Raw genomic sequence first — 52,298 nt, 5'->3', positions numbered from 1 at the left:
CGCCCGCCACCTCACCGGCCGGGCCCCCGAGCCCGGCACCCGCGACCTCATCGTCTGGCAACTGCGCGTCCCGCGCGCCCTGTTGGCGGCCGTGGTGGGCGCCGGACTCGGCCTGGTCGGCACCGCCGTCCAGGCCCTGGTCCGCAACCCGCTCGCCGACCCCTACCTGCTCGGCATCTCCTCCGGAGCCTCCCTCGGAGCGGTCGCCACCCTCGTCCTCGGCACCGCCTTCGGGCTCGAACTCTCCCTCGGCAGCGGGCTCGGCCTCACCGTCTCCCTGGCCGCCTTCGCCGGGGCGCTCGCCGCGTTCTCCCTGGTCTGGCTGATGGCCCGGCGCGGCGGCGGCTTCTCCCCCCTGCGCCTGGTGCTGGCCGGCATCGGCATCGCCCAGTTCCTCGGCGGCATCACCAGCTACCTCGTCCTGCAGACCAGCGACGAACAGCAGACCCGGGGCGTGCTGTTCTGGCTCATGGGCAGCCTCGGCGGCGCCGTCTGGTCCCAACTCGCCGTCCCCGTCGCCGCCGTGGCACTCGGCCTGGCCCTGCTCCAGGCGCGGGCCCGCGGGCTCAACGCGATGCTGATGGGGGACGAGACGGCCGCCGGACTCGGCGTGGACGTCACCCGGCTGCGCCGCGAGGTCTTCGTCGTCACCAGCGTCCTCACCGGAGTGCTGGTCGCCGTCTCCGGGGCGATCGGCTTCGTCGGGCTGATGGTCCCGCACGTCTGCCGACTGCTCGTCGGCGGCGACCACCGGCGCCTGCTGCCGCTGTCCGCCCTCACCGGGGCCGTGCTCCTGGTCGTCGTCGACACCGTGGCCCGCACCGCCCTGGACGGCCAGGAACTGCCGATCGGCGTGGTCACCGCCGTACTCGGCGCCCCCACCCTGCTCTACCTGCTGGACCGACGACTGGAGCGCAGTTGAGGATCGCCGTCGAGGACCTGAGCGTCGCCCTGGCCGGGCGCACCGTGGTGGCCGGAGTCCACCTGGTCGCCGAGGAGGGCGAGATCGCCGGACTGGTCGGGCCCAACGGCAGCGGCAAGTCCAGCCTGCTGCGCACCGTCTACCGGCACCTGCGGCCCAGCGCCGGCCGGGTCCTGCTGGCCGGGCGGGACCTGGCGGAGCTGAGGCCCGCCGAGTCCGCCCGGCACATCGGGGCGCTGCCCCAGGAACGCGGCGGGGACTTCGAGTTGAGCGTGCGCGAAGTGGTCGCGATGGGTCGCACCCCGTACAAGCGGGCGTTCGCGGCCGACGACCCAGAGGACCACCGGATCACCGCCGAGGCCCTGCACCGGGTCGGCATGTCCGGGGCCGCGGACCGCCGCTTCGCCCAGCTCTCCGGCGGTGAACGGCAGCGGGTGCTGCTCGCCCGCGCGCTCGCCCAGCAGCCGGACGTCCTGGTGCTGGACGAGCCGACCAACCACCTGGACGTCCGCCACCAGGTCGAACTCCTCGCCCTGCTGCGGGAGCAGCGCCGCACCACCCTGGTCGCGCTGCACGACCTCAACGCCGCCGCCTCGGTCTGCGACCGGCTGCACGTGCTGCACCGCGGCGCCCTGGTGGCCTCCGGGGCGCCGCGCGAGGTGCTGACGGCGGAGCTGCTGGCCGAGGTCTTCGGCGTCCGGGCCGCGGTGGTCGAACACCCGCTGACCGGGGATCCGTTGATCGCCTTCGACCACCGCGCCCCGGCCGGTGCCGACCCGGCGGGAGCTGCCCCGGCCGGTGCCGCGTCGGCCGGGGCAGTACCCGCCGGTTCCGTCGTGCCGCGGCGGTCCGGGGCTCAGGGCCTGGCCGGGTAGCCCTCGTAGTGGCTCGGCCGGCCGTCGCGCAGCACCGGCCGGCCGAGCCGCGCGGCCTCCTCGTTGCGCAGCAACTCCCAGCTGCCGTCCGGCCGGTGGAGCACTGCGGAGTGCCAGGGCGTCATCCAGGCGTCGGCGGCGGCGAGCAGCCGGATGCCGAACTTGGGCGCCCCGGCCGGCTGCGGATGGATCGACAGCCGCACCGCCCGAGGATGCTGCTCGGCGATCAACTCGCCCCAGGCGCGACTGCGTTGGATCACCCCGTAGGCGCGCCGGCGGCATTCCCGCTGGAGGGCCGACCTGGTGCCGGGGAAGTTCACGGCGTCCTCGGTGAGGAAGCGGGTGATGCCCCGGTAGAGCCGCAGGGTCTCCTGCTCGGTCAGCACCTGCTCGCGCAACTCCTCGACGCTCGGCGCGTACCGCGCGTGCACCCGGGCGCGCTTCTCGTCGTACGGCAGGTCGCCGAGCACCGCCCGCAGGTCGAAGGTGTCCAGGTGGCGCAGGCCCTCGCGCTCGATCATCGCGGTCAACTCGTCGGAGTACTCGTCGATGTGGTGGTCCGGGACGTCGATCAGGTCGCCGAAGATGTGGCCGTCCGAGCAGATCAGGATCCGGGCGCCGGGCGGGTGGATCCGGGCTATCCGCCGGCAGAGCCCGTCCAGGAAGGTCAGCGACAGCCGCTCGCCCTCGTCGGGCAGGTGGCCGAGCACCTTGGCCGGGTTCGGCGACTTGCAGGGGAAGCCCGGGAGGGTGAGGACGATCGGCTCACCGGCCGCGATGAAGTCCGCCAACTGCGCCAGCTGGAAGGGGAAGTGCTCGGGCCGGGCGTCGAACTCCGGGTCGGAGGCGCGGCGGTGCGGGAGCAGCAGGCCGAGGACGCGGGCGGCGAGCTGCGCCGTCGACGGCTGACCGGGGGCGCTGGTGACGAGGGTGGCGGTGCCGACGGGCGGCATGATGGATCTCCTCCGGGGGCGGCGGGTAGGGCTGGTCGGTGGGTGTGGCGAGGGGCGGGGGGCTCAGCGGCGCCGGTCGTAGGCGACCGGCAGCCGGTTCACCCCGCGGGCCAGGACGGCCGGGATCCAGGCGAGTTCGTCCAGGCCGTCCCCGGGCGCACCGGCCGGGCGCAGCCCGTCCAGTCGGCCGACCAGGGCGTGGACGGCGATCTGGAGCTCGGCCCGGGCCAGGGCGGCGCCCGGGCAGTAGTGGATGCCGTGGCCGAAGGCGAGGTGGGCGTTCGGCGTGCGGTCGAGGTCGAGGCGGTCGGCGTCCGGGAACTGCGCGTCGTCCCGGTTGGCGGCGCAGAGCGAGACGATCACCGAGTCGCCGGCCGGCACGGTGGTGCCGAACAGGTCGCTGTCCTCGGCGAAGAAGCGCCAGGTGGTGAGCTCGAACGCGGCGTCGTGGCGCAGCAGTTCCTCCACCGCCCGGGCCAGTCGGCCGGGTTCGTCGAGGCCGGCGCGCAGCGCGGCCAGCTGCTCGGGGTGGCGCAGCAGGGTGATCAGCATGGTGGTGATCTGGTTGGTGACTGGCTCCTGGCCGGCGACCAGCAGCTGGAACACGATCGAGTCGAGCTCCTCGCGGCTCAACTCGCCCGCGTCGTGGGCGGCGACGAGCCGGCCCAGCAGGTCCTCGGCCTCGGTCCAGCCCGGCTCCCGGCAGTCCGCGCGCTTGCGGGTGACCACTTCGGCGATGTACGTCTGCAGCCCGCGAAGCCGTGCCTCGTACGCCGGTCGGCCAGGGTCCTGCGGGCCGACCGGCTGGACCACCTTGCCCCAGTCGCGGTCGAAGCGCTCGGCCAACTCGGCCGGCAGGCCGATGACTTCGGCCAGCACCCGGAAGGGGTAGTGGGCCGCGAAGCCCGCCACCAGGTCGGCGCCGCCGGTGGCGGGCAGGCCGTCCACCAGCGAGTCGGCGAGCTCCCGCAGCCGCGGGCGCAGCGACTCCACCCGGCGCGGGGCGAAGGCGTCCAGCACCAGGCGGCGCATCACGGTGTGCTTGGGCGGGTCCTGGTGCAGCAGGTGGACCTGGAGCTGGGAGTGCTGCGGCTCCGGCATGATCGAGGCCAGCCGGCGCCAGTTCTCGTTGCCCAGGCTGTGGTTCTTGCCGAGCCGGGGGTCGTTGAGGGTCGCGTGGGCGGCCTGGTGGCCGGTGACCAGCCAGGCGTGGATGCCGCTCGGGAACTCCACCCGGTGCACCGGCCCGGCCTCGCGCATCCGGGCGTAGAGCGGGTACGGGTCGCTCTTGTAGGCCTCGCCGTACAGCGGGACGGGACTGGGGAGCCGGTCGTGCCCGTACGGGCAGCGCGGGGGTTCGGCCTCGGCCGGGGCCTGCGCCCCGGTTCCGGACGTGGTGGGCATGGGGGCGGTGTCGGTCATGGGTGTGCTTCCTCCGAGGGGGGCGGATGTGTCGGGGGCCTTACGCGCGCGGGCGGCGGCCGTGCAGGGCGAGCAGCGGTACGGCGGTGGCGGCGGCCACGGTGGCCAGGGCGATGCCCGCGTGGGTGCCGGTGGTGGCGCGGTCGCCCGCCAGGGCGGCGGCGGTGGCCAGGGCCGGGCCGAGGGCGAAGCCCAGGCTGCGGGAGAGTTGGACGGCGGAGCCGGCGGTGGCGAGCTTCCCGGGCGGGGCGGCGGTCATCACCAGGGCCTGGGTCGGGCCGCCGTTGAGGCCCATGCCGGCGCCCGCGACGGCCAGCCGGACGGCGATGTCGAGGGCCGACCAGTCGCCGCCCACCGGAATGAGCGAGGCCAGGCCGCAGGTGGTGACGACGGCGCCGGTGAGCGCCGTCGGCCGGGCGCCCCAGCGGTCGGCCAGCCGCCCGCCGACCCGGCCGGCCAGCACCATGCCGAGCGGGAAGGCCAGCATGGTCAGCGCGGTGGCGGTGGCGCTCTCGCCACGGGGGCCGCGCAGCTGCTGGACCAGCAGGTACTGGCAGGCCGCGAAGCCGGCGGCGAGCGCGAGCACCGAGGCGTTCACCCCGGTCGTTCGGGCGGCCCGCAGCACCTCGGCGACCGGCCGCCCGCCCGGGCGGCGCAGCCACCGCAGCACCAGGGGGACGGCGGGCAGCGCGAGCAGCAGCCACGCCGGGGCCGTGGGTGCCAGGGTGAGCCCGAGCAGCACAGCGGCCACGGCTCCGCCGATCAGGGCGGCGTCGCCGAGTGAGCCCCGCTCGGGCAGGCGGAGCCCACCGCGCCGCGGGGCGTGGCGGTGCACGATCAGTACGGCGGCCAGGCAGACCGGCAGCTTCACCAGGAAGACCGCCCGCCAGCCGAAGTGGTCCAGCAGCAGGCCGCCGACCACCGGCCCGGTGACGGCGCCGAGCGGCCCCAGTGTCGCGGGCACGCTCATCGCCCGCCCGCGCAGCTCGGGCCGGACGGAGGTGGCGGCCAGGACCGGCATCAGCACGAACAGGACGGCCCCGAAGGCACCTTGCAGCAGCCGTGCGGCTATCAGCCAACTCGCCCACGGGGCAAGGGCGGCCAGCACGCTGCAGGCCGCGAAGCAGCTGACGGCGAGCAGGAGCGCGGACCGGGTGCCCACCTGGTCCAGCCACCGCCCGGCCGGCAACAGCAGGGCCACCAGGGGAAGTTGGTAGCCGAGCGCGGCCCACTGCGCGACCCCGGCGGAGACGTGCAGGCCGGAGGCCAGGTCGGTGAGCGCCAGGTTGACCACGTTCATGTCGAGCATCGCGACGAACGAGAGCATCCCTGCGGCCACGACCAGGCTCCACCGGTCCACCGGTTCGATCTGATGGTCCGTCAGGTCGTTCGTGGCCGAGGGGCGTTGCGCTCGCATGAAGGTCCTCCGTTCCCCGCTGCCGTACCGGCACCGCCTCGGCGGCGGCGTCCGGTACAGCAGTCGGAGGCGGGCGGGCTCCAGTTCCGAACACTTGGGGGATTTTTCGGCGGAGGCCGTCGCGGCGTCGGCGGCGCACAGATGACAGCAGACGGATAACAGATGACAGAGTTCGAAATCTGTCATCTGTTATCCGTTATCTGTTCGCTGTCATCTGTTCGCCGTCGGCCGTCGGTCGTCGGCCGCCGACTGTTGGATGTCAGCCGTCAGCCGTCGGCTGTGCCCGCCCCTCAGCAGGCCGCCGCGAGTTCCCCGGCCTCGGCGGCCCGCAGGCGCGCGACCAGTTCCTCCCGTGCCCGGGCGACCCGGGAGCGGACGGTGCCGATCGGGCAGCCGGCGACCTCGGCCGCCTCCGCGTAGCTCAGGCCGACCACCTGGGTCAGGACGAAGGCCTCCCGTCGCTGGGCGGGTACCCGTTCGAGCAGGTCCCCGAGGGCGATCCCGTCCTCGAACCCGGCCGTCGGGGTGCCGCTCTGCCGTTCCGCCGCCTCCTGCCAGTCCGGCAGCGCAGCGCAGCGCGGCCGGGCGGCGGCCATCCGGTACCGGTCGATGACCGTGCGCCGGGCGATCGACAGCAGCCAGGTGCGGGCCGAGGAGCGACCGGCGAAGGCGGGCAGGCCGCGCAGGGCCCGTAGGAAGGTCTCCTGGGCGAGGTCGTCGGCGGACTGCACGTCGGTCAGGTGGGCGACGAAGCGCCAGACGTCCCGCTGGGTCGCCCGGACGAAGGCCTCGACGTCCGCCGCCCGGCCCGAGCGGGCGGTCAGCGCGAGCGCGGTGAGCTGGTCGTCATCCACGGCGGCCCCCGATCCGGCCCGCGCTGCCCCGGCCCGCGTGGGCCCGGCCTGCATTGACCCGGTCCGCGTGGGCCTGGCCCGCGCTGCCCCGGCCGGTACCGCCCTGGCCGCCGTGCGGGACGATGGTCATATGAGATGCGCGCAGTTCCGTACCGCTCTGTCCGCCCGGCTCGACGGCGAACTGAGCGGCCTGCCCGGCGCCCGGCTGGACAAGCACCTGGCGCGCTGCGCCGGCTGCCGCGACTGGCTGGACCGGGCCGAGCGACTGCGCGCCCAGGTGCGGGCGGCCGCCGACGACGGCCCGGCGCCCGAGTGGGCGGCCGGGCTGTCCGCCCGGCTGGGGCTGGAGGGCCCGGTCGGCCCCGCGCCGGAGGCGCCGCAGGCCACGGAACGGTAGGACGGTGGCGCCGGTACGAACCGGTGCGCCGTCGAAGTGAGGCATGGGAAGGTCCCGAGGGGAAGGCAGGGAGCGGCGCCGCGCACAGCGGCACCGCAGGCGTCCATGGGCCGGCCGCGCGGCGCTGCGCACCTCCCGCGGAGGTGTCGGCGGTCGCGGATCCGGGCCCGGGCCCCGACGGCACCCACGGCGCGGGAGGCGACGACACGGGACGTGACGGCGCAAGGGCGCGGTGGAGCGACAGGGCGACCTGCCCGACGGCGGGGTCCCGGAAGTTCCGGCAGCGGGGCCGGTCACCGACCGGTCATCGGCCGGATGGGGGAGCGCGTCGGGCGCGTCAGCAGGCGAGGGCGAACGCCGGTGGACCGCGCCGGACGACGGCATGCGTGAGCAGTACCGACCGGGCCAGGCCGTCCGGCCGTTCGACGGGCCGGGGGACGACCGGCGGCCGGTACCCGAAGGGGCGGGCGAACAGCGTCAGCAGCGGAAGCGGCAGCGCCTCGGCGACGACCGCCCCGAGGGCGGCGAGCAGCTCGAAGACCCGGACCAGCGCGGCGTCACCGCGCCAGAGCAGCAGTGCGCAGGCCAGCGCCGCCAGGACGTGGGCGAGGGCCATCCCGGGCGACATGCCGTGCGCCATGTCGTGGCCCATCCCGTGACTCATCCCGTGGGCCGTCCCGTGGGCCGGGCCCGTCGGCAGTGCGTGCGACATCCCCGGCATGTCCGGCATCCCGGACATGCCCATGTCCATGGACGCCCCGTCGGCCGTCCCGCCCCCGCCCCCGCTCCCGGGAGCGACCCCGGTCCCCGCCGTCGCCCCGTGGTGCATGCCCGCCATCGGCCGCAGGCTGCCCGCGGCCGGGGGGACGTCCGGGTCGATGCCCGCCATCCGGGCTAGCTCGGCGGGCGAGAGCCCGCCGGCCGTCCGGTCCGGGTTGCAGAGCAGCAGGGCGGCCCAGTCCGTGGCGGCGAGCCGGCCCAGGCCCCCGCCCCCGCGGCCGAGCGTCGCGGCGTGTTCGAAGAGCAGGTGCAGGGCGGCCTGCGCCGAGACCATCCAGGCGCTGATGACCCCGAGCCCGCGCCGCTTCCCGGCCAGCAGCCAGGTCAGTCCGAGGACCGCCCCGAACGCGCCGAGCAGGACCGGAGCCGAGACCCCGGCCCCGGCCATGGCGACGTGCGCCGCGGCGGCCATCGCCACGCACAGCGCGGCGAAGACCGCGGCGCGCAGCAGGCGGATCCGGTCGGTCATCACGATGGCACTCATCGTCGCACCCGCCACGCCCCGCCCGTGCCGCACCCTCCGGTGATGGCCGGTTCCGGCCCGTGAGACCATGCCCGGCCCGTCGGGTCGACCGGCCACCGGCTTCTAACACCACCCCGCACCACGGTCCAACCGGCTTGACACGCGCACCCTCCACTCACTAAATGTGCACACTCCGGCACGGAACGTGTGCGCCGGAACGAACCCTGACCGAACCGGCACGAGTCGGCGCGAACCCGACCGGAAGCAGGAGGCACGGCGATGGACACCCCGACGGAGGTCTCCGCCCCGGCGGCAGGCACCCCCGACCTCACTGACCCCCGCTTCTGGCAGCTGCCGGCGCCCGCCCGCGCCGCCGCCTTCGCCGAGCTGCGCCGCCGCCCCGCCCCCGTCTACTTCGGCGACCGCGCCACCGGCCGGGGCTTCCACGCCCTGGTCCGGCACGCCGACGTGGTCGAGGCGAGCCGCAACCCCGCCGTCTTCCGCTCCGCCCCCGGGGTGACCACCCCCGAACCGGCCCGCTGGGTCCGGCTGCTGTTCGGCGACTCGATGGTCAACCTCGACGACCCCCGGCACGCCCAGCTGCGCCGGATCGTCTCCCGGGCCTTCACCCCGCGGCTGCTCGGCCGGGTCGAGGAGGACATCCGGCACGTCTGCACCGCCCTGGTCGACGCGGTCGAGCGCGACCGGCCCGAGGACTTCGTCCGCCCGGTCGCCGCCCAGCTCCCGTTCCAGGTGATCTGCACCATGATGGGCATCCCCGAGCAGCCCCGGCGCACCATCCTCGACCTGGTCGACCGCAACTCCGCGGACGTCGGCGTGGCGCGGCCGCTGCGCCGACGGCTCCGGGTGCCCGGGCGAGGCCTGGCGGCGCTCGCCCGGATGCAGGGCATCGTGGCCGCGGTCGGCCGCGAGCGCCGACGCCGTCCCGCCGAGGACCTGATCTCCGCGCTGGTCGCCGCCGACGTGGACGGCCGCCGGCTCACCGGCCGCGAGCTGGGCGCCTTCTTCTCGCTGCTGCTGGTCGCCGGGGTCGAGACCACCCGCAACGCGCTCGCCCACGGACTGCACCTGCTGACCGTCCACCCCGAACAGCGCGCGCTGCTGCTCGCCGACCTGGACGGCCGGCTCCCCGGGGCGGTGGACGAGATGGTCCGCCACGCCACCCCGATCGTCCAGTTCCGCCGGACCGTCGCCGTCGACCACGAGCTCGGCGGCCCCGGCGGCCCGCTGCTGCGGGCGGGGGAGAAGGTCACGCTGTACTACGGCTCGGCGAACCGGGACGAGGCGGTCTTCCCCGATCCGGAGGCCTTCGACATCACCCGCACCCCCAACCCCCACCTCGGGTACGGCGGCGGCGGGCCGCACTACTGCCTGGGCGCGCACCTGGCCCGACAGGAGATGACGGCGCTGTTCCGCGAGCTGTTCACCCGGCTGCCCGGGGCGCGGTCGGTCGGCGAACCGGTGCTCGTCCCGTCCAGCTTCGACCACCGGGTCCGCTCGCTGGGCTTCACCTTCTGAACCCGCACCGCTCGGCTTCCGGGCCCGCACGGCTCGGCCGGACCCGCACGGCTCGGCGTCGGCTAGACCGACAGCTCCCACACCGCGTGGTCGTGCGCGAACATCGCGTGGCACGGCCGGTGCTCCGCGACCCGGTCCAGCCAGGCCCGGTAGCCGGGCAGCGGCGCCGCCACCCCGTCGCGCGCGGCCTGCCGGGCCAGCACCGCCTGTCCGTACTCGGAGGCGAAGTCGTACGCCTGCCCGGCCAGCAGCACCCTGGAACCGTCCATGCGCTCGACCAGCAGCGACTGGTGCCCCGCGGTGTGGCCGGGCGTGGGCAGCACCCGGACGCCGGGCCAGAGTTCGGTCTCGCCGTCGAGTTCCTGGTGGACGGCGCCGGGGAAGTCGACCAGGGCGTCGATGGTGTAGCCGCCGCGCCGGGCGGTGGCCAGTTCCTCGGCCTGGACGAGGACCGGTGTCCCGGCGAACAGCGGATTGCCGCCGCAGTGGTCGAAGTGCAGGTGGCAGTTGACCACCAGGTCGATGTCCGAGACCGCGACGCCGGCGGCCGCGAGCGCCTCCGGCAGCGGACGGCGGGACGGGCGGTAGTGCGCCTCGGTCTCCGGCGAGCCCGCGCCGATCCCGGTGTCGAACAGCAGCAGCGACCCCGGGCCGCGGACGAGGTACGCGAGCACCGGCTCCACCCGCGGTTCGGGGCCGCCCACCTCGGCGGCCGGCCGGACTATGTGGCCCAGGTCCAGACGGCGGATCGTGTGCATGCGTCCCCCTTTTCGCTCAGCCCCCGTGTGCCGGCCGTGGCGGCCGCCGTTCGCACCCTACCCGGAGTCCGGAAGCCGCCGGCCGGACTTCGGCTGCTCGTCCGTCAGGGCTGCTCCGGCGGGCAGGAATGCGGGGCGGAGTGGGCGGAGTGGGCGGCGTGGGCGGCCGGCGGGCGCGGTGGCGTGCGTCACGGCGGGCGGTCCGGATGCGGAGCACAATGCGCGGCATGACCGATCGTCCGACACCGCCCGAGTCCGCGCCCGAGTCCGCGCTTGAGTCCGCGTCCGAGTCTGCGTCTGCACCCGGGGCCCGGCCCGAGTCCCGGCCTGAGTCCCGGTCCGCGGGCGGCCCCGCCGCCGACCGTCCCACCGCGGAGGTCTGGGCCGCCCTCGGCGGGTCGGCCGGGCTCCTCGACCGGGTGGCCTTCCACGGCCCGCAGGGCGGCCTGCCCTCGGGCCTGCCGGTGAGCCGGTTCGCCCGGGCCACGGTGGCCGCCTGCTCGCTGGCCGCCGCCGAACTCGCCGCGCTCCGCGGTGGCGGGCCCGTCCCCGCGGTCCGGGTGGACGAGGGGGCGGTCGCCACCTCCTTCGTCAGTGAGCGCCACCTGGAGATCGACGGCCGCAAGCCGGTCGGCTTCGCCCCGCTCTCCGGCTTCTGGCGCACCGCCGACGGCTGGATCCGCACCCACGCCAACTACCCGCACCACCGGGACCGGCTGCTCGCCGTCCTCGGACTCGCCCCCGGCGCCGGGCCCGAGCAACTCGCCGAGGCGCTCGGCAAACTGCCCGGCGAGCAGGTGCAGGAGCGCGCGTACGCGGCCGGGGCGCTCGCCGTGGCGGTCGCGCCAGCGAGCACGGCCGCGCACCCCTTGGTGGAGTGCCGGGAGATCGGCGCCGCGCCCGTGCGCCCGCTCGCCGCGGCCCCGCTGGACCGCCCCGCCGCCGGGATCCGCGTCCTCGACCTCAGCCGGGTGATCTCCGGACCGGTCGCCACCCGCACCCTCGCCCTGCTCGGCGCCGACGTGCTGCGGATCGACTCGCCCCGGCTGCCCGAGGCCGAGGACGCCCACACCGACACCGGCTTCGGCAAGCGCTCCACCCGCCTCGACCTCGCCGACCCGGCCGACCGCGCCACCTTCGAGGGCCTGCTCGACACCGCCGACGTCGTCGTCAACGCCTACCGGCCCGGCTCCCTCGACGCCCACGGCCTCGCCCCCGAGGCGCTGTTCGCCCGTCGGCCCGACCTGGTCCTCGCCCGGATCAGCGCCTGGGGCTGGACCGGCCCGTGGGCCGGACGCCGCGGCTTCGACAGCCTGGTCCAGGCCGGTGTGGGGATCGCCGCCCACGAGGCAGGGCCCGACGGCCGGCCCGGGGTGCTGCCCGCCCAGGCACTCGACCACGGCACCGGCTACCTCCTCGCCGCCGCCGTCCTGCGCGCCCTCACCGAGCAGCGCACCCACCGCCCCGGCGGCCGCCACCTGCGCTTCTCCTTCGTCGGCTCGGCCTCCTGGCTGATGCACGGCATCCCGGCCGGGCCGGCCGGACCGGGGCTGCCGGGTGCCGAGCCGTACGACCCGGCGCGCTGGCTCACCGAGACCGACTCGGCGTACGGGCGGCTGCGGTACGCCCTGCCGCCGATCGGCTACGCCGGCGCCCCCACGGACTGGGCCCGCCCGCCCGGGCGCTGGGGGACGGACGCGCCGGTCTGGCGCTGAGCGGGGTCGGGCCGGGGCATGGGCGGGGCCGGGGCGTGGACGGGGGCGGGGTGGGCGGTGTCGGTGAGGTCTGACAGCATCACCGCATGACCGCCCCGCACGCCACCGACTTCACCTGGTTCGACCAGCGCTACCCCGTCCTGGGCGAGGCCTACTGCCTCACCCACGTCCAGGCGGTGACCGGGGAGGAACTGCTGCCCCGCTTCGACGCCCTGACCGGCCGGGAGGTGACCGGGCTGAACGCGGTCGTCGCCGCCTGGGAGACCTTCGACGACGGCGAGGACGCGGAAGCCGAGGAGCTCTTCGACCTGGACGAGGACCGGCTGCTCGTCGCCGTCACCGAGCTCGACGGCTGGGCCCTCGCGATCGAACCGTACGGATACCTCGGCAGCCTGCCCGAGGTCATCTCCCGGCTCACCGAGGGCACCCGGCTGGTCTCGCACTTCCGCAACGCCAACGCGGTGGACCACTTCAACTGGTGGGAACGCGCCGCCTGCCGCCTGCAGTTCGAGCCGCTCTTCGCGGACCAGCGGCACGGCGACGACGCCGACGCCCCGGGCATCCCCGAACTGCTCACGGCCTGCGGCTTCCGGTTGGACGGGGAGCGCGGCGCGCTGCACACCGAGGCTGCGTTCGCGCTCGCCGAGCGGCTCACCGACGTGCGGCTCACCCCGGAACGGCTGGAGGCCGCCACCTTCCGCCTCGGCTACGCGCGCCGACCGTAAGGCCGCGGCCTCCCCGCGGTGGCGGTGGGTCAGACCCCGGAGGGGATTCGCTTGGCCCGACCGCGCACCTGGACGGCGGTCGCGATCTCGACCAGGCCCAGGATCACCAGCCAGCACCCGGCCAGCACGGTCAGCGCGGCGATCGAGCCGACCGGCCAGACCATCAGCAGCACGCCGGCCAGGGTGTTGGCCGCGCCCGCGAAGGCCTGCCAGCCGCGGGCGGGCATCAACGGGTCGGAGATCGCGGCGGCGAGCTGGGTGATGCCGCGGAACAGCCAGCCGATCCCGATCCAGAGGGCGAGCAGCAGCAGCGACTGCACCGCGCTGCGGAAGCAGAGCAGCCCGAGCAGCACGCAGATCGCGCCGCTGATGAAGGCCAGCACCCGCAGGGCGGTGGTGGCGTGGGTGCCGAACGCGGCGACCAGCTGGACGATGCCGATGACCAGCAGGTAGAGGCCGAACAGTACGCCCACCACCAGCAGCGTCTCCCGCGGCCAGGCGAAGACGACGATCCCCAGCGCGAGCGAGGCCACTCCCGCGGCCAGCAGCACCTGCCAGGCGGCCTTGGCGAGCAGGCCGAGCGGGCCCTGGACCGGGGTTCCGTCGGGGGTGATGATCGGAGGGGCCACGGCGGCGTACTCCTCGTGGTCGGGGGCGGAGAACGAACCCCAGCCTCCGCGCACCGTCACCGGACCGCCCGTCAGGTACATCCGTTCGAGTGATCCCCCTCGGTCTCCGGATTGACACCCTCCGGTCACCTGCCGTCGATACCATCCGTCGGTATGACTTCTGAAGGGTGGGGGACCCCTCCGGTCGAGCCGATCAGCCAGCACTACATCGTGTGCGGGGGCAATGCCCTGGCGCACCGGCTGGTCCTGGAACTCGTCGAGCACTACGAAGTCCCGGTCGTCGTTCTGGTCACCGACCGCACCCGGGACCACGCACCGCGGATCGAAGAGATCACCGGCGTCGCCGCCGTCGTCGAATACCCGAACATCACCGAGGAGGCACTGCGCGCGGTCTCCGTCGACACCGCCCGCGGCCTGGCCCTGGTCGAGGGGAGCGACCAGGAGAACATCCACGCCGCGCTCAGCGCCCAGGGCCACAACCCGAACATCCGGATCGTCTTCCGGATGTTCAACCAGCGCCTCGGCGAGAACATCGAACGGCTGCTCAGGAACGGCGCCGCGCTCTCCGGCTCCGCCACCGCCGCCCCGGCCTTCGCCGCGGCGGCGCTCGGCCGGCCCAACTCGGTCGAGATCGGCGGCCGTTACCTGCACATCGCGTTCGACGACGCCATCACCCCGGACCGGATCTGCGTGGTCGCCGACCAGATCGACCGGCAGGACCTCAGCAAGATCCGCCTGCTGCCGGAACAGGAGGGCGACTCGGCGGAGTTCGTCCGGCTCGCCACCGAGTTCGGCGGCGACGGGCCGGTCCGGCCCGGCGGGGTCCGCCGCGAGGCGGCGCCGGGGCCTGAGCCCGAGCCGGTGCCGGGGCTCGAGCCGGAGCCTGGCCTTGAGCCCGAGCCGGAGCCCGAGCCGGGGCCTGGCCCTGAACCTCAGCCCGAGCCCGAGGAGTCGCCGGGTGGGATCGCCGCCCTCCAGGCGCTGCGGATGGAGCCCGGCGAGCCGATCACCTGGGCGCGGCGGCTGCGCTGGCGGGTGCTCGACACCATGCGCTTCTTCACCAGCGCCCGGATGCGGCTGGTGCTGCTCACCGCGCTCGCCGCCGTGCTGCTGGCGTTCAGCGTGCTCTGGTACCTCAGCCGGGACTTCGGCTGGACGGTCTACATCTCCCTGCTCGACCTGGCCGGCGCCGCCCAGCCCGACCAGCAGGCCGACATCGCCGCCGGGACGGGTACGGGCGGCGCCTGGCAGCGGGTCGCCCAGGTGGTGATCACCCTCTGCGGGATCACCTTCGCACCGGTCGCCACCGCCATCGTCGTCGAGGTGCTCGGCTCCGGACGGCGTGGACTGCCGCGCAACCCGAGCGCCGGCACCCGGGACCACGTGATCGTCGTCGGGCTCGGCAACGTCGGCACCCGGGTCGCGACCCAGCTGCACGAGATGGGGGTGCCGGTGGTCTGCATGGAGCGCGACCCGCAGGCCCGCGGCATCGCCGCCGCCCGGGCGCTCGGCATCCCGGTGGTCCTGGGGGACGGCCCGTTCGAGGAGCAGCTGCGCCGGGCCCGGTTGAAGCACAGCCGGGCGGTGGTCGCGGTCAGCGGGGACGACGCCACCAACCTGGAGGCGGCGCTGGAGGCGCGCCACGGCAATCCCGAGGTCCGGGTGGTGGTCCGGCTCTTCGACGACAACTTCGCCGGCCACTTCTACAAGACGCTGGACAACGCGGCCTCCCGTTCGGTCTCCTACCTGGCGGCGCCCGCCTTCGCCGCCGCGCTGATGGGCAGTGAGGTGCGCGGGACGCTCTCGGTCTTCCGGCACGCGCTGCTGATCGCCGAGCTGACGGTGGAGGACGGCAGCGGACTGATCGGCCTGAACCGGCACGACCTGGAGGACCCGGGCGGCGTCCGGGTCATCGCGGTCCGCTTCGCCCGCAGCAACCAGCTGCACTGGGGCTTCGCCGACCGCACCCGGCGACTGACCCCGGGCGACCGCATCGTGGTCGCCGCCACCCGCAGTGGGCTGGCTCGGCTGAACACGGTGCTGGTGGAGGAGGGCTGACGGCGAACAACTGACAACAAACAGATGACAGCGAACAGATTTCAGATGATGAAATCTGTTCGCTGTCATCTGTCGTCTGTTATCTGTTCGCCGCCACCCGCCACCGGTCACCGGTCACCCGTGGCCGGTCGCCGACCGCCTGCCAGTCGTCAGCGGTTCTCGAACTTCGGCGCCCGCTTCTCGGCGAAGGCGGCCATGCCCTCCTTCTGGTCCGCCGTGGCGAACACCGAGTGGAACAGCCGGCGTTCGAAGCGGACGCCCTCGGCGAGCGTCGTCTCGAAGGAGCGGTTGACGCTCTCCTTGAGCATGACCGCGGCCGGGGTGGACATCGCCGCGACGGTCTCGGCGGTGGCCAGCGCCTCGGTGAGCAGCTGGTCGGCCGGGACGATCCGGGCGACCAGGCCGGCCCGCTCGGCCTCCTCGGCGCCCATCATCCGGCCGGTGAGGCACAGGTCCATCGCCTTGGCCTTGCCGATGGCGCGGGTGAGGCGCTGCGAGCCGCCGATGCCCGGGAGGACGCCGAGCTTGATCTCCGGCTGCCCGAACTTCGCGGTGTCCGCGGCCAGCAGGATGTCGCACATCATCGCCAGCTCGCAGCCGCCGCCCAGCGCGAACCCGGCGACCGCCGCGACCACGGGCTTGCGCAGCGCGCCGAAGCGGTCCCACGGGCCCAGCCAGTCGTCGAGGTAGACGTCCGGGAACCGGTTGCCCTGCATCTCCTTGATGTCGGCGCCGGCCGCGAAGGCCCTCTCCGAGCCGGTGATCACCAGACAGCCGATCTCCGGGTCCCGGTCGAACGCGGTGGCCGCCGCCACGACCTCGTTCATCAGCTGGGTGTTCAGCGCGTTCAGCGCCTTCGGCCGGTTGAGCGTGATCAGCCCGACCCGGCCCTTGCGCTCGACCAGGATCGTCTCGTAGGTCTCGGTCCCGCTCTCGGTCATCGCCGCACTTCCCATCCGCTGCTCGGCCATTCCACTGCTCGCCGCCCTAGGGGCGCGCCCTGACCACCCAACGATCTACGACGCGCCCCGTCGCGCGCCAGTCTTGGCATGCGAGACGCCGGTCACCAGCGCGGCGGGGGGTTCAGAACCGGACGCCGTACCGTTCCGCGGCCTGGCGTACGGTCTCGGCCTTGACCTCGCCCCGGCGGGCCAGTGCGGCCAGCGCGGCGACCGTGACCGACTCGGCGTCCACCCCGAAGTGCCGCCGGGTGGCCGCCCGGCTGTCCGAGAGGCCGAAGCCGTCGGTGCCCAGGGAGGTCCAGTCCTGCTCGACCCAGGGGCGGATCTGGTCCGGCACCGCGCGCATCCAGTCGCTGACCGCCAGCACCGGGCCGGGTGCCCCGGCCAGCGCCCGGGTGACGTACGGGACGCGGTCCGCCGCGCCGGTGCCGGCCGCGGCCCGGGCCAGGTTGGCGGCGTCGCAGTCGAGCGCCTCCCGGCGCAGCTCCGTCCAGGACGGTGCGGACCAGACGTCGGCCGCCACGCCCCACTCCTCGCCGAGCAGCCGCTGTGCGGCGAGCGCCCAGTGCACGGCGGTGCCGGAGGCGAGGAGTTGGAGCCTCGGCGCGTCGGTGGGCAGGTGGTCGGCGTCGGCCGCGCGGTACCGGTAGAGCCCGCGCAGGATGCCGTCGACCACTCCGTCCCCGGCCACTCCGTTCGCGGCCGCCGGGCCGTCCGGGAGCGCGGGCTGGGGCAGTGGCTCGTTGTAGACGGTCAGGTAGTAGAACACGTCCTCGCCGTCCGGGTGTTGCTCGCTGCGGCCGTACATCCGGCGCAGTCCCTCGCGGACGATCACGGCGACCTCGTAGCCGAAGGCCGGGTCGTAGGAGAGCGCGGCCGGGTTGGTGGAGGCGATCAACGGGGAGTGGCCGTCGGCGTGTTGCAGGCCTTCGCCGGTCATGGTGGTGCGCCCGGCGGTGGCGCCGATCAGGAAGCCGCGGCCCAACTGGTCGGCCAGCGCCCACATCTGGTCGGCGGTGCGCTGCCAGCCGAACATCGAGTAGAAGATGTAGAACGGGACGACCGGCTCGCCGTGGGTGGCGTACGAGGTCGCGGCGGCGGTCAGCGAGGCCATCGAACCGGCCTCGGTGATGCCCTCGTTGAGGATCTGGCCGCTCACCGACTCCTTGTAGTGGAGGAGTTGGTCGCGGTCGACGGGGTCGTAGGTCTGGCCGAGCGGGGAGTAGATCCCGGCGGTCGGGAAGAGCGACTCCATGCCGAAGGTGCGCGCCTCGTCCGGGACGATCGGCACCCAGCGGTGGCCGGTGGCCCTGTCCCGGACGAGGTCCTTGACCAGTCGGACGAAGGCCATGGTGGTGGCGATCTCCTGCGTGCCGGAGCCCTTGAACAGTGTCTCGAAGGGCTTGGCGGGCAGTTCGGGCAGCGGGGTGAAGCGCACCCGGCGGGCCGGGGCGGGGCCGCCGAGCGCGGCGCGTCGTTCACGCAGGTAGCGGACCTCGGGCGAGTCCGGGCCCGGGTGCGCGTACGGGACCAGCTCGGTGTCCAGGGCGCTGTCGGGGATGGGGAGTTCGAGCAGGTCGCGCATGGCGCGGAACTGCGCCCCGGAGAGCTTCTTCATCTGGTGGTTGGCGTTGCGGGCCTCGAAGCCGGGGCCGAGGGTCCAGCCCTTGACGGTCTGCACCAGCACCACGGTGGGGGCGCCCCGGTGCTCCAGGGCGGCCCGGTAGGCGGCGTACACCTTGCGGGGCTCGTGGCCGCCGCGGGAGGTGGCGACGATCTCGGAGAGCCGTCGGTCGTCCAAGGCGTCGGCGAGGGAGCGCAGTTGGGGGTCGGCGTGGAAGAGGTGCGCGCGGATGTAGCGGGCGTCGGAGGCGGCGTAGGTCTGGAACTGCCCGTCCGGCACCTCGCCCAGCCGGCGGACCAGGGCGCCGCCGGTGTCGCGGGCCAGCAGCTCGTCCCAGGCCTCGCCCCACAGCGACTTGACCACGTTCCACCCGGCCGCGCGGAACTGGCGCTCCAGCTCCTGCACGATCTTCCCGTTGCCGCGGACCGGACCGTCCAGGCGCTGGAGGTTGCAGTTGACCACGAAGGTGAGGTTGTCCAGGCCCTCGCGTGCCGCCAGGGCGAGGGCGGCGGTGGACTCCGGCTCGTCCATCTCGCCGTCGCCGAGGAAGGCCCACACGTGCGAGCCGGAGGTGTCCTTGATCCCGCGCGCGGTCAAGTACCGGTTGAAACGGGCCTGGTGGATCGCGGAGAGCGGGCCGAGCCCCATCGAGACGGTGGGGAACTCCCAGAACCAGGGCAGTCGGCGCGGGTGCGGGTAGGAGGGCAGTCCGTCGCCGCCGGTCTCCTGGCGGAAGCGGTCCAGCTGGGCCTCCGTGAGCCGGCCCTCCAGGAAGGCGCGGGCGTACACGCCCGGGGCGGCGTGGCCCTGGACGTACAGCTGGTCGCCGGAGCCGTCGGCCTCCTTGCCCCGGAAGAAGTGCTGGAAGCCGACCTCGTACAGCCAGGCGGCCGAGGCGTAGGTGGCCATGTGCCCGCCGAGGCCGCCGCGGTGGTTGCCCCTGGTCACCATGGCGGCGGCGTTCCAGCGGTTCCAGGCGGTGATCCGCCGCTCCATCTCCTCGTCGCCGGGGAACTCGGGTTCGGCGGCGGTGGGGATGGTGTTGACGTACGGGGTGTCCAGGAGCGGGGGGACGTCGAGGCGGCGCAGTTGGGCGTGTTCGACGAGGCGGCGCAGCAGGTGGGCGGCGCGGTGGGGCCCGCCGAAGTCGCGGGCGGCGTCGAGCGAGTCGCGCCACTCCGCGAGCTCCTCGGGGTCCTGGTCGTGAAGCTGGTCGAGCTGGGACACGGGTGGTTCCCCTTTACCGGTTGCCTCAGGGCACTTATTCCGTGATGCGGAATAGTGTTTCTCCTAATGGAACTCACTGTGGACGGTAGGGACTGGCGGGGCGGTGCGTCAACCGCTACCGGCGAGTAGTCTGCTCGATGATCGATCATCCTCGTGCGAACAATGGGAGGGCGGGGAGACGCCGAGCGGGGGCGTCGAAGCCGGTGCTCAGTGGGAGCGGTCGGCGTACTCCAGGACGTGCTCCGCGAGCAGCCGCCCGACCTCCGGGTCCTGCCGTCGGAAGGCCTCGATCAGCGGGAGGTGGTCGGCGGCGTTCTCGTGCAGCTCGGGCCGGACCCGGTGCAGCGACAGCACCGTCCAGACCTCCACGCCCAGGCCCTCCCAGGTCCGCAGCAGCGTCCCGTTGCCCGAGGCGGCGACGATCTCGCGGTGGAAGGCCACCCCGTGCCGGGCCTGCCCGAGGGTGTCGCCGGCCGCCGCGGCGCTCGCCATCCGTTCGGCGTGCCGCTCCAGTGCGGTGGTGTCACCGGCCAGCCGGACGACCGCGGCCTCGGCGGCCGGGCGTTCCAGTGCCGCCCGTACCAGGTAGACCTCGCGCAGTTCCGCCGGGCCGATCTCGCGCACCCGGACGCCCCGATTGGGCTCCGCGTCGAGCAGCCCGAGGGTCTGCAGCGAGCGCAGCGCCTCGCGCACCGGCGCCTGGCTGACGTTCAACTCGGCCGCCAGGCGCCGTTCGACGATCCGGTCGCCGGGCTGCCAGCGACCGCCGAGCAGGCCCTCCAGCAGCAGCCCGCGCACCTGCTCGCCGAGCGGGACCCGGGACAGCGGGTCGGCGCCCCCGTCCGGCGTCGGCGTGGCCGCCCGCGTCGGCAGCGGATGGGTCATGGCGTTCTCCAGGCGTTCCGGGGAGCAGGTGTTCCGGCGGGGAAGGTGTTCCGGCGGGGTGGGCGTTCCGGCGGGGTGGGTGTTCCGGTGAGGGGCGGGCGGCTCAGGCGAGGCCCAACTCGTCGCCCTCGCGCGGGGCGAGGAAGCTCGCGATCTCGGCCTCCGTCACCTCGGCGAGCGTGCGCGGCGACCACTGCGGATCGCGGTCCTTGTCGATCACCTGGGCGCGGATGCCCTCGGCGAGGTCCGGCCGGTCCAGCGCGGCGCAGGAGATGCGGTACTCCTGGTCGAGCGCGGCCTCCAGCGAGGGCAGTGTACGGGCGCGGCGCAGTGCGGCCAGGGTGACCTTGACGGCGGTGGGGGAGTTCCCGAGCAGCAGTTCGGCGGCCTCCTTCGCCTCCGGCACGCCGGAGTCGAGCAGGCGCCGGACGATCTCCTCGACGGTGTCGGCCGCGTAGCAGGTGTCGATCCACTCCTGCTGAGCGGCCAATCCGGCGGGGCCGGTGGTCCCGGTGGCTCCGCCGGCTCCGGTGGTTCCGGCGGTCGGCGCGGGCTCGGCGTGGGCGGCGACGGTCGCGGCCGGATCGGCGCCACCGGCGAGGGCGTCGAGCAGCTCGGGCAGGCGGGAGGACGGGACGAAGTGGTCCGCGAAACCGCACAGCAGCGCGTCGGCGGGGCCGATCGAGGCCGAGGTGAGCCCGAGGTGGGTGCCGAACTCGCCCGGGGCACGGGCGAGCAGGAGGCTGCCGCCGACGTCCGGGGTGAGCCCGATCCGGGTCTCGGGCATCGCGATCACGGAGCGCTCGGTGACGATCCGCACCGCGGCGTGGGCGGACAGGCCGATGCCGCCGCCCATGGTGATGCCGTCCATGACCGCGACGAAGGGCTTCGGGTAGCGGGCGATCAGCGCGTTCACCCGGTACTCGTCGCGGAAGAAGGCGCGGGTGCCGGCCCCGCCGGCCGTGACGTCGGCGTGCATCGCGCGCAGGTCCGCCCCCGCGCACAGGCCGCGCTCGCCGGCGCCGGTCAGGACGACGGCGCGCACCCGGTCGTCGGCGGCCCAGTCGTCCAGCGTCGCCCGGATGGCGGTGATCATGCCGTGGGTCAGGGAGTTGAGGGCCCGCGGACGGTTGAGCACGATCCGCCCGAGGCCGCCGTCGCCGTCCAGGGCGGCCTGGACCTCCTGGACCGCTGCCGTCTCTGCCGCCCCTGCGCTCATCGGAACCGCTCCCGTCCCCTCGGTGATCTGGCCTGCCGCGGTCCACCGTACCGGGGCGGTGGGGCCGTTGTGATCACGAGGCCGCCCGGGCCTGCGGCCCCTAGGGTGGGGCGGCAGGGGCGGCCGGGGTGACGGTTGTGGCCGAGGTCGTGGCGGGCGCTCGTGGCGGGCGGCCGCGGCAGGTGGTGGCTACGGCCAGGCGCGCAGGGCGAGTTCGGCGACTCGGCCGAGCTCCTCGGCGGTGGCGCCGTCGCGGGCCTGCTGGGACATCCCCTGGATGACCGTGGCGAGATACCCGGCCAGCGCCTTCGGGTCGGTCCCGGGCGGCAGTTCGCCGTCCTGCCGGGCGGCGAGCAGCCGGTCCTCGAAGACCTGCCGGTTCCGGTTGCGCAGGTCGCGCAGGAGGGCCTGGACCCCGGCGTCCTGCGGGGTGATGTTGGTGGCGGCACTGATCACCAGGCAGCCGGCGGGGTGGGACGGGTCTGGGTAGATCGCGGCGGCCTCGCGCAGGATCCGGGCGAAGGCGGCCCGGGCGCCGGTCTCCTCGGCCAGCGCGACGCCGACGAACGCGCCGACCGGGGAGTGCCCGTACCGGCGGACGACCTCCTCGAAGAGCGAGCGCTTGTCGCCGAAGGCGGCGTAGAGGCTGCCGGGGCGGATGCCCATGGCGGTGGTCAGGTCGGTGACGGAGGTGGCCTCGTAGCCGCGTTCCCAGAACAGCCGGGTCGCGGCGGACAGGGCCTCGTCCCGGTCGAAGGCGGGTGGCCGTCCGCGCCGGGGGCGGGGGGCCGGGCCGGCCGCCGGTGCGCTGTCGGGTGTCGCTGCCTCGGTCATGGATCGAATTTTAGAGCAGTCGCTCAAGAAGTGTGTGCTAGGTTTTTTCTTGAGCGATCGCTCAAGAAATGTGGACGCGGCAGGAGGGCTCGGTCATGGGTGCGTACGGACTCGAGGGCAAGGTGGCGCTGGTCACCGGCGGCAGCAGGGGGATCGGCCGGGCGATCGCCCGCCGGCTCGGACGGGACGGTGCCGTCGTCGCGGTCGGCTACGCCCGGGACGACGCGGCGGCACGGGAGGTGGTCGACGGGATCCGGGCCGACGGCGGGCGGGCCTTCGCGCTGCGCGCCGAACTGGGGCAGCACGGGGACGCGGCCGCGCTCTGGGCGGCCTTCGACGCGGAGGTCGGGGCGCACGCGCCCGGCGGCGGCGTCGACATCATCGTCAACAACGCCGGGATCGGTCGCAGTTCGGACCTCGCGACACTGACCGAGGAGGGTTTCGACGAGGTGTTCGCGGTGAACGTCCGGGCGCCGTTCTTCGTGGTGCGGCACGGGCTGGAGCGGATGCGGGACGGCGGCCGGATCATCAACGTCTCCAGCGGGGCCGCCCGGCTCGCGATGCCGGAGATCATCGCCTACGGCGCGACCAAGGGCGCGCTCGACACCTTCACGCTCAACCTGGCCAAGCAGCTGGGCCCGCGCGGGATCACGGCGAACTCGGTCGCGCCCGGCGTGGTGGACACCGACGTCAACGCGGGCTGGCTGCGCGGCAACCCGCAGGCGGAGGCGCACGCGGCCTCGCTCGCCGCGCTCGGCCGGGTCGGGCAGCCGGAGGACATCGCGGACATCGTCGCCTTCCTGGCCTCGGACGATGCGCGCTGGGTCACCGGGCGGGTCGTCGACGCCACGGGCGGCGCCGGGCTGTAGGCGGGGCGGGCACAGGGCGGGGCGGGGGTGGGGCGGGGGTGGGGCGGGCGAACAACGAACAGCTGACAGATTTCAGATGATGAAATCTGTCAGCTGTTGTCCGTCGTCTGTTATCTGTTACTTGTCATCTGTCAGCCGCCGAGCCGCCGAGCCGTCAGCCCCGCACCCGCCCCGAGACCTCGCCGAAGCCGACCGGCACGCCGTCCGGCCCCGGGGCCGTCGCCGTGATGACGACCTCGTCGCCGTCCTCCAGGAAGGTCCGGGTGGTGCCGTCCGGCAGCTTGAGCGGCTCCTCGCCGTTCCAGGTCAGCTCGATCAGCGCGCCGCGGGTGTCCCGCTCCGGCCCGCTGACCGTCCCCGAGGCGAACAGGTCGCCGGTGCGCAGCGAGGCGCCGTTGACGGTCATGTGGGTCAGCTGCTGCTGCGCCGTCCAGTACATGGAGGCGAACGGCGGCCGCGACACCAGGTGCCCGTTCAGCCGGACCTCCATGGCCAGGTCCAGGCCCCACGGCTCGCCGCCGCGGTCGTCCAGGTACGCCAGCGGCTCGACGTCGCGCTCCGGCGGCGTGACCCGGGCGTGCTGGAGGGCGTCCAGCGGCACGATCCACGGCGAGATCGAGGTCGCGAAGGACTTGCCCAGGAAGGGGCCGAGCGGCACGTACTCCCAGGCCTGGATGTCGCGCGCCGACCAGTCGTTGAGCAGGCAGACGCCGAAGACGTGCTCGCGGAAGTCGTCCAGCACGACCGGTCGGCCCAGCTCGGACGGCGTGCCGACGACGAAGCCGACTTCGGCCTCGATGTCCAGCCGCCGGGTCGGCCCGAAGCTCGGCGCGGTGTCGGCGGGCGCCTTGCGCTGCCCGTGCGGGCGCACCACCGGCGTGCCGGAGACCACGACCGTGCCCGCCCGCCCGTGGTAACCGATGGGCAGGTGCTTCCAGTTGGGCGTGAGCGGCTCCGAGCCCGGGCGGAAGATCCGGCCCAGGTTGGTGGCGTGGTGCTCGGAGGCGTAGAAGTCGACGTAGTCCGCGACCTCGAACGGCAGGTGCAGTTCGACCTCGTCGGCCGGCAGCAGGGCCGGCGACAGTGCCTCCCGGAACGTCTCGTCGGTGAGCCAGGTGGTGAGGTCGGTGCGCACCTGCGTCCACACCGAACGACCGCCCGCCATCAGCGGGTTGAGCGAGTCCGCGTCCAGCAGGACGGACGGCGCCCCGGCCGCGCGGGCGGCGGCCCCGGCGTCCAGCACGAAGTCCCCGACCCGCACGCCGATCCGGCGCCGCCCGGGCCGGTCGGCCGCGGTGAAGACGCCGTACGGCAGGTTGTGCACGCCGAACGGCGAGTCCTGGGCGCTGGCCAGCCAGCTGCGGGGGGTGCTCAATGGTCCTCCTGGAGGAGTGGACTGGGCGACAGCAGGCCGAGCGCGGCCAGGTCGTCCAGGGGTTCGGCGACGCTGCAGGTGCCGAACGCGGTGAACGAGTTGCGGATCACCGTAACCTGGTGCCCGGTGAGGGCGTGGACGGCCTTGGCCAGTACCTCGCCGTCGCGTTCGGCCAGGACCGCGGCGGCTGCCGCGCGGTCGGTCTCCTGGGCGGCCAGCAGCACGTTGAGGAAGCCGTGGTGCTCGAAGCCGGTCACCGGGTCGGTGTGCCGGACGGCGTTGTGCAGTCCGGCCGTGCACTTGTACGGCAGGCCGCGCTGCGCGCAGCCGGTGAGGAAGGCGGCCAGTTCGTCCTCGTCCGGGAAGGCCGCCGCGACGACCCCGCCGGTGCGGAACTTCGCCCGGTAGGCGCTGTCGACCAGGGCGTCCAGGGTCTCGTCCAGGCCGTCCCCGCGCAGGAGTTCGCGCGGCAGCTCGACGGCGGCCGGCACGTCCGGCGGCAGCAGCCGGTCCAGTTCGGCCACGGCCTCCCGCACGTCCCGGGTGGCGAGTTCGACGCCCGCGAGCTCGAACGGTGCGGCGGCGGTGAGCGCCGGCCCGAGCTCGGCGCCGCCCCCCGGCAGCACGAGCCCGACCCTGAGCGGCCCGGTGCCCGCCACCGCCGCGGCCAGTTCGCCCAACCGGCCCGCCCCGCACAGGAACGGGCCGACCGCGTCGGCGTACCAGGCCGTGCGGTGGACGCGGTGCGCGGGCACCGCCTCGACGACCGGCAGGTTCCCCGGGGGGAACACCGCCGCGTCGTCGAAGAGGCCGCGGAACAGCTCCGGGACCGGCGAAGCCTGTGCCGGCGAGCCGTCGGCGCTCATCGCGCGGGCCCCCGACCCGCCCAGGTCCAGGCGTAGTTGGCGTCCTCGCTCGCCCGCCCGCCCTCGCCGAGCTCCAGCGGGCGGAAGGTGTCCACCATGACGGCCAGTTCGTCGAAGAACTCCGCGCCGATGCTGCGCTCGTAGGCGCCCGGCTGCGGCCCGTGGGTGTGCCCGCCCGGGTGCAGCGAGATTGAGCCCTGGGCGATGCCGGAGCCCTTGCGGGCCGCGTAGTCGCCGCCGCAGTAGAACATCACCTCGTCGCTGTCCACGTTGGCGTGGTAGTAGGGCACCGGGATCGACAGCGGGTGGTAGTCCACCTTGCGGGGAACGAAGTTGCAGATCACGAAGTTGTTGCCCTCGAACACCTGGTGGGCCGGCGGCGGCTGGTGGATCCGCCCGGTGATCGGCTCGAAGTCCCGGATGTTGAAGGCGTACGGGTACAGGCAGCCGTCCCAGCCGACCACGTCGAAGGGGTGGTGCGGCACGGTGTAGCGGGTGCCCGAGACCCCGTTCGGGCCGCGGTGCTTGACCAGCACGTCGACGTCGCCGTCGGCGTCGACCACCAGCGGCCCGACCGGCCCGCGGAAGTCCCGCTCGCAGTACGGCGCGTGCTCCAGCAGCTGCCCGTACTTGGAGAGGTAGCGCTTGACCGGGGTGATGTGGCTGTTGGCCTCGATGCAGTAGGCGCGCAGCGGTTCGTCCCCGGTCGGCACCCAGCGGTGGGTGGTGGCGCGCGGGATGATCACGTAGTCGCCCTGGCCGACCTCGATCGAGCCGAAGACCGTCTCGACCGTGCCCGCGCCGGACTCCACGTACACGCACTCGTCGCCGAGCCCGTTGCGGTACAGCTCGCTCGGGGCCCCGGCGGCGACGTACGAGATCCGCACGTCGCCGTTGCCGAGGACGAGCCGGCGGCTGCCGACGACGTCCGCGGACTTCCACTCCTGGTCCGCGAACAGCTCGTGCAGCTTGAGGTGGCGGGGGAGCAGGGGATGGTTGGGCACCGTGGACTGGTCGGGCAGCTCCCACGGCACCGCGTCGACCACCGCCGAGGGGATGCCCCGGTGGTAGAGCAGCGAGGAGTCGGAGGAGAAGCCCTCCTCGCCCATCAACTCCTCGTAGTACAGCCCGCCTTCGGGTGTGCGGTGCTGGGTGTGCCGCTTGGGCGGGATGCTGCCCAGCTGCCGGTAGTACGCCATCTCCGTGCTCCTCCTCGACGCCTCGAACGTCCGTCAGGGCCGCCGTCAATCAGGGTAGGCCGACGCTCACAGGTTGCCGCGACGGTCCTGCTCGCGCTCGATGGACTCGAACAGCGCCTTGAAGTTGCCCTTGCCGAAGCCCAGCGAACCGTGCCGCTCGATGAACTCGTAGAAGACGGTCGGACGGTCGCCGATCGGCTTGGTGAAGATCTGCAGCAGGTAGCCGTCCTCGTCGCGGTCGACCAGGATGCCGCGCTTCTTCAACTCCTCGATCGGCACCCGCACCTTGCCGATGCGCTCCCGCAGCTCCGGGTCGTCGTAGTAGGCGTCCGGGGTGTTGAGGAACTCGACGCCGCGCGAGCGCAGCACGTCGACGGTGGTGAGGATGTCGTTGGTGGCGAGCGCCATGTGCTGGCAGCCGGGGCCGGTGTAGAACTCCAGGTACTCGTCGATCTGGGACTTCTTCTTGGCGATGGCCGGCTCGTTGAGCGGGAACTTCACCCGGTGGTTGCCGCTGGCGACGACCTTGGACATCAGGGCGGAGTACTCGGTGGCGATGTCGTCGCCGACGAACTCGGCCATGTTCACGAAGCCCATGACCCGGTTGTAGAACTGGACCCACTCGTCCATCCGGCCCAGCTCGACGTTGCCGACGGCGTGGTCGAGGGCCTGGAACAGGCGCTTGGGGGTGCCCTCCGGGCGGGTGACGCTGCTCTTCGCCACGACGTAGCCCGGCAGGTACGGGCCCTGGTAGCGGGAGCGGTCGATCAGGGTGTGGCGGGTCTCGCCGTAGGTGGCGATGGCCGCGCGGCGCACGGTGCCGTTCTCGTCCGAGACGTCGTTCGGCTCCTCCAGGACGGTGGCGCCGCTGGCCCGGGCGTGCTCGATGCACTTGTCGACGTCCGGGACCTCCAGGGCGAGGTCGACCACGCCGTCGCCGTGCCGGCGGTGGTGGTCCAGCAGCGCGCTGTCCGGCTGGACGCCGCCCTTGATCACGAAGCGGCAGGAGCCGGAGCGCAGCACGTAGGCCTTGCGGTCGCGGCGGCCGGTCTCCGGGCCGGAGTAGGCGACCAGTTCCATGCCGAACACGACCTGGTAGAACTGGGCCGTCTGGGTGGCGTTGCCGACCACGAAGACGACCGCGTCCTGGGCGGTGACCGGGAACGGGTCGGAGGCCTGGTCGTGCTCGACGAGTCCGACGAGGCGGCGCAGCTGGTCGGCGTCGAGGCCGGCCTCGCGCTCCTCGGGGGTCAGCTCAAGGGCGTGGGACTGCGGGGTCATCGCTCGTTCCTCCAGTCAGGGCCTCGGCGTTGAGGCTTCCGGGGGTGTTCGGGGGCCTTGCGGCCCGCCGGGTCGGATCGCGTGGATCGCGGCCGCACGGCGACGGGTGGGCGGTGCGGTTGCGGAGAGCTTGCTCCTGTCGTGGGGGTTGGGCAACAGGTCGGTTTTTCACTGCTCAATGTGTACAAGCTGGCCAGGAAATCCCGGCTTCGGCTGCGCAAAATGCGCTGCCTCCGGGCGGTCGCCGCCCGAATTCTGTGCAGCCGCACCTACCGGTCCACGGGGCCGGGCCCGTCGGCGGGCGGGAGGTGGCGCAGGAACCAGTCCCCGGCCAGCTCAGCGGCCTGGTCGAGGGTGCCGGGCTCCTCGAACAGATGGCTCGCGCGCGGCACCACCACCAGCTCGCCCGCCCCGCCCAGCCGGGCCAGGGCCCGCCGGTTGAGGTCCAGCACGGCGGTGTCCAGCGCGCCGACCACGAGCAGCGTCGGCGCGTCCACCCGGGCCAGCACGTCCGGCCCGGCGAGGTCCGGCCGCCCGCCCCGGGAGACCACGGCACCTACCGCGGGGCCCAGTTCGGCGGCCGTGTACAGCGCGGCGGCCGCGCCGGTGCTGGCGCCGAACAGCCCCAGCGGCAGCCCGCGGGCCCCTTCGGTGCGCCCCAGCTCCTCGGCCACGGCGGTCAGCCGCGAACCGAGCAGGGCGACGTCGAACACCTTGCGCCGGTCCGGCTCCTCGGCCTCGGTGAGCAGGTCGAACAGCAGGGTGCCCAGCCCGCGGCGGTTCAGGTGCCGGGCGACGTGCCGGTTGCGCGGACTGCGCCGGCCGCTGCCGCTGCCGTGCGCGAAGACCACCGCCGCGCGGGCCCCGGCCGGCACGGTCAGCCGTCCGGTCAGCCGGACCCCGGCGACGGCCAGCGGCAGCTCGCGGTCGATGCCGTTCCCGTCGGGCGGCTCCTCGTCGGGTGGCTCCTCGTCGGGCGGATGGCGGTCGTGCGGCTCGCCGTCGGGTGGCTCCCCGCCGGGCGGCTCGCCGTCGGGCGGTTCGCGCCGGGCCTCGGCCAGCAGCCGCAGCACCTCCTCGTCGCCGGTCTGCGTGAAGTCGGCGTAGAACTCGCCGATCGCGAAGAACGGCGACGGCGTGTCGACGCAGACCAGCTCGTCGGCGACCTCGGACAGCCGCTCCGTCCAGTCCCGCGGCGCCACCGGGACGGCCAGCACCACCCGCGCCGCCCCGCGCGCCCGGACGATCCGGCAGGCGGCCCGGGCGGTCGAGCCGGTGGCGACGCCGTCGTCCACCACGACCACCGTGCGCCCGCGCAGGTCCGCCGCCGGGCGGTCGCCCCGGTAGCGCAGCGCCCGGCGCTCCAACTCGGCGCGCTCGCGCCGCTCCACCTGCGCCAGCTGCCCGTCACCCACCCCGGCGAGCCGGATGACCTGCTCGTTCAGCACCCGGACGCCGTCCTCGCCGATCGCCCCCATGCCCAGCTCGGGCTGGTACGGCACGCCCAGCTTGCGGATCACGCAGATGTCCAGTGGCGCACCGAGCGCCGCCGCCACCTCGGCCGCCACCGGTACGCCGCCCCGGGGCAGGGCGACCACCACGGTGCCGGGGCCGGCGAGGTGGCCGAGCCGGCCGGCCAGGTGGCGGCCCGCCTCTCCGCGGTCGGTGAAGGGGGTTCCGGTGACGTGCATTCCACGGCCTCCGGGTTCCACCGTACGCCGGTCCGGTACACCGGTCCCGGGCGTCGCTGCGGGGGGTTCGGTGGGCTGTCCGGCGGCCGCCTGCTGGGGGCCGTACGGGGGGCGTGCGGGGCCCGGTGGGACAGGGGCGGGACCGGGGTGGGACCGGGGCGGCCACGGGCCCGGGACCGCGACGGGCACCGCCCGGGACTTCGCGCGTACGGGCCCGGGACGGTCCGGCCGCGCGGCCGGGAACGGGACGGGACGACACCCCCGTGCGACCGGGACGGCGGGCGGCGGAACGTGGTGCGCAGAGGCGGTCCGCAGAGCCCGCCCAGAGCACCGAAGGAGCGTCCGAGATGCCGGGCACCGTCATCACCGACCTGCGCCGCCGCGGCTGCGCCGTCGACCCCGGAGGCCTGCTCGCGGGACCGCTGCGCGCCGTCGGCCTGCAGTGGCTCGAACCGGGACGGAGCGCCGAGGTGACCGCCGAGGGCGTCGAGCACGCGCTGTACGTCACCGCGGGCTCCGGCCTCGCCGCCCTGCCGGAGGACGTCGTGCACCCCGACCACCCCGAGCGCGCCGACACCGGCCTGCCGCTGGTCGAGGGCACTGCCGTCGTGCTCCCGCTCGGCGCGCGGACCGTCCTGACCGCCGGAACGGCCGGACTGGAGTACTTCCACGCCGTCCTGGCCGTCTTCCCGTCCGCGGAGCCGGCCGTCGAACCTGCCGCCGAACGGTCCGCCGGAGAAGCCGAAACCTCCCCCGAAATACCCGAAGAACCCGAAGAACCCGAAGAAGGTGACCAGAGATGATCGTCACCACCGACACCGGCTCCGCCACGGTCCTGCTCGGCCCGAACGGGGAGCGGGTCCGGATCCGCTCACTGGCCCGTCGCGCCATGCTCGCCAGCGCCTGCGAGGCCTTCGACCACCTGCGGCTGAGCCCGGGCGCCCATCACGTCCTGCCCGGGCGGCCCGACGCCGAGACGGTACTGCACGTCCTGCGCGGCGCCGCCGTCATCGGGCAACTCGCCGACCAGCCGGACCATTTGGCCTCGGACGGCGACCTGCTGCTGGCCCGCAGGGGCCGCACCCTGCGGATCGAGGCCGGCCCGCTCGGCGCGGAACTGCTCTGCCTCACCCTGGCCGTGCCCCGCCACCGCGCCGGCACCCGGGCCTCCCTCGCCCGCCGTCGCGCCGAACGCCGCGACCGGCCCTGACCTTCACCGTTCTCCGGGAGCCACTTGTGATCCTCGTCCCCGCTGCCGTCCCGCGCACCGCGCCCGTCTTCCAGCGGCTGATCGACCCCGGGCACCGTCCGGCCGTCCGTGCCGCGCTGACCGTCGAGACCCTGCCGCCCGGCGTCCTGGTCGAGCAACTCCCCTGCGAACCGGTCGAGTCGGTCACCGTGGTGCTGGCCGGACGGCTGTCCGCGGGCGGCCGGATCCTGTCCCCGGGCGAGGTGCTGCACCACCCGCCCGGCAGCAGTCACCGGCTCACCGCCGTGCGCGGCGCACCGACCGCCGTGCTCACCGTCCGGCCGGTCCTGTCCGCAGCCGACATCCCCGTCCAGCGCGGCGGTTCGCGAGCCCTCGGGCCCGTCCGGTCCGCCCGGCGGATCGCCGTCGACACCGTGCTCCTCGCCCCCGGCGGGCAGCACGGGCCGTACGCCGTGGCCGCGGTGGACACGTTCCTGGTGCTGCTCTCCGGCGCCGACGCCCGCCTCGTTCTCGACGACCGTGAAGTTCCGCTGTTCCCAGGTGACTTGGTCTACCTCCGGGCCGGTGGCCGCCGTGCGTGGCCGGGTCGGCGCGGTTCTGGGACCTGAACAGGACCTCGAACCCATGCGAACGGGGCAGGCCCGTCCGCACAGTGGTGGGCAGAGCGATTGATCGATCGGATCGGCCGCTCGGAAGAATCAGGAGTACCGCCTCATGTCCACGAACACCGCGACTGCCTCGACGACTGCGACCAGGATGATCTGTACGGCTGGAGTGCTGGCGGGCGTGATCGCGGCAGCCCTGGCACTGCGCAAGGTCTGTTCCGGCTCCGCCTCGGAGTCGATCGGGCGTTCCGGGTCGAAGTCCGGCACGGTCACGCCGAAGGATTGCCCGTTCGGATGCGGGCCCGGCCAGTAGCTCACCCCGGCCGCCCCCTCTTCCGACTGACAGATGACAACGAACAGCTGACAGATTTCAACATCTGTCAGCTGTTCGTTGTCATCTGTCAGCTGTTATCCGTCGGCTCTCGCCCGCTGCCGGCTGCCGGCTGCCCGCTGCCCGCCGCCCGCTCGCACCGCCACCCCCGTGCCCGCTACTGCTGAGCCCGCTACCGGTTGGCCGCCGCCGAGCGCGGCAGCACCGCCAGTACCTGCGTGCCGTGCTGCTGGGGCAGCGGTCCGACGGTGCAGCGGCCGCCGATCTCCGCGGCCCGGTCGGCCATCGACCGCAGGCCGACCCCGCCGCCCGGCGGTTCGTCGACGGTCTCCGTCTCCCGGTACCCGACCCCGTCGTCCTGCACGGTCAGCGTCAGCGCCTCGTCGTCCACCCGGAGCGCCACCCGCACCGTCCGGGCCCGGGCGTGCCGCAGCACGTTGTTGAGCGCCTCCGCGCTGATGCGGTAGGCCGCGACCTCCACCGCCGCCGCCAGCTCCGGCAGCGGCTCCGGCGAGACCTCGACCGTCACGGTCAGCCCGGCCCCGCTGAAGTTGTCCGCCAGCTGCCGGACCGCCCGGGCCAGTCCGAGTTCGCCCAGCGGCGCCGGCCCGAGCCGGTCGGTGATCCGGCGGACTTCCTGGATCGCCATCCCCAGGCCCTCGGAGACCGTGTGCAGCGGGTCCGCGAGCCCGCCGTCCGCCGTCGAGGCCGCGTTGTCCACCCGCAGTCGCAGGCCGGCCAGGGCCGGTCCGAGCCCGTCGTGGATGTCCCGCCGCAGCCATCGTCGTTCCTCCTCCCGGGCGGCGATGATCTGCTCCCGGCTGGCCAGCAGGTCCTCCTGGAGCTGCAGGGAGGCGACGGCGGGCGAGGCCTGGTCGGCGAGCGAGCGCAGGATGTCGACGTCGGTCGCCGCCAGCCGCTCCTCGCCCGTCCGCAGCCCGACGGTCAACTCGCCGATCGGCAGCCCGTTGTGGACGAGCGCGAAGCCCTGGCTGCGGCCGTTCAGCCGCCCGGCGGTGGCCAGCGTGCGCCGTCCGGCCCGGGTGGTGACGGCCAGGGTGACGCCGGGCAGTTTGAGTTCCTCGGCGACCGTCGCGCACAGCGCCGCCGGCAGCTGCTCCGGGTCGACGACCTGCCGCACCCGCCCCGCGAGCGCGCGCAGCACCTGGTAGGGCTGCGCGCGTTCGCCGTAGTACAGCCGGTCCACCACGGCGACGGCCCGTCGCGCCGCCTTCGGCAGGGTGGCGCCGAGCGCGTACACCAGGGCGATCAGCAGCAGGGCGGCCCCACCGCGCCCCGGTAGCAGCGAGTTGGACAGTGCGGCGGCGGCCACCACGAACAGTCCGGTGACGCCGGTGCCCAGCAACAGGCCGATCAGGACGCTGCGCGCCGCCCGGTCGAGCCGCCAGCCGTGGTCCCGGATCACCAGGAAGCCGATCGCGACGGCCCAGACCGCCCCCGCCGCGGTGAACAGCCAGTAGCTGAGCCAGTAGTGGTCGGCCCGGTTGCGCATGTAGAAGTCCTGCAGCGCGACCCAGAGCACGTACGCCCCGAGCATGCCCGCCACCCGCAGCCGGTGCCGACGGGTCTCGGCCGCGTCGCGCCCCGGGACGGCGGCCGGCCGCAGCAGCCGGGACAGCAGGACCAGCGTGACGAACCCGAGCACGCACTCGCTGATCAGCAGGTCGTGGCCGCCCAGTCCGTCGACCACTCTCACGGCGAGGTGCGCCGGCGGGCTGTCGGCCAGCGGGTTGGTCCGCCCGTAGGTCGTCGGGTCGGCGAGGCCCTGGGCCACCTCGGCGCTCACCCACACGCCGACGGCCCCGATGAACCACCACCATCGCCGCGTCGTCAGCCGTCCGCTCGGCAGCCAGAGCGGCAGCGCGTAGATGAGCGTCGTCCTGACCGCGCTGAGCACCGTGTCGAAGGCCAGCACGGCGCCGGCGATGCCCGGGTCGCGGACCTCGACCCAGAGCGGTGCGGCCGCCACCCGGGGGAGGATGTTGGTGAGCGCGTAGACGAGCATCACCCAGCCGAGCGGGCTGCCCGGGCGGTGCGCGTGGAGCAGCATGCCGGCCCCGGCGGTCGGCAGGGCGTAGACCAGGATGGCGAGTTCGTCGCGGGGGTGGGAGACGCCCGGTTCGCCGAGGTGGACGAGCACGTAGCAGATCCACACCGTCGCCGAGACGAAGCAGAGCGCGGTGACGACCGCGGCGGCGGTCAGTTGCCGCTCGGCCCGGGTGCGGCGCGGGGGAGAGGAGACCGTGATCATGGCACCACCTCGGTTCTCGACAGCGGGTGTTCCGCCGGCCGCGTCGTGGTCCGCCGGCGCCTCGTCCCCAGGGTGTCCGGTCCCAGTCTGCTCGGCCCGGTGTCCCGGTCGCCTGAGGCAGCGGTCACGCATTCCGGGCGGGACGGCGGTGGGCGCCACCCCCGCCGTGCGGACGACCTCCGGGCATGTCACGGAGAGTCACGTGATCGCCGCTGCTAGTGTCGGCCGGGTGGATGAACACCAGCTGGTCGCACCCTCCGGCCCGGCGGGCGGGGCGGCACCCGTTCGGGTACTGATCGTCGACGATCACCCCCTCTTCCGCGAGGGGCTCAAGGCGGCGCTGGAGAGTGCCGAGGGCGTCACCGTGGTGGCCGAGGCCGAGCGGGTCGCCGATGTCCCGGACGCGGTCGCCCGACACAGCCCGAACGTGGTGATCATGGACCTCTCCCTGCCCGACGGCTCCGGGCTGGAGGCCGTCCGCCGGCTCTCCGGCCAGGAGCAGTCCCCGCCGGTGCTGATGCTGACCATGTCGGACGACGACGGCAACCTGCTCGCCGCGCTCCAGGCGGGCGCCCGCGGCTACCTGGTCAAGGGCGCGGGGCGCGAGGAGGTGCTGCACGCCGTCCGGACGGTCGCCGCGGGCGGCGCGGTGTTCGGCGGCGAGGTCGCCGGGCGGATCACGGCGCTGCTGGCCGGGGCGAAGATGCGCGAGGCCGGGCAGCTCTTCCCCGACCTCACCGCCCGCGAGGCCGAGGTGCTGGACCTGGTCGCGCGCGGCCACGACAACCGGCGGATCGCCCGGGAGCTCGTGGTCGCGGAGAAGACCGTCCGCAACCACGTCACCCACATCTTCGAGAAACTGCACGTCGCGACCCGCGCGGAGGCCGTCGCCCGGGCCCGCGACATGGGCCTCGGCGACGGCTGAACCCGCCCCCGACGGGGGAGCGCCGCAGCCGTCCGGGGGCGCCGGTCCGCCGACCGGCACCCCCGGAGTCGTCCTGGTCCCACCGGACCTACGACTGCGTCACCACTGCGTCACGGCTGCATCTCGTACGCGCCCGAGAGCGCCTCGACCCGCGCCCACACCTTCGCGGCGCGCTCGGCGTCCGCCACCGGGCGGCGCACGTTGGCCAGCGCCCAGGCGGCCTGCTCCTCGGTGGCGGAGGCCTTGCCGTGCAGCTCGGTCGCGTGCGCGGAGAAGTCGCGGACCAGCGCGTCGAAGACCTGGTCCAGGACATCGGCGTCGAGGCCGGTCAGCTCGGCCTGCTCCAGCACCAGCTGGCCGTAGACGATCAGCGCGAACAGCTGGCCGATCTCCAGCAGGAAGTCCAGGTCGGCCTGCTGCTCCTTGCTCGGCGCGTGCTTGATCAGCAGCTCGCAGAAGCCGTCGGCCTGCTCGCGGAAGCGGGCGACGTTCGGCAGCTGGGCGTGCCGGTCGTAGGCGGCGCGCCAGTCGTGGAAGCGGATCGCGCCGAGGCCGCGGGCCGGGCCCTGGTGGAACAGGAAGGCGTCGTCGGCGGCGTCCAGCCGGGTCGGCACCGGCGGGTACTCGGCGGGCGCGAACAGGTAGTTGCCCATGAACTTGAGGATCAGCGCCAGGTTGACGTGGACCGTGCCCTCCAGCTTCGGCAGGCCGCGGATGTCCTTGGCGGCCTTGTCGAAGTAGGTGTCCGCCTCGAAGCCCTTGGCCGCGATGACGTCCCACATCAGGTCGATGACCTTCTCGCCCTCGGTGGTGACCTTCATCTTGGTCATCGGGTTGAAGAGCAGGTAGCGGCGGTCCTCGGCGGAGGCCGTGCGGAAGTAGTCGACGGCCCGCGCGCTGAACAGCTTCATCGCCACCAGGCGGGCGTACGCGTCGGTCAACTCCCGCCGCACGTGCGGGAAGTCGGTGACCTTGTGGCCGTACAGCACCCGGTTGTGGGCGTGCGTGACGGCCTCGTACATCGCGTGCTCGCAGATGCCGACCGAGGCGGTGCAGAGGTTGAACTTGCCGACGTTGACGGTGTTCAGCGCGGCGTCGAAGGCGGCCTGCCCGGTGTGCAGCACGTCCTCGGCCCGGACCGGGTAGTCCTCCAGGCGGAACTCGCTGACGTACATCTGCGCGTTCACGACGTTCTTGACCAGGTGGTACGCGTCGTGGCGGCTGTCGGCGGCGAAGAAGACGTAGCCCTCGGGGCCCTCGACGTCCGAGCGGCGGCCGAACACCGAGACCAGGCCGGCCACGTTGCCGTTGCCGATGTAGTACTTGGGGCCGGTCGCGGTGAAGCCGCCCTCGCCGTCCGGGGTGAGGATCATGTCGGTGGAGTAGATGTCGGCGCCGTGGGAGCGCTCGGACAGGCCGAAGGCCATCACGTGGCCCTCGGCGAGGAGCTTGGCGGCGCGGGCCCGGACGGCCTCGTTCTCGCTCTGCCAGACCGGGCCGAGGCCCAGGATGGTGACCTGCCAGGTGTACCAGTAGCCGAGGCCGTAGAAGCCGAGGATCTCGTTCAGCTCGGCGATCCGCGCGGTGTCCCAGCGCTTGTCGGCGTCGGCCGCGGACGGGGTCAGGAACTCCGCGAACAGGCCCTCCCGGGCGGCGAATTCCAGGAAGTCGCCGTACCAGGCGCGGTCGATGTAGGTGTCGATGAGCGCCTTCTTGCCGCGGGACTCGAACCAGTCGACGGTCGCGCGCAGCAGCCGGCGGGTCGGCTCGTCGAACTGCGCGGGGTCGTAGGTGCGCGGGTTGAAGAGCATCGGGGGCTCCCAGGGGGTCGAGGGTGTGAGGACTCGGCGGGGCGGGGTGCGGCGGGCGGGTGGACGGACGGCGGCGAACAGAGTTCAGAAGACAGATGTCAGCGAACAGATTTCAGATTTCAAACTCTGTCATCTGTTATCCGTCATCTGTGATCTGTTCCCCGTCCGTCCTCCGCGAGCCGGCGCAGGGTGGCGAGCACGTCGTCCAGCCAGGCGAGGGTCATCCGCTCGAACTCGATGCCGCCGCGCAGCACGACGTGCTGGAGCTCCTGCCGGGTGTCCAGCGCGGTGAGGTCGGGGAAGTCCCGCTGCTCGCCGTGCAGGTAGCGGGCGAGGAGGGCGGCGTGGCTGTCGCGGTGCCGCTCGACCTCGGAGATCAGCGCGGCCGGGTCGTCGAAGGCGGCGGCCCGGATCTTGACTGCGAGCTCGTGCCGTACGGTCTCCGGTTCGACCGGTTCGCGCAGCCAGTCGGCCAGCGCGGCCCGTCCGGGCCCGGCCGCCGAGTAGACCTTCTTGTCCGGGCGGCCGTCCTGCGCGACCTCCTCGGCGGCGACCCAGCCGTCCGCCTCCATCCGCCGCAGCACCCGGTAGATCTGCTGGTGGGTGGCGGTCCAGAAGCGTCCGATGGAGCGGTCGAAGCGCTGGGCCAGTTCGTACCCGGAGCCGGGCTGCTCCAGCAGCGAGACGAGGATCGCGTGCTCCAGTGCCATGCCCAGCATCCTGCTATGCAACGAGTTGCATAGGCAATGGGCCCTCGGAGTGTTGAGACGCAGGTCACCGGCGTGATCGGATGGTTATCGGTCATTCCGGACTATCAGGTGCAAAACCTTGGAGAAGCGCCAGAATAGGTACGGGGCTTGCCCCTTCCCATGGTCCGAAACCACAGGAGGTGGTATCGGTGGCAACCCATGTGCCGACAGGCATGGAGCACCACCCGGACATCGTCGAACTCCGGGAACACTACGAGCGGGTCACCTCGACCCCCCGCGCCCAGGGCGTCGAAGCCCTGGCCGTTCTGGCCGGCCTGTTCCTCGCGGCATCGCCGTGGATCGTCGGCTTCACCGCGTTCAGCACCCTGACCGTGACCTGCCTGATCGTCGGGCTGGCCTACACGGCACTGATGGCCGGCTACGGCTCGGCCTACGAGCGCACCCACGCGAGGGCCTGGGCCGCCGCCGCGCTCGGTATCTGGACGATCATCTCTCCCTGGGCCGTCTCCGGGTCCGTCGCGCACGGCAAGAACATCGTCACCTGCGTCATCGTCGGTGCCGTGATGTTCCTGCTCGGACTCGCGGCGCTCTCGATGGCCACGATCACGTCGAACGGAGCAGCGATGCGGCTCGGCCGGGCCGGCCGCGCCAAGGGCTGACCTTCCCCGCAGCCCGCGTCCGGGGCACGGAGGGCACTCCTGCCCGCCGCGCCCCGGCGCACCGGCCGACGAGGCCGGGCCGGGCCGGCTACGGGTGCGTCATCCGCAGCACGTCCAGCGCCCGGTCCAGCTCCTCCTCGGTGAGCGCGCCCCGCTCGACGTACCCGCGCTCCAGCACCACCTGGCGGATGGTCTTCCGCTCGGCCAGCGCCTGCTTGGCGACCTTCGCCGCCTCCTCGTACCCGATGTAGCGGTTCAGCGGCGTCACCACCGAGGGCGAGGACTCCGCGTACTCGCGGGCCCGTTCGACGTTCGCGGTGATGCCGTCCACCGTCCGGTCCGCCAGCAGCCGGGCGCTGTTGGCCAGCAGCCGCACCGACTCCAGCACGTTGCGGGCGATCACCGGGAGCATCACGTTCAGCTCGAAGTTGCCGCTCGCGCCGGCCAGCGTCACCGTCGCGTCGTTGCCCACCACCTGGGCGGCGACCATCAGCACCACCTCGGGCAGCACCGGGTTCACCTTGCCCGGCATGATGGACGAACCGGGCTGCAGGTCCGGCAGGTTGATCTCGCCCAGGCCGGTGCGCGGACCGGAGCCCATCCACCGCAGGTCGTTCGCGATCTTCGTGAACCCCACCGCCACCGTGCGCAGTTGGCCGCTCAGCTCGACCAGCGCGTCCCGCGCGCCCTGCGCCTCGAAGTGGTCGCGGGCCTCGGTCAGCGGCAGCCCGGTGGCCCGGGCGACCTCCTCGATGACGGCCGCCGGGAACCCGGGCGGAGTGTTGATGCCGGTGCCCACCGCCGTTCCGCCGAGCGGCAGTTCGGCGACCCGGGGGAGGGTCGCCAGCAGCCGCTCCCGCCCGTGCCGCACCTGGGCCGCGTAGCCGCCGAACTCCTGGCCGAGGGTGACGGGCGTGGCGTCCATCAGGTGCGTGCGGCCGGACTTGACCACCTGCGCGAACTCGACCGACTTGCGCTCCAGCGCCTCCGCCAGGTGCTCCAGCGCCGGGATCAGGTCGTGGGTGACGGCGGCGGTGGCGGCGATGTGGATCGAGGACGGGAACACGTCGTTGGACGACTGGCTGGCGTTCACCTGGTCGTTCGGGTGGACCGGCCGCCCCAGCCGCTCGCCGGCCAGGGTGGCGATCACCTCGTTGGCGTTCATGTTGGACGAGGTGCCCGAACCGGTCTGGAACACGTCCACCGGGAACTCGTCGTCCCAGCGGCCCTCCGCGACCTCCTCGGCGGCCGCCGCGATCGCCCCGGCCGTCTCCTCGTCCAGGACCCCGAGGCGGGCGTTCACCCGCGCCGCGGCCGCTTTGACCCGGGCCAGCGCGGCGATGTGCGCGCGCTCCAGCCGTTGGCCGGACACCGGGAAGTTCTCCACCGCCCGCTGCGTCTGCGCCTGCCACTTCGCGGCCGCCGGCACCCGCACCTCGCCCATCGAGTCGTGCTCGACCCGGTACTCCTGCGGCCTCTCCCGCTCGTCACCCATCGCGCGCTGCACCTCCTGTACGGGCCGGTCCGGCCCGGTCACGGGACTTCCGATCACCACAGCCGCTCGCGGGCCCCGGGTATTTCCACCCGCAGCAGCCCACCCGGCTCGGCGCCGAGCTGCCCGACGACCGTGCCGTCCGGGGCCCACACGCCGGAGCAGCCCGAGGTCTCCGCGAACTCGCCGCTGGCCCCGGCACTGGTGGACAGTACGCCCCAGACCCCGTGCGCGCCGGTCCGCTCCCGCAGGTGCCCGGCGAGCCGCTCGGCCTGCGCGGGTCCGGGACCGTACAGGGTGGAGGCGACGTAGGCGTCGATACCGAGGGCGGCGGTCTCCTCGGCATGGGCCGGGTCGGCGGCGTCGGCGCACACCGCCAGGCCGAGCCGCAGACCGTCCAGCTCCAGCACGACGGGCCGCTCGCCGGGGCTGAACCGGTCGAGCTCCGGCCCGTGCAGCCGCATCTTGCGGTAGACGACCCGGGCGCCCCCGCCGGTGACCGCCAGGGTGGCGATGGACTCGCGCCCGTCGGCCTCTACGACCGGCGCGCCGACCAGCGCCAGGGCGCCGGTGGCGCCGCAGGCCTCGACCAGCGGGGCGAGCCGGGCGTCCGCCGGGTCGACGGCGGGGGCGGTCAGGTCGTAGCCGGTCAGGGACAGCTCGGGGAACACCACCAGTCGGGTCCCCGCCTCCCGGACGGCCGCGGCGTGCCGTCCGGCGTTGACGGCCAGGGTGTCCGGACGGCCGGGGGCGGCGCAGACGGGCTGGGCGACGGTGACCGTGACGGGGGAGGGGGTCGCGGGCGCGGTGCCGATGTCGGCGAGCGGCGCGGACGGAGGCGCGGACGAGGGCACGGCGGAGCCTCCGGCGGGCGGGGGAGTCGGTGGTCAAGATCAACCTATGCGTCCCTCGGACGGCCGGGCAACAGTTCGGCGACCGCCGAAACCACGCCGCCCCCGCCCCGCCCCGCCGCCGCACCGGGTGGACGGCCCTCGGCCGTTCGCGCCATGATCACTCGAACGAGTGAGATCCCGGCCGGAACGCTTCAAACGGTCGTACGGCACTTCGTACGCTCCTGACCGGGTCGGGCGGATTCCGACCGCCCCGGAGCGCCGCGATCCGGCCCGGGGAAACCGACGCAGGGGGCGGACCGGATGACCACAGAACACGACGGCAACGACACCCACCGCGGCCTGACCAGACGGCAGCTGCTCGGCGCCTCCGCGGCGCTCGGCGCCGCCGCCTGGCTGCTGCGCGGCACCATCGGCCCCGACAGCGCCGAGGCGGCCACGCCCGTACCGCCCGGCCTTCCCGCCGGCACCGAGCTGTACCAGCGGGTGTTCCAGAACTGGTCCGGCGAGATCCGCACCGACCAGCTGTGGACCTGCGCACCGCGCACCCCCGAGGAGGTCCCGGCCCTCGCCGACTGGGCGCACGCCAACGGCTGGCGGCTGCGCGCCACCGGCTACCGGCACACCTGGGCCCCGCTCACCGTCGCCAACGGCACCCCGGCCGACGCCCGCGTCCTGCTCGTGGACACCAACCGGTACCTCACGGCCATCACCGCCGACTCACCCACCACCGTGCGGGCGCAGACCGGCGCGAGCATGGACGCGCTGCTCACCCACCTGTCCGACCGGGGCCTCGGCCTGACGGCCTGCCCGGCGCCGGGCGACCTCACCGTCGGCGGAGTGCTCGCCATCGGCGGCCACGGCACCGCCACCGGCGCCGGCGGCGAACTGCGGCCGGACGGGCACGGCTACGGCTCGGTCAGCAACCAGGTGGTCAAGCTCACCGCCGTCGTCCTCGACCCGGCGACCGGCCGCTACGCGCTGCGCACCTTCGACCGCGCCGAGGCCGACAGCGCCGCGTTCCTGGTGCACCTCGGCCGCGCCTTCCTCACCGAGGTCGTGCTGCGCGTCGGAGCCGACCGCCCGCTGCGCTGCGTCAGCCGGCTGGACATCCCGGCGAGCGACCTGTTCGCCCGCCCCGGCACCCCCACCGGCGGCGGAGGGCTGCTCGGCGGACTGCTGGGCGGCGGCGGGGGCCCGCGCACCCTCGCCGACTTCGTCGAGCGCGACGGCCGGGTCGAGGCGATCTGGTTCGCCTACACCGACTACCCGTGGCTCAAGACCTGGACCGTCGCCCCGAGCAAGCCGCTCGCCTCCCGGGCCGTCGACCAGCCCTACAACTACCCCTTCTCGGACAGCATTCCGGAACCGGTCGCCCGACTGGCCGGCCAAATCATCTCCGGCGCCTGGGGATCGGCCCCGCTGTTCGGCCAACTCCAGTACCTCGTCGCCAAGGTGGCGCTCACCGGCGACCTCACCGACGTCCTGCTCTCCGGCGGACTGCTGCGTGACCTGCTCACCGGCGACCTGATCACCCACCTGCTCGCCGGCGGCCTGCGCTCCGACCTCTGGGGCCCCTCGCGCGCCCTGCTGCAGTACGTCCGGCCCACCACGCTGCGGGTCACCGCCAACGGCTACGCGATCCTGACCAAGCGCGCCGACCTGCAGTGGGTTGTCAGCGAATTCGCCGCCTACTACCGGCAGTTGCTCGGCGAGTACCAGGCCAGGGGCGAGTTCCCGGTGAACGGCGCGGTGGAGATCCGGGTCACCGGCCTGGACGACCCGTCCTACTCCGGCGTCCCCGGCGCCCGGCCGCCGCTGCTGTCCGCGCTGCGCCCCCGGGCGGACCGCCCGGAGTGGGACACCGCGGTCTGGCTCGACGTCCTCGCCTTCCCCGGTACGCCCGGACTGGAGCGCTTCGCCCGGGACTTGGAGCAGTGGCTGCTGCGCACCTTCGACGGCACCCGGGCCGGGGCGAGGGTCGAGTGGTCCAAGGGGTGGGCGTACACGGCGGACGCCGCCTGGTCCGACCAGGACGTGATCGGCCGGGCCGTTCCCGACAGCCTGCGCGCCGGGGGCGGGCCCGGCTGGGACGAGGCGGTCGCCACGCTCGACCGGTACGACCCGCACCGGGTGTTCGGGAACCCGTTCCTGGACGGGCTGTTGAAGTAACGGCGAACGGCGAACGGCTGACAGAGAACAGGTAACAGATGACAGCTGACAGATTTCGAAATCTGTCAGCTGTCATCTGTTGGCCGTCACCCGTCAGATGTGCTCCATCACGATCACCGCGAGGGTGTCCGGGGCCAGTGCGCGGAAGACGTGGGGGGCGTCCCCGGGATAGCTGATGTAGTCGCCAGGGCCGAGTTCGACCGGCGTCTCGGTCGGGCCGACCAGGGCCCGGCCCGAGCCGATCAGCACGTGCTCGACGGTGCCGGGCATATGGGGCTCGGAAGCCCTGGTGTCGCCCGGCTGGGCCTCGATCCGGTAGATGTCGCGCCGGGCGTTCGGCGGGCAGGAGGAGAGCACCGTGGCCGCGTAGTTGGCCTGCTCGGAGTGGGTCACCGGGCCCTCGCCGGCCCGGAGCACCTTGACGGTGGGGCGCGGCGGGTCGACCAGCCTGCTGAACGGCACGTTCAGCGCGACCCCAAGCGCCCAGAGCGTCTCCACGCTGGGGTTGCCCGCGCCCGACTCCAGCTGCGAGAGCGTCGACTTGGCGATGCCGGCGCGGCGGGCCAGCTCGGCCATCGACAGTCCGCTGCGTTCGCGTTCGCGCCGGATGGACGCGGCGATCTGGCCGATCAGCTCCGCACCGGAGCCGTTGGCGCCCTCGGGCCGGGTGGTCCGGTCACTCATGCTCGCCACTCACGCTTTCTCCAGGCTCCTTCGGTCGGCTTCCCGCTGGTGGTGCCGTTCATGCTGCCACGCCGGTCCCCGGGCGGGTCGGGGTCATGGGGCCATGGGGCATGGGGCTGCGGGACGCAAGGGCGTTCGTCATATCGGTCCTCCCGTTCGCCTTGACGAACACGGGCTCCCCGGTTCATTCTGATGAACATGCGTTCGCTGCTCCGAACACTCGAACATGCGACCCTCCGCGACATCGCCCTGGTCTGCCTCGCCGACGCACTCGTCGGCGCCTCCTTCGGCGCGATCAGCGTCTCCGGCGGCCTGCCGCTCTGGGTGCCGACCGCCCTCTCCGTCCTGGTCTTCGCGGGCGGCTCGCAGTTCGCGGCCGTCGGCGTGGTGCTGTCCGGTGGTGGCGTGCTCGCGGCCGTCGCCACCGGGCTGGTGCTCAACGCCCGGCTGCTCCCGTTCGGGTTCGCGGTCGCCGACGTACTCCAAGGCCCCTGGTGGCAAAGGCTGTTCGGGGCGCAGATGCTCACCGACGAGAGTGCGGCCTTCGCGCTGCAGCAGCACGAACCGCGCCGCCGCCGGGCGGCGTTCTGGGTCTGCGGGGTCTCGCTGTTCGTGGTGTGGAACGTGGCGGTGCTGCTCGGCGGCCTCGCCGGCGGACTGATCGGGGACACCGACGCGCTCGGGCTGGACGCGGCCTTCCCGGCCGTGCTGCTCGCACTGGTGCTGCCCTCGCTCACCGACCGCGCGACTCGTACGGCCGCGGTGGTGGGCGCGGTGGTGGCCGTCGCGGCCACACCCTTCGTGCCGGGCGGGCTGCCGGTGCTGCTGGCCCTGGTCGGGCTGCTGTTCGCCGGGCGGCCCGGGGCGGGGTCGGAACCAGGGGAGCCGGGGGAGCGAGGGGAACCGGGAGAGCAGGCCGCCGCCCCGGCGGCCGTGAAGGAGGAGGTCCGATGATGCCGCTGTACGCGATCCTGCTGCTGGCCGCCGGGACGTACGCCTACCGGGTGGCCGGCCCACTGCTCGGGCACCGGCTCGCGCTCTCCGCGCGGGTCCGGCACCTGCTGGCGGTCGCGGCGGCGGTACTGCTGGTCGCACTGGTCGCGACCGGCGCGCTGACCCAGGGGCACGGCTTCGCCGGGTGGGCCCGTCCGGCGGGGGTGCTGGTCGCGGGCGTGCTCGCGTGGCGCCGGGCACCCTTCCCGGTGGTGGTCGTGGCCGGGGCGGCGACCGCGGCGCTGCTGAGGTTGTGCGGAGTGTGGTGACGGCGGACGGCGGACAGTGTTCAGCGAACAGATGACAGATTTCGAAATCTGTCATCTGTTCGCTGAACACTGTCATCTGTCATCTGTCATCTGTCAGTCGTCAGTCGTCAACCGCTCCGCCTGCACCTCGGGCCGCTTGCTGTCCCACAGCAGCTCCCACACCTTGAACACGCAGTGGTAGTCCCGCATGCTCCCCCGCGAGATCAGCAGGTAGGTGTTCCCGTCCCGCAGCAGCGTCTGCTGCCGACTGCTCATCGGATGCTCCGGGGTGTAGGTCGGGACGATCCGCCGCAGCTCCGCGACGGCCTCCTCCCGGGTGCCCTCGACCTCGCCGAGCACCTTGTTGCCCCAGGTCCGGTCCTTGCCGATCCCGACCGTCTCCTCGACGACCAGCGCCCAACGCGCCATGCCCCGCCTCCCCTTCCGTGTTCCGTACCGGCCGTTCGCGTTCGGCCCGGCCGTTCCCGTCAGCGCACCAGCGACTTGGAGAAGATGGTCGTCGGGTGCAGCAAGCCGGTCGTGTCGGCCGCGTAGTCGGGCACCGAGCCGACCCGGGTCCAGCCCGCCGCCTCGTACATCCGCTCGGCCGGGCTGCCCGTCTCGGTGTCCAGCACCAGCAGCCGGATCCCCGACCGAGCCGCCCGCTCCTCCAGCGCCGCCAGCAGCCGCCCGGCCAGCCGCTGCCCGCGGTCCGCCGGGTGCACCATCAGCTTGGCCACCTCGCCCCGGTGCCGCCCGTTCGCCGTCGTGGCCGGCCGCAGCTGCACCGTCCCGGCGAGCCGCCCGTCGGCCGCCGCCCGGGCGGTCCACAGCACCAGCCGTCCGGCCGCGAGCTCGGGGACCAGTGCCCGCCACCACGCCGCGGACTCGTCCGGCTCCAGCGGGGCGAGGAAGCCGACCGAGGCACCGTCGTGGACGGTCGCCGTCAGCAGCCCGGCGAACTCGGCCACCGAGCCGTCAAGTTCCTCGGCCGTCACCTCGTCGACCACGTACGCCGTGCCGGACATGTCGCCTTCCTCACTCGCTCCCGTCGGTCCCTGACCGGGCGGGTTGCGGAATACTCGCCGATGTCCCGCCGAGACTACAAGGAGCTTCCATGCCGAAGCCGACCCGGATCGACCCGGCCGACCTGCTCGCGGTCGGCGACCTCCTCACCGACGAGGAGCGGCTGGTCCGTGACACCGTCCGCCGGTTCACCGAGGAGCGGATCCGCCCGCACATCGGCGACTGGTTCGAGCGCGGTGTCTTCCCGGCCCGCGAACTCGCCCCTGAACTCGGCGCGCTGGGCGTGCTCGGCATGCACCTCGACGGCTACGGCTGCGCGGGCGCCGACGCCGTGGCGTACGGGGTCGCGTGCATGGAGCTGGAGGCGGCCGACTCGGGGCTGCGCAGCTTCGTCTCGGTCCAGGGCTCGCTGGCGATGCGCTCGATCCACGCCTTCGGCTCGGAGGAGCAGAAGCAGCGCTGGCTGCCCGGGATGGCGGCCGGTGAGCTGATCGGCTGCTTCGGCCTCACCGAGCCCGACTTCGGCTCGGACCCGGCGAACATGCGCACCCGGGCCGTCCGCAAGGGGGGCAAGGGCGGCGAGGGCGGCGACTGGGTGCTGTCCGGCAGCAAGATGTGGATCACCAACGGCAGCATCTCCGACGTCGCCGTGGTCTGGGCGCAGACCGAGGAGGGCGTGCGCGGCTTCCTGGTCGAGCGCGGCACCCGTGGCCTGACCGCGACCGACGTGCACGGCAAGCTCTCGCTGCGCGCCTCCGTCACCAGCGAGCTGGCCTTCGACGAGGTGGTGCTGCCCGCCGACGCCGTGCTGCCCGGCGTCACCGGCCTGCGCGGCCCGCTCTCCTCCCTCAACGAGGCCCGCTACGGCATCCTCTGGGGCACCGTAGGCGCCGCCCGCGACTGCTACACCGCCGCCCTGGACTACGCGAAGAGCCGGATCCAGTTCGACCGCCCGATCGCCGGCTTCCAGCTGACCCAGCAGAAGCTGGTCGAGATGATGCTGGAGGTCGAGAAGGCGTACCTGGTGGCCCTGCGGATCGGCCGGCTCAAGGAGGAGGGCGCGGCCCGCCCGCCGCACGTCAGCTTCGGCAAGCTCAACAACGTGCGCACCGCGCTGGAGATCGCCCGCAGCGCCCGGACCGTCCTCGGCGCCAACGGCATCACCACCGAGTACCCGGTGCTGCGGCACGCCAACAACCTGGAGTCGGTGCTCACCTACGAGGGCACCAGCGAGATCCACACCCTGGTCCTCGGCGAGGCCATCACCGGCGAGTCCGCCTACCGCTGACCGACCGCCGCCCCCCGCCCCGAACGGCGAATAACCGGTGGCCGGGTCCTTCGCGGCCCGGCTACCGTCCCGCCATGACCAGTCAGCCCGCCCGGCAGCAGCCCCCGACCACCACCCTCTGGCGCCCCACCGGCCCGGAGGAGCTGGCCCTGGTCGAGGCCGCCGACCGGCGCGCCTGGCCGCCCCGGCTGCCCGAGCAGCCGATCTTCTACCCCGTGCTGAACGAGGACTACGCGATCCGGATCGCCCGCGACTGGAACGTGCCCGCCTCCGGCGTCGGCTACGTCACCCGCTTCGAGGTGGAGACGGACTTCCTCGCCCGCTACCCGGTGCAGCGGGCCGGCGGCCGGACGATCCTCGAACTCTGGGTGCCCGCCGAGGAGTTGGAGGAGTTCAACCGGCACATCGTCGGCCGGATCGAGGTCGTCCACGAGTTCCGGCCGGAGGGCTGACGGCCGTGCGCGCGCCCGTCCTGCTCACCTCGGCCCAGCCGACCGGCACCACCGGCCTGCTCACCGGGGCCGCCGCCCGCCGGGGCCTGGCCACCGCCGTACTGGCCGGGCCGGACACGGTCGGGCGGCTCGCCGGACGGCCCGTCCACTGGTACGGCGGGCCGCTCGCGGCCGCCCGGATCGCGGCGCCGCTCGGGCTCGCCCTGCTCGAACCCGAGGACGACTGGCTCGCCCGCCTCCCCGAGGAGTTCACCCGCCGCCGGATCGAACTCACCACCCTCGCCGAGGCCTGGACGCTGCGCCACCCCGCCTTCGTCAAGCCGCCCGCCGACAAGTCCTTCCCGCCCGCCGTCCACCCGGACGGCTCCCGGCTGCCCCGCACCGGCGAGCGGATCGGCCCGGACACCCCCGTCCTGGTCAGCGAGCCGGTGACCTTCGCCGCCGAGTACCGGTTGTTCCTGCTCGACGGGCAGGTGCGCACCGGCAGCCGCTACGCCCGCTTCGGCCGGCTCGACCCGGCTCCGCTCACCGCCGAGGCCACCGCCTTCGCCCGCCGCCTGCTCGACGCCGTCGGGGACACCGGGCCGCTGGCCCTGCCCAGCGCCGTCGCGCTGGACGTCGGCCCGATCGCCGACCCGTACGACCCGGTCGAGCACTGGGCCGTGGTCGAGGCCAACCTGCCCTGGTTCGCGAACTGCTACGCCGCCGACCCGGACGGTGTCCTGGACGTCGTCCTGCGCGCGGCGGGGCCGGCCGCCGACCTCGCGGAGTCCGACCGCCGCTTCGTCCGGGCGGCGGGCTGACCTCGCGACACCTCGCGACACCTCGCTAGGCTCCCGACGCTCCCGACACCTCGCGGACACCCGCCGTTCGGCACCCCGTCGCCGACCGGTACGGCCGGCCGTGAAGCATGGCGCGGTCGGCGGCGCCCTCGGCGGGCGCGGCCGGGTGTGCACGACCGAGAGGAAGCCCCACCATGTCCGCAGTCCAGTGGCCCCGCCCCCGCGTCCTCGTGGTCGGGATCGACGGAGTCCGCCACGACTACCTCGCCCAGGTGCCGATGCCGCGCCTCCAGGAGGTCGCCGAGGCCGGGTTCCTGGTGCCGGTCACCGTCGCGGACTCCACCCCGACCATGTCCGGACCGTGCTGGGCCACCATCGTGACCGGCGTCGAGCCCGCCAAGCACGGCGTCTGGGGCAACCACCTCGGCGGCAACCGGCTGGACGTCTTCCCCGACTTCGCCACCCGCCTCAACCGCGGCGACCGCCGCCGCACCTTCGTCGCGGCCGGCTGGGACCCGCTGATGATCAACGAGTCCGGCGGCCCGCTGTTCCGCGCCCCCGGCCGGCTCTCCTACGTGGCCCCCGCCGAGGACACCCCCGAGGCCTGGGAGGCCGTCGACGAGGAGGTCACCCGGGAGGCCGTCCACGTCCTGGGCACCGCCGACCCCGAGGCCTCCTTCGTCTACCTGGGCGCCGTGGACGAGACCGCCCACTTCCTCGGCTGCGGCGAGGAGTACCGAGCCTCGATGCGCACCGCCGACGAGCGCCTCGGCCGCCTGCTCGACGCCGTCCGCGGCCGGGAGGGCTATCCGCAGGAGCAGTGGACCGTCATCGTGGTCACCGACCACGGGCACGTCGACGCCGGCGGCCACGGCGGCCGCACCGTCGAGGAGCGGACCGCCTGGGTCGCCTGCGCCGGGCACGACATCCCGGCCGGCCCGCCCGCCGGCGAGATCCGCCACCCCGACGTCGCCGCCCAGGTGTACGCCTCGCTGCTGCGCCCGATCGACCCGCACTGGACCCTCGACGGCCGCCCCTTCCCCGTCGCCCGGCCGGTCCCCGCGACCGCCTGACCCGGCGCCCCGTTCCCAGTCCCGCCCCCAGTCCCAGCCCCGGTCCAGCCCTGGCTCCGGCCCGCCGTGCGCCCGGTCCGCCGCGGGCCGGTGCCCCGGGTGCAGCACACCGGGCTGCGGCGGCGCCCCGCCTGGGTCAGGCTCGATCGGGGCCCGGGACGTACCCGGGCCCGGCGTGGCAGCCTGAGCGCCGGAGCGGCATCTACCTCCGGGGTCGGCCCCACGGACATACGCCTGAAGGTGGAGACGGTACCCCGTGGGTTGGATGCAAGCTCGCGACCTGGTGGTGACGATCCGGAAGGTCGGCCCGCGCCACCATGGATACACCCGGACGGCGGACCGTTCAGCTCGGACGGGTCACGGACGGGCCGGCGACGGTCCCGGCCGCACCGGACGTCGTACAGGCACCGGACGTCGTACAGGCACCGCACGCAGCACAGGCAACGGACGCAGCACAGGCATCGGACGTACCGGACCCACCGGACGCACCGGCACCGCACACGGAGAGGGCAGCCAGGCATGAAGGGCATCGTGAGCAAGGTCGCGCTGGGAGTCGCGGGCACCGGCATGGCCGTCGCCGTGGCAGCGGTGGCAATCGGCCCGCGGGTGTCCGAGTGGTACGACGGGCGCCACCAGGAGCAGGCCGCGTTCGACAGCGGCTCGCAGGCCAAGGCCGAGCGTCGCTCGATGCCGACCTGGCTGCCCGACAACGCCTCCTCGGTCAAGTACCTGAGGTCCACCACCGGCGACGACCGGCTGCTGCGCGCCACCCTCCCCGAGGGCCGGCTGCCCTCCGGCTGCAACACCGGGGTACCGGGCAAGGGGCCGCACCCGGTGCCGGTCTCGCTCAAGGCGGGCTGGTTCCCGGAGGGCATCGCGGCCAAGGCCATCGGCACCTGCGGGCACTACAATGTGACGCTCACCGGCAACCAGCTCTACGCGTGGCAGGACGGCGCGACACTGCAGGCGGCCCTTCGCGCCGAGCACGTCGCCAAGCACTGAGGGTGCTGACCGGGCACTGGTCCCGGATCAGCCGTCCTGACCAGGGAACGAACGGCCCGCCGGGCACCGGAAGGTGCGGGCGGGCCTTCGTCGTGCGCGTGCTGTGGATCGGCCGGTGGGCGGATCCGTCCCGGTGCACCCCTGCCGTCAACGCGTCCGAGGGGCTGCGATAGGACGGATCGCGAACGAACCCCACGTCACCGCGTCCGTTAGGAGAGCCATGCCCGGCCCGACCGTCGGTCCCACCGACGACACGTCGACCGATCCAGCCCAAGCCCCGGCCCCGGCGCCCGGCAGGTCGGCAGCCGCCGGCCGGGCCACCGTCGTCGTCCTCGGCGGCCTCACCGCGCTCGGCCCGCTCACCACCGACCTCTACCTGCCCGGCCTGCCCGCGATCGCCGACGACCTGGTCGCCGAACCGGCGGCCGTCCAGCTCACCCTCACCTTCTCGATGTTCGGGGTGGCGGCCGGGCAACTGCTCTTCGGGCCGCTCAGCGACCGCTTCGGGCGCCGGCCGCCACTGCTCGCCGGGCTGGTCGTCTACACCCTGTCCAGCGTGGTGTGCGTGGTCGCGCCGAACCTGGCGGTGCTGATCGCGGCCCGCTTCGTCCAGGGCGCGGCCGGGTCGGCCGGACTGGTCATCGGACGGGCCGTCGCCCGGGACCGCTTCCAAGGCGTGGCGATGCTGCGCTTCCTCGCCTCGATCGCGCTGATCTCCGGGCTGGCACCGATCCTCGCCCCGATCATCGGGGCGCAGCTGATGCGCTTCACCTCCTGGCGCGGCACCTTCGGGGCGCTGACGGCGCTCGGACTGCTGCTCACCCTGGCCGCGTTCGGCGCGCTGCGCGAGAGCCTGCCGCCGCAGGCCCGGGACGGCGGTGGGGTCGCTGCGACGCTGCGCACGATGGCGCGGCTGCTGCGCCACCTGCCATTCCTGGGGCTGGCGTTGACCAGCTCGCTGGCGTTCGGCGCGCTGTTCGGGTACATCAGCGGGTCTTCGACGGTCCTCCAGCACGTCTACCAGGTGTCGCCGCAGACCTACAGCCTGCTGTTCGGGCTGAACTCGCTCTCCATCGTGGTGATGACCCAGCTGAACGGGCGGGTGCTGGCGCCGCGCTTCGCCGCGCGGTCGCTGATGCTGGCCGGGCTCGGGACGGCGGTCGCGGCCGGGGTGGCGCTGGTGCTGCTGACCGCGGTGTGGGACTTCGGGTTGGCCGGGTTCTGCCCGCCGCTGTTCGTGCTGATGGGCAGCCTCGGGGTGGTACTGCCGAACACGGCGGCGCAGGCGCTGAGCCTGGTGGAGCCGCAGGCGGCCGGGACGGCCTCGGCGCTGCTGGGGACGGGCAACTTCCTGTGCGGCGCGGTGGTCGCGCCGTTGAGCAGCCTCGGCGGGCGGCCGTCGGCGACCCTGCTGGCGCTGGTGGTGCTGGGCTGCGGTGTGCTGGCGCTGGCGACGTACGCGACGCTGTGCCGGCCGGGGCTGCTGCGGGAGGGGGCGGAGGGGGTCTGAGCGGGCCCGAGTGGGCTCGGACAGATGACAACAAACGGATAACAGCTGACAGATGTTGAAATCTGTCAGCTGTTATCCGTTATCTGTTACTTGTCAGCTGTCAGCTGTCAGCTGCCGTCTGCCGCCCGTCGCTCAGGAGATCGAGAAGTCGTCCCCGTACACGCTGCCCTGCCCGTACCAGCCGTGCAGGTACACCGTGACGCTGCCGGAGGCGTCGGTGGTGAAGGGGACGGAGAGCTTGGTCCAGCCCGACGAGATGGTCCAGGTGCTGGCGTTGGCGCCACCGCTGACACCCAGGTAGGCGTAGTTGCCCTGCACCCAACCGCTCAGCGTGTAGCTGGTGTTGGGCTTGAGCGTCACGGTCTGGGTGCAGTCGCCGGTCTGGCTCGCGGAGGCCGCGGCCTGCAGCGCGTACGAGCCGGAGTGGACCGGCGTGGTCACGATGCCGCCGCCGCTCTGGCAGGTCCAGGGGGCCACCTTGCCGGTCTCCAGGTCACCGTTGACCAGGCCGGTCGACGGGGCCGTGCCGGTGACGGTCAGCGAGTAGGTCGCCGTGTGGCTGCCGGAGGGCGCGGTGGCCGTCACGGTCAGCGGGTAGGTGCCCGCCGCCGCGGCCGAGGTGGTGGCGATGTTCAGGGTGGCGCTGTTGCCGGCGGTGACGCT

General features: G+C 73.9%; 49 protein-coding genes. 22 read left to right on the top strand and 27 right to left on the bottom strand.

The annotated features are described in order from the left end of the window. A partial coding sequence (locus ACFC1T_RS21195) for a FecCD family ABC transporter permease (RefSeq protein ID WP_375890756.1) occupies nt 1-922 on the top strand: 922 nt, incomplete at its 5' end. Continuing rightward, nucleotides 919-1,797, top strand: a complete 879-nt coding sequence (locus ACFC1T_RS21190; RefSeq protein WP_375890754.1) for an ABC transporter ATP-binding protein — start codon at nt 919-921, stop codon at nt 1,795-1,797. The genes ACFC1T_RS21195 and ACFC1T_RS21190, both read left to right, overlap by 4 nt. Here ACFC1T_RS21190 and ACFC1T_RS21185 read toward each other — a convergent pair. The 4 genes from ACFC1T_RS21185 to ACFC1T_RS21170 form a co-directional block, all read right to left on the bottom strand. Next, nucleotides 1,779-2,750, bottom strand: coding sequence for an L-tyrosine/L-tryptophan isonitrile synthase family protein (locus tag ACFC1T_RS21185; protein WP_375890752.1), 972 nt, complete (start codon nt 2,748-2,750; stop codon nt 1,779-1,781). The genes ACFC1T_RS21190 and ACFC1T_RS21185 overlap by 19 nt on opposite strands. Nucleotides 2,751-2,813: 63 nt before the next feature. Continuing rightward, the gene (locus tag ACFC1T_RS21180) at nt 2,814-4,172 is read right to left on the bottom strand and encodes a cytochrome P450 (RefSeq protein WP_375890750.1); all 1,359 of its coding nucleotides are present in this window, start codon (nt 4,170-4,172) and stop codon (nt 2,814-2,816) included. A gap of 40 nt (nt 4,173-4,212) precedes the next feature. Next, the gene (locus ACFC1T_RS21175; RefSeq protein ID WP_375890748.1) at nt 4,213-5,589 is read right to left on the bottom strand and encodes an MFS transporter; all 1,377 of its coding nucleotides are present in this window, start codon (nt 5,587-5,589) and stop codon (nt 4,213-4,215) included. A 290-nt stretch (nt 5,590-5,879) separates the two neighbouring features. Next, a complete protein-coding gene (locus ACFC1T_RS21170; RefSeq protein WP_375890746.1) occupies nt 5,880-6,497 on the bottom strand; it encodes a sigma-70 family RNA polymerase sigma factor in 618 nt (205 codons plus the stop codon). Between the two features lie 76 nt (nt 6,498-6,573). Here ACFC1T_RS21170 and ACFC1T_RS21165 point away from each other — a divergent pair, with 76 nt between their 5' ends. Beyond that, a complete protein-coding gene (locus tag ACFC1T_RS21165; protein WP_375890745.1) occupies nt 6,574-6,840 on the top strand; it encodes a zf-HC2 domain-containing protein in 267 nt (88 codons plus the stop codon). 337 nt (nt 6,841-7,177) lie between these two features. Here the strand turns inward: ACFC1T_RS21165 and ACFC1T_RS21160 are convergent, their stop codons facing one another. Then, complete coding sequence (locus tag ACFC1T_RS21160) at nt 7,178-8,104, bottom strand: hypothetical protein (protein ID WP_375890743.1); 927 nt, start codon at nt 8,102-8,104, stop codon at nt 7,178-7,180. A gap of 258 nt (nt 8,105-8,362) precedes the next feature. On the opposite strand from ACFC1T_RS21160, the gene ACFC1T_RS21155 reads away from it, so the two are divergent. Next, nucleotides 8,363-9,622: a cytochrome P450 gene (locus ACFC1T_RS21155; RefSeq protein WP_375890741.1), complete on the top strand. Its 1,260-nt coding sequence runs from the start codon at nt 8,363-8,365 to the stop codon at nt 9,620-9,622. Nucleotides 9,623-9,684: 62 nt separating this feature from the next. On the opposite strand, the gene ACFC1T_RS21150 is transcribed toward ACFC1T_RS21155, so the two are convergent. Continuing rightward, complete coding sequence (locus tag ACFC1T_RS21150; protein ID WP_375890739.1) at nt 9,685-10,380, bottom strand: N-acyl homoserine lactonase family protein; 696 nt, start codon at nt 10,378-10,380, stop codon at nt 9,685-9,687. A gap of 227 nt (nt 10,381-10,607) precedes the next feature. On the opposite strand from ACFC1T_RS21150, the gene ACFC1T_RS21145 reads away from it, so the two are divergent. After that, on the top strand, nt 10,608-12,095 hold the full coding sequence (locus tag ACFC1T_RS21145) for a CoA transferase (protein WP_375890737.1): 1,488 nt from the start codon (nt 10,608-10,610) through the stop codon (nt 12,093-12,095). An 86-nt stretch (nt 12,096-12,181) separates the two neighbouring features. After that, nucleotides 12,182-12,820 carry a DUF6461 domain-containing protein gene (locus tag ACFC1T_RS21140; protein ID WP_375890735.1) on the top strand — a complete coding sequence of 213 codons (639 nt, stop codon included), beginning with the start codon at nt 12,182-12,184 and terminating at the stop codon, nt 12,818-12,820. Between the two features lie 29 nt (nt 12,821-12,849). On the opposite strand, the gene ACFC1T_RS21135 is transcribed toward ACFC1T_RS21140, so the two are convergent. Continuing rightward, complete coding sequence (locus tag ACFC1T_RS21135) at nt 12,850-13,530, bottom strand: HdeD family acid-resistance protein (RefSeq protein ID WP_375890734.1); 681 nt, start codon at nt 13,528-13,530, stop codon at nt 12,850-12,852. A 72-nt stretch (nt 13,531-13,602) separates the two neighbouring features. Here ACFC1T_RS21135 and ACFC1T_RS21130 point away from each other — a divergent pair, with 72 nt between their 5' ends. Continuing rightward, nucleotides 13,603-15,507: an NAD-binding protein gene (locus tag ACFC1T_RS21130; RefSeq protein ID WP_375890732.1), complete on the top strand. Its 1,905-nt coding sequence runs from the start codon at nt 13,603-13,605 to the stop codon at nt 15,505-15,507. Nucleotides 15,508-15,656: 149 nt separating this feature from the next. Here the strand turns inward: ACFC1T_RS21130 and ACFC1T_RS21125 are convergent, their stop codons facing one another. From ACFC1T_RS21125 to ACFC1T_RS21105, 5 genes are all read right to left on the bottom strand, one after another. After that, nucleotides 15,657-16,448 (bottom strand): enoyl-CoA hydratase, encoded by a 792-nt coding sequence (locus tag ACFC1T_RS21125; protein ID WP_375890730.1) that lies wholly within the window; start codon nt 16,446-16,448, stop codon nt 15,657-15,659. Nucleotides 16,449-16,590: 142 nt separating this feature from the next. Continuing rightward, nucleotides 16,591-19,320, bottom strand: coding sequence for a pyruvate dehydrogenase (acetyl-transferring), homodimeric type (gene aceE / locus ACFC1T_RS21120; RefSeq protein WP_375890728.1), 2,730 nt, complete (start codon nt 19,318-19,320; stop codon nt 16,591-16,593). Between the two features lie 207 nt (nt 19,321-19,527). Next, a complete protein-coding gene (locus ACFC1T_RS21115; protein ID WP_375890726.1) occupies nt 19,528-20,205 on the bottom strand; it encodes a GntR family transcriptional regulator in 678 nt (225 codons plus the stop codon). 103 nt (nt 20,206-20,308) lie between these two features. Continuing rightward, on the bottom strand, nt 20,309-21,424 hold the full coding sequence (locus ACFC1T_RS21110) for an enoyl-CoA hydratase/isomerase family protein (protein ID WP_375890724.1): 1,116 nt from the start codon (nt 21,422-21,424) through the stop codon (nt 20,309-20,311). 189 nt (nt 21,425-21,613) lie between these two features. Further along, nucleotides 21,614-22,258 (bottom strand): TetR/AcrR family transcriptional regulator, encoded by a 645-nt coding sequence (locus ACFC1T_RS21105; RefSeq protein WP_375890723.1) that lies wholly within the window; start codon nt 22,256-22,258, stop codon nt 21,614-21,616. Nucleotides 22,259-22,353: 95 nt separating this feature from the next. Here ACFC1T_RS21105 and ACFC1T_RS21100 point away from each other — a divergent pair, with 95 nt between their 5' ends. Beyond that, nucleotides 22,354-23,127, top strand: a complete 774-nt coding sequence (locus tag ACFC1T_RS21100) for an SDR family oxidoreductase (RefSeq protein ID WP_375890721.1) — start codon at nt 22,354-22,356, stop codon at nt 23,125-23,127. A 154-nt stretch (nt 23,128-23,281) separates the two neighbouring features. On the opposite strand, the gene fahA is transcribed toward ACFC1T_RS21100, so the two are convergent. The 5 genes from fahA to ACFC1T_RS21075 all read right to left on the bottom strand — a co-directional run bounded on the left by fahA (nt 23,282) and on the right by ACFC1T_RS21075 (nt 29,539). Further along, entirely contained in the window at nt 23,282-24,502 is a 1,221-nt protein-coding gene (fahA, locus tag ACFC1T_RS21095) for a fumarylacetoacetase (RefSeq protein ID WP_375890719.1), read from the bottom strand. Next, nucleotides 24,499-25,368, bottom strand: coding sequence for a hypothetical protein (locus ACFC1T_RS21090; RefSeq protein ID WP_375890717.1), 870 nt, complete (start codon nt 25,366-25,368; stop codon nt 24,499-24,501). The genes fahA and ACFC1T_RS21090 overlap by 4 nt, the downstream gene beginning before the upstream one ends. Further along, complete coding sequence (locus tag ACFC1T_RS21085) at nt 25,365-26,567, bottom strand: homogentisate 1,2-dioxygenase (protein ID WP_375890716.1); 1,203 nt, start codon at nt 26,565-26,567, stop codon at nt 25,365-25,367. Before ACFC1T_RS21085 ends, ACFC1T_RS21090 begins: the two co-directional genes overlap by 4 nt. Before the next feature lie 66 nt (nt 26,568-26,633). Continuing rightward, nucleotides 26,634-27,848: a 4-hydroxyphenylpyruvate dioxygenase gene (hppD, locus tag ACFC1T_RS21080; RefSeq protein WP_375890714.1), complete on the bottom strand. Its 1,215-nt coding sequence runs from the start codon at nt 27,846-27,848 to the stop codon at nt 26,634-26,636. Nucleotides 27,849-28,117: 269 nt separating this feature from the next. Continuing rightward, a complete protein-coding gene (locus ACFC1T_RS21075; protein WP_375890712.1) occupies nt 28,118-29,539 on the bottom strand; it encodes a phosphoribosyltransferase family protein in 1,422 nt (473 codons plus the stop codon). A gap of 347 nt (nt 29,540-29,886) precedes the next feature. Between ACFC1T_RS21075 and ACFC1T_RS21070 the strand changes: the two genes are divergently transcribed. From ACFC1T_RS21070 to ACFC1T_RS21060, 3 genes are read left to right on the top strand one after another with little or no spacing between them, the layout of a single operon-like run. Beyond that, on the top strand, nt 29,887-30,342 hold the full coding sequence (locus ACFC1T_RS21070; RefSeq protein WP_375890710.1) for a hypothetical protein: 456 nt from the start codon (nt 29,887-29,889) through the stop codon (nt 30,340-30,342). Further along, entirely contained in the window at nt 30,339-30,749 is a 411-nt protein-coding gene (locus tag ACFC1T_RS21065; protein WP_375890708.1) for a hypothetical protein, read from the top strand. Before ACFC1T_RS21070 ends, ACFC1T_RS21065 begins: the two co-directional genes overlap by 4 nt. A gap of 26 nt (nt 30,750-30,775) precedes the next feature. Then, nucleotides 30,776-31,357 (top strand): hypothetical protein, encoded by a 582-nt coding sequence (locus ACFC1T_RS21060; protein ID WP_375890706.1) that lies wholly within the window; start codon nt 30,776-30,778, stop codon nt 31,355-31,357. A gap of 90 nt (nt 31,358-31,447) precedes the next feature. Here ACFC1T_RS21060 and ACFC1T_RS21055 read toward each other — a convergent pair whose 3' ends face one another. Together ACFC1T_RS21055 and ACFC1T_RS21050 are read right to left on the bottom strand one after the other, a co-directional pair. Next, the gene (locus ACFC1T_RS21055; RefSeq protein ID WP_375890704.1) at nt 31,448-31,672 is read right to left on the bottom strand and encodes a hypothetical protein; all 225 of its coding nucleotides are present in this window, start codon (nt 31,670-31,672) and stop codon (nt 31,448-31,450) included. Between the two features lie 185 nt (nt 31,673-31,857). Continuing rightward, a complete protein-coding gene (locus tag ACFC1T_RS21050; RefSeq protein WP_375890702.1) occupies nt 31,858-33,957 on the bottom strand; it encodes an ATP-binding protein in 2,100 nt (699 codons plus the stop codon). Nucleotides 33,958-34,186: 229 nt separating this feature from the next. Here ACFC1T_RS21050 and ACFC1T_RS21045 point away from each other — a divergent pair, with 229 nt between their 5' ends. Beyond that, on the top strand, nt 34,187-34,882 hold the full coding sequence (locus ACFC1T_RS21045; RefSeq protein ID WP_375890700.1) for a response regulator: 696 nt from the start codon (nt 34,187-34,189) through the stop codon (nt 34,880-34,882). A gap of 110 nt (nt 34,883-34,992) precedes the next feature. On the opposite strand, the gene ACFC1T_RS21040 is transcribed toward ACFC1T_RS21045, so the two are convergent. Together ACFC1T_RS21040 and ACFC1T_RS21035 are read right to left on the bottom strand one after the other, a co-directional pair. Next, complete coding sequence (locus ACFC1T_RS21040; RefSeq protein WP_375890698.1) at nt 34,993-36,693, bottom strand: acyl-CoA dehydrogenase family protein; 1,701 nt, start codon at nt 36,691-36,693, stop codon at nt 34,993-34,995. 143 nt (nt 36,694-36,836) lie between these two features. Then, nucleotides 36,837-37,403 (bottom strand): PadR family transcriptional regulator, encoded by a 567-nt coding sequence (locus ACFC1T_RS21035; RefSeq protein ID WP_375890696.1) that lies wholly within the window; start codon nt 37,401-37,403, stop codon nt 36,837-36,839. 188 nt (nt 37,404-37,591) lie between these two features. Here ACFC1T_RS21035 and ACFC1T_RS21030 point away from each other — a divergent pair, with 188 nt between their 5' ends. Beyond that, on the top strand, nt 37,592-38,062 hold the full coding sequence (locus ACFC1T_RS21030) for an SPW repeat protein (protein ID WP_375890694.1): 471 nt from the start codon (nt 37,592-37,594) through the stop codon (nt 38,060-38,062). Nucleotides 38,063-38,150: 88 nt separating this feature from the next. Here the strand turns inward: ACFC1T_RS21030 and ACFC1T_RS21025 are convergent, their stop codons facing one another. Next, nucleotides 38,151-39,557, bottom strand: coding sequence for a class II fumarate hydratase (locus tag ACFC1T_RS21025; RefSeq protein ID WP_375890692.1), 1,407 nt, complete (start codon nt 39,555-39,557; stop codon nt 38,151-38,153). A gap of 53 nt (nt 39,558-39,610) precedes the next feature. After that, nucleotides 39,611-40,408: a carbon-nitrogen hydrolase family protein gene (locus tag ACFC1T_RS21020; RefSeq protein WP_375890690.1), complete on the bottom strand. Its 798-nt coding sequence runs from the start codon at nt 40,406-40,408 to the stop codon at nt 39,611-39,613. Between the two features lie 300 nt (nt 40,409-40,708). Between ACFC1T_RS21020 and ACFC1T_RS21015 the strand changes: the two genes are divergently transcribed. Then, nucleotides 40,709-42,577 (top strand): cholesterol oxidase substrate-binding domain-containing protein, encoded by a 1,869-nt coding sequence (locus tag ACFC1T_RS21015; RefSeq protein WP_375890689.1) that lies wholly within the window; start codon nt 40,709-40,711, stop codon nt 42,575-42,577. 93 nt (nt 42,578-42,670) lie between these two features. On the opposite strand, the gene ACFC1T_RS21010 is transcribed toward ACFC1T_RS21015, so the two are convergent. Beyond that, nucleotides 42,671-43,261, bottom strand: coding sequence for a helix-turn-helix domain-containing protein (locus ACFC1T_RS21010; RefSeq protein ID WP_375890687.1), 591 nt, complete (start codon nt 43,259-43,261; stop codon nt 42,671-42,673). Between the two features lie 198 nt (nt 43,262-43,459). Here ACFC1T_RS21010 and ACFC1T_RS21005 point away from each other — a divergent pair, with 198 nt between their 5' ends. Together ACFC1T_RS21005 and ACFC1T_RS21000 are read left to right on the top strand one after the other, a co-directional pair. Next, nucleotides 43,460-44,215, top strand: coding sequence for an AzlC family ABC transporter permease (locus ACFC1T_RS21005; RefSeq protein WP_375890685.1), 756 nt, complete (start codon nt 43,460-43,462; stop codon nt 44,213-44,215). Continuing rightward, the gene (locus tag ACFC1T_RS21000; RefSeq protein WP_375890767.1) at nt 44,215-44,523 is read left to right on the top strand and encodes an AzlD domain-containing protein; all 309 of its coding nucleotides are present in this window, start codon (nt 44,215-44,217) and stop codon (nt 44,521-44,523) included. Before ACFC1T_RS21005 ends, ACFC1T_RS21000 begins: the two co-directional genes overlap by 1 nt. A 93-nt stretch (nt 44,524-44,616) precedes the next feature. On the opposite strand, the gene ACFC1T_RS20995 is transcribed toward ACFC1T_RS21000, so the two are convergent. Then, nucleotides 44,617-44,931 (bottom strand): hypothetical protein, encoded by a 315-nt coding sequence (locus ACFC1T_RS20995; protein ID WP_375890683.1) that lies wholly within the window; start codon nt 44,929-44,931, stop codon nt 44,617-44,619. A 59-nt stretch (nt 44,932-44,990) separates the two neighbouring features. Next, nucleotides 44,991-45,530, bottom strand: coding sequence for a GNAT family N-acetyltransferase (locus tag ACFC1T_RS20990; protein ID WP_375890682.1), 540 nt, complete (start codon nt 45,528-45,530; stop codon nt 44,991-44,993). An 89-nt stretch (nt 45,531-45,619) separates the two neighbouring features. Here ACFC1T_RS20990 and ACFC1T_RS20985 point away from each other — a divergent pair, with 89 nt between their 5' ends. The 6 genes from ACFC1T_RS20985 to ACFC1T_RS20960 all read left to right on the top strand — a co-directional run bounded on the left by ACFC1T_RS20985 (nt 45,620) and on the right by ACFC1T_RS20960 (nt 51,635). Then, nucleotides 45,620-46,816 carry an acyl-CoA dehydrogenase family protein gene (locus ACFC1T_RS20985; RefSeq protein WP_375890680.1) on the top strand — a complete coding sequence of 399 codons (1,197 nt, stop codon included), beginning with the start codon at nt 45,620-45,622 and terminating at the stop codon, nt 46,814-46,816. A gap of 74 nt (nt 46,817-46,890) precedes the next feature. Beyond that, the gene (locus ACFC1T_RS20980) at nt 46,891-47,268 is read left to right on the top strand and encodes a hypothetical protein (protein WP_375890678.1); all 378 of its coding nucleotides are present in this window, start codon (nt 46,891-46,893) and stop codon (nt 47,266-47,268) included. A gap of 5 nt (nt 47,269-47,273) precedes the next feature. Then, nucleotides 47,274-48,071: an ATP-grasp domain-containing protein gene (locus tag ACFC1T_RS20975; RefSeq protein WP_375890677.1), complete on the top strand. Its 798-nt coding sequence runs from the start codon at nt 47,274-47,276 to the stop codon at nt 48,069-48,071. A 173-nt stretch (nt 48,072-48,244) separates the two neighbouring features. Continuing rightward, nucleotides 48,245-49,123, top strand: a complete 879-nt coding sequence (locus tag ACFC1T_RS20970; RefSeq protein ID WP_375890676.1) for an alkaline phosphatase family protein — start codon at nt 48,245-48,247, stop codon at nt 49,121-49,123. A 519-nt stretch (nt 49,124-49,642) separates the two neighbouring features. After that, nucleotides 49,643-50,125: a hypothetical protein gene (locus ACFC1T_RS20965; RefSeq protein ID WP_375890675.1), complete on the top strand. Its 483-nt coding sequence runs from the start codon at nt 49,643-49,645 to the stop codon at nt 50,123-50,125. 220 nt (nt 50,126-50,345) lie between these two features. Next, nucleotides 50,346-51,635 (top strand): multidrug effflux MFS transporter, encoded by a 1,290-nt coding sequence (locus ACFC1T_RS20960; protein WP_375890673.1) that lies wholly within the window; start codon nt 50,346-50,348, stop codon nt 51,633-51,635. A 132-nt stretch (nt 51,636-51,767) separates the two neighbouring features. Here ACFC1T_RS20960 and ACFC1T_RS20955 read toward each other — a convergent pair. Further along, a partial coding sequence (locus ACFC1T_RS20955) for a carbohydrate binding domain-containing protein (protein ID WP_375890671.1) occupies nt 51,768-52,298 on the bottom strand: 531 nt, incomplete at its 5' end.

Source organism: Kitasatospora sp. NPDC056076 (assembly GCF_042266305.1).
Taxonomy (GTDB): Bacteria; Actinomycetota; Actinomycetes; order Streptomycetales; family Streptomycetaceae; genus Kitasatospora.
This window is presented reverse-complemented; position numbering and strand designations above follow the sequence as displayed.

Excerpts from the sequence above, each read along its gene's own strand:
- ACFC1T_RS21090 (WP_375890717.1), bottom strand. The coding sequence starts at position 25,368 with ATGAGCGCCGACGGCTCGCCGGCACAGGCTTCGCCGGTCCCGGAGCTG.
- ACFC1T_RS21070 (WP_375890710.1), top strand. The coding sequence starts at position 29,887 with ATGCCGGGCACCGTCATCACCGACCTGCGCCGCCGCGGCTGCGCCGTC.
- ACFC1T_RS21145 (WP_375890737.1), top strand. The coding sequence starts at position 10,608 with ATGACCGATCGTCCGACACCGCCCGAGTCCGCGCCCGAGTCCGCGCTT.
- hppD (WP_375890714.1), bottom strand. The coding sequence starts at position 27,848 with ATGACCCCGCAGTCCCACGCCCTTGAGCTGACCCCCGAGGAGCGCGAG.
- ACFC1T_RS20960 (WP_375890673.1), top strand. The coding sequence starts at position 50,346 with ATGCCCGGCCCGACCGTCGGTCCCACCGACGACACGTCGACCGATCCA.
- ACFC1T_RS21085 (WP_375890716.1), bottom strand. The coding sequence starts at position 26,567 with ATGGCGTACTACCGGCAGCTGGGCAGCATCCCGCCCAAGCGGCACACC.
- ACFC1T_RS21050 (WP_375890702.1), bottom strand. The coding sequence starts at position 33,957 with ATGATCACGGTCTCCTCTCCCCCGCGCCGCACCCGGGCCGAGCGGCAA.
- ACFC1T_RS20970 (WP_375890676.1), top strand. The coding sequence starts at position 48,245 with ATGTCCGCAGTCCAGTGGCCCCGCCCCCGCGTCCTCGTGGTCGGGATC.
- ACFC1T_RS21170 (WP_375890746.1), bottom strand. The coding sequence starts at position 6,497 with ATGCAGGCCGGGCCCACGCGGGCCGGGGCAGCGCGGGCCGGATCGGGG.
- ACFC1T_RS21160 (WP_375890743.1), bottom strand. The coding sequence starts at position 8,104 with ATGAGTGCCATCGTGATGACCGACCGGATCCGCCTGCTGCGCGCCGCG.
- ACFC1T_RS21165 (WP_375890745.1), top strand. The coding sequence starts at position 6,574 with ATGAGATGCGCGCAGTTCCGTACCGCTCTGTCCGCCCGGCTCGACGGC.
- ACFC1T_RS20980 (WP_375890678.1), top strand. The coding sequence starts at position 46,891 with ATGACCAGTCAGCCCGCCCGGCAGCAGCCCCCGACCACCACCCTCTGG.
- ACFC1T_RS21130 (WP_375890732.1), top strand. The coding sequence starts at position 13,603 with ATGACTTCTGAAGGGTGGGGGACCCCTCCGGTCGAGCCGATCAGCCAG.
- ACFC1T_RS21075 (WP_375890712.1), bottom strand. The coding sequence starts at position 29,539 with ATGCACGTCACCGGAACCCCCTTCACCGACCGCGGAGAGGCGGGCCGC.
- ACFC1T_RS21010 (WP_375890687.1), bottom strand. The coding sequence starts at position 43,261 with ATGAGTGACCGGACCACCCGGCCCGAGGGCGCCAACGGCTCCGGTGCG.
- ACFC1T_RS21115 (WP_375890726.1), bottom strand. The coding sequence starts at position 20,205 with ATGACCCATCCGCTGCCGACGCGGGCGGCCACGCCGACGCCGGACGGG.
- ACFC1T_RS21155 (WP_375890741.1), top strand. The coding sequence starts at position 8,363 with ATGGACACCCCGACGGAGGTCTCCGCCCCGGCGGCAGGCACCCCCGAC.
- ACFC1T_RS21175 (WP_375890748.1), bottom strand. The coding sequence starts at position 5,589 with ATGCGAGCGCAACGCCCCTCGGCCACGAACGACCTGACGGACCATCAG.
- ACFC1T_RS21065 (WP_375890708.1), top strand. The coding sequence starts at position 30,339 with ATGATCGTCACCACCGACACCGGCTCCGCCACGGTCCTGCTCGGCCCG.
- ACFC1T_RS20990 (WP_375890682.1), bottom strand. The coding sequence starts at position 45,530 with ATGTCCGGCACGGCGTACGTGGTCGACGAGGTGACGGCCGAGGAACTT.
- ACFC1T_RS21150 (WP_375890739.1), bottom strand. The coding sequence starts at position 10,380 with ATGCACACGATCCGCCGTCTGGACCTGGGCCACATAGTCCGGCCGGCC.
- ACFC1T_RS20985 (WP_375890680.1), top strand. The coding sequence starts at position 45,620 with ATGCCGAAGCCGACCCGGATCGACCCGGCCGACCTGCTCGCGGTCGGC.
- ACFC1T_RS21125 (WP_375890730.1), bottom strand. The coding sequence starts at position 16,448 with ATGACCGAGAGCGGGACCGAGACCTACGAGACGATCCTGGTCGAGCGC.
- ACFC1T_RS21025 (WP_375890692.1), bottom strand. The coding sequence starts at position 39,557 with ATGGGTGACGAGCGGGAGAGGCCGCAGGAGTACCGGGTCGAGCACGAC.
- ACFC1T_RS21185 (WP_375890752.1), bottom strand. The coding sequence starts at position 2,750 with ATGCCGCCCGTCGGCACCGCCACCCTCGTCACCAGCGCCCCCGGTCAG.
- ACFC1T_RS21135 (WP_375890734.1), bottom strand. The coding sequence starts at position 13,530 with ATGTACCTGACGGGCGGTCCGGTGACGGTGCGCGGAGGCTGGGGTTCG.
- ACFC1T_RS21110 (WP_375890724.1), bottom strand. The coding sequence starts at position 21,424 with ATGAGCGCAGGGGCGGCAGAGACGGCAGCGGTCCAGGAGGTCCAGGCC.
- ACFC1T_RS21000 (WP_375890767.1), top strand. The coding sequence starts at position 44,215 with ATGCCGCTGTACGCGATCCTGCTGCTGGCCGCCGGGACGTACGCCTAC.
- ACFC1T_RS21105 (WP_375890723.1), bottom strand. The coding sequence starts at position 22,258 with ATGACCGAGGCAGCGACACCCGACAGCGCACCGGCGGCCGGCCCGGCC.
- ACFC1T_RS21035 (WP_375890696.1), bottom strand. The coding sequence starts at position 37,403 with ATGGCACTGGAGCACGCGATCCTCGTCTCGCTGCTGGAGCAGCCCGGC.
- ACFC1T_RS21140 (WP_375890735.1), top strand. The coding sequence starts at position 12,182 with ATGACCGCCCCGCACGCCACCGACTTCACCTGGTTCGACCAGCGCTAC.
- ACFC1T_RS20995 (WP_375890683.1), bottom strand. The coding sequence starts at position 44,931 with ATGGCGCGTTGGGCGCTGGTCGTCGAGGAGACGGTCGGGATCGGCAAG.
- ACFC1T_RS20965 (WP_375890675.1), top strand. The coding sequence starts at position 49,643 with ATGAAGGGCATCGTGAGCAAGGTCGCGCTGGGAGTCGCGGGCACCGGC.
- ACFC1T_RS21015 (WP_375890689.1), top strand. The coding sequence starts at position 40,709 with ATGACCACAGAACACGACGGCAACGACACCCACCGCGGCCTGACCAGA.
- ACFC1T_RS21180 (WP_375890750.1), bottom strand. The coding sequence starts at position 4,172 with ATGACCGACACCGCCCCCATGCCCACCACGTCCGGAACCGGGGCGCAG.
- ACFC1T_RS21040 (WP_375890698.1), bottom strand. The coding sequence starts at position 36,693 with ATGCTCTTCAACCCGCGCACCTACGACCCCGCGCAGTTCGACGAGCCG.
- ACFC1T_RS21100 (WP_375890721.1), top strand. The coding sequence starts at position 22,354 with ATGGGTGCGTACGGACTCGAGGGCAAGGTGGCGCTGGTCACCGGCGGC.
- ACFC1T_RS21005 (WP_375890685.1), top strand. The coding sequence starts at position 43,460 with ATGCGTTCGCTGCTCCGAACACTCGAACATGCGACCCTCCGCGACATC.